The 53,190-nt window shown below is 74.1% G+C and carries 35 protein-coding genes and 1 rRNA gene (1 of these 36 only partly in view); 23 read left to right on the top strand and 13 right to left on the bottom strand.

Annotated features, from left to right (window positions below; translation table 11 throughout):
• The 8 genes from rrf to ACFYVJ_RS30430 all read left to right on the top strand — a co-directional run.
• Positions 1-88, top strand: a 5S ribosomal RNA gene (gene rrf, locus ACFYVJ_RS30465); the annotation flags it as partial.
• Between the two features lie 72 nt (positions 89-160).
• On the top strand, positions 161-1,264 hold the full coding sequence (gene mtnA / locus ACFYVJ_RS30460; RefSeq protein ID WP_388898276.1) for an S-methyl-5-thioribose-1-phosphate isomerase: 1,104 nt from the start codon (positions 161-163) through the stop codon (positions 1,262-1,264).
• Between the two features lie 104 nt (positions 1,265-1,368).
• Entirely contained in the window at positions 1,369-2,046 is a 678-nt protein-coding gene (gene mtrA, locus ACFYVJ_RS30455; RefSeq protein WP_018840454.1) for a two-component system response regulator MtrA, read from the top strand.
• A gap of 1 nt (position 2,047) precedes the next feature.
• Positions 2,048-4,075: an MtrAB system histidine kinase MtrB gene (gene mtrB, locus ACFYVJ_RS30450; RefSeq protein WP_388898271.1), complete on the top strand. Its 2,028-nt coding sequence runs from the start codon at positions 2,048-2,050 to the stop codon at positions 4,073-4,075.
• Positions 4,062-5,966 carry an LpqB family beta-propeller domain-containing protein gene (locus ACFYVJ_RS30445; RefSeq protein WP_388898269.1) on the top strand — a complete coding sequence of 635 codons (1,905 nt, stop codon included), beginning with the start codon at positions 4,062-4,064 and terminating at the stop codon, positions 5,964-5,966. Before mtrB ends, ACFYVJ_RS30445 begins: the two co-directional genes overlap by 14 nt.
• Positions 5,967-6,058: 92 nt before the next feature.
• A complete protein-coding gene (locus ACFYVJ_RS30440; protein WP_388898266.1) occupies positions 6,059-6,964 on the top strand; it encodes a ComF family protein in 906 nt (301 codons plus the stop codon).
• A gap of 328 nt (positions 6,965-7,292) precedes the next feature.
• Positions 7,293-8,012: a ribosome hibernation-promoting factor, HPF/YfiA family gene (gene hpf / locus ACFYVJ_RS30435; protein ID WP_388898263.1), complete on the top strand. Its 720-nt coding sequence runs from the start codon at positions 7,293-7,295 to the stop codon at positions 8,010-8,012.
• 93 nt (positions 8,013-8,105) lie between these two features.
• Positions 8,106-8,825 carry a response regulator transcription factor gene (locus tag ACFYVJ_RS30430; RefSeq protein ID WP_281617995.1) on the top strand — a complete coding sequence of 240 codons (720 nt, stop codon included), beginning with the start codon at positions 8,106-8,108 and terminating at the stop codon, positions 8,823-8,825.
• A gap of 72 nt (positions 8,826-8,897) precedes the next feature.
• On the opposite strand, the gene ACFYVJ_RS30425 is transcribed toward ACFYVJ_RS30430, so the two are convergent.
• The 3 genes from ACFYVJ_RS30425 to ACFYVJ_RS30415 form a co-directional block, all read right to left on the bottom strand.
• Entirely contained in the window at positions 8,898-10,097 is a 1,200-nt protein-coding gene (locus ACFYVJ_RS30425; protein ID WP_388898260.1) for a winged helix-turn-helix domain-containing protein, read from the bottom strand.
• Positions 10,098-10,206: 109 nt separating this feature from the next.
• A complete protein-coding gene (locus tag ACFYVJ_RS30420; RefSeq protein WP_388898257.1) occupies positions 10,207-10,809 on the bottom strand; it encodes a GNAT family N-acetyltransferase in 603 nt (200 codons plus the stop codon).
• Positions 10,810-10,911: 102 nt separating this feature from the next.
• The gene (locus tag ACFYVJ_RS30415) at positions 10,912-11,502 is read right to left on the bottom strand and encodes a GNAT family N-acetyltransferase (protein ID WP_388898254.1); all 591 of its coding nucleotides are present in this window, start codon (positions 11,500-11,502) and stop codon (positions 10,912-10,914) included.
• A 306-nt stretch (positions 11,503-11,808) separates the two neighbouring features.
• On the opposite strand from ACFYVJ_RS30415, the gene secA reads away from it, so the two are divergent.
• The gene (gene secA, locus ACFYVJ_RS30410) at positions 11,809-14,652 is read left to right on the top strand and encodes a preprotein translocase subunit SecA (RefSeq protein ID WP_388898251.1); all 2,844 of its coding nucleotides are present in this window, start codon (positions 11,809-11,811) and stop codon (positions 14,650-14,652) included.
• A gap of 57 nt (positions 14,653-14,709) precedes the next feature.
• Here secA and ACFYVJ_RS30405 read toward each other — a convergent pair whose 3' ends face one another.
• Positions 14,710-15,240 (bottom strand): Rv3235 family protein, encoded by a 531-nt coding sequence (locus ACFYVJ_RS30405; protein ID WP_388898248.1) that lies wholly within the window; start codon positions 15,238-15,240, stop codon positions 14,710-14,712.
• 425 nt (positions 15,241-15,665) lie between these two features.
• Here ACFYVJ_RS30405 and ACFYVJ_RS30400 point away from each other — a divergent pair, with 425 nt between their 5' ends.
• The 7 genes from ACFYVJ_RS30400 to ACFYVJ_RS30370 all read left to right on the top strand — a co-directional run bounded on the left by ACFYVJ_RS30400 (position 15,666) and on the right by ACFYVJ_RS30370 (position 27,940).
• Positions 15,666-16,178, top strand: a complete 513-nt coding sequence (locus ACFYVJ_RS30400) for a DUF6912 family protein (RefSeq protein WP_125935073.1) — start codon at positions 15,666-15,668, stop codon at positions 16,176-16,178.
• A gap of 73 nt (positions 16,179-16,251) precedes the next feature.
• Positions 16,252-16,905: an HAD family hydrolase gene (locus tag ACFYVJ_RS30395; protein ID WP_388898245.1), complete on the top strand. Its 654-nt coding sequence runs from the start codon at positions 16,252-16,254 to the stop codon at positions 16,903-16,905.
• Between the two features lie 538 nt (positions 16,906-17,443).
• The gene (locus ACFYVJ_RS30390; RefSeq protein WP_388898242.1) at positions 17,444-22,477 is read left to right on the top strand and encodes an NAD-glutamate dehydrogenase; all 5,034 of its coding nucleotides are present in this window, start codon (positions 17,444-17,446) and stop codon (positions 22,475-22,477) included.
• A 63-nt stretch (positions 22,478-22,540) separates the two neighbouring features.
• Positions 22,541-24,118, top strand: a complete 1,578-nt coding sequence (locus tag ACFYVJ_RS30385; RefSeq protein ID WP_388898239.1) for a stealth conserved region 3 domain-containing protein — start codon at positions 22,541-22,543, stop codon at positions 24,116-24,118.
• On the top strand, positions 24,115-25,143 hold the full coding sequence (locus ACFYVJ_RS30380) for a hypothetical protein (RefSeq protein WP_388898236.1): 1,029 nt from the start codon (positions 24,115-24,117) through the stop codon (positions 25,141-25,143). The genes ACFYVJ_RS30385 and ACFYVJ_RS30380 overlap by 4 nt, the downstream gene beginning before the upstream one ends.
• The gene (locus ACFYVJ_RS30375) at positions 25,140-26,750 is read left to right on the top strand and encodes a hypothetical protein (protein WP_388898234.1); all 1,611 of its coding nucleotides are present in this window, start codon (positions 25,140-25,142) and stop codon (positions 26,748-26,750) included. Before ACFYVJ_RS30380 ends, ACFYVJ_RS30375 begins: the two co-directional genes overlap by 4 nt.
• Complete coding sequence (locus ACFYVJ_RS30370) at positions 26,747-27,940, top strand: glycosyltransferase (protein ID WP_388898231.1); 1,194 nt, start codon at positions 26,747-26,749, stop codon at positions 27,938-27,940. The genes ACFYVJ_RS30375 and ACFYVJ_RS30370 overlap by 4 nt, the downstream gene beginning before the upstream one ends.
• Positions 27,941-28,001: 61 nt before the next feature.
• Here the strand turns inward: ACFYVJ_RS30370 and ACFYVJ_RS30365 are convergent, their stop codons facing one another.
• From ACFYVJ_RS30365 to ACFYVJ_RS30330, 8 genes are all read right to left on the bottom strand, one after another.
• Complete coding sequence (locus tag ACFYVJ_RS30365) at positions 28,002-29,549, bottom strand: oligosaccharide flippase family protein (RefSeq protein ID WP_388898228.1); 1,548 nt, start codon at positions 29,547-29,549, stop codon at positions 28,002-28,004.
• A gap of 38 nt (positions 29,550-29,587) precedes the next feature.
• Positions 29,588-30,583 (bottom strand): FkbM family methyltransferase, encoded by a 996-nt coding sequence (locus tag ACFYVJ_RS30360; RefSeq protein WP_388898225.1) that lies wholly within the window; start codon positions 30,581-30,583, stop codon positions 29,588-29,590.
• 7 nt (positions 30,584-30,590) lie between these two features.
• Positions 30,591-32,540, bottom strand: a complete 1,950-nt coding sequence (locus tag ACFYVJ_RS30355) for a stealth family protein (protein ID WP_388898222.1) — start codon at positions 32,538-32,540, stop codon at positions 30,591-30,593.
• Positions 32,541-32,740: 200 nt separating this feature from the next.
• On the bottom strand, positions 32,741-35,038 hold the full coding sequence (locus tag ACFYVJ_RS30350) for a CDP-glycerol glycerophosphotransferase family protein (protein WP_388898294.1): 2,298 nt from the start codon (positions 35,036-35,038) through the stop codon (positions 32,741-32,743).
• Positions 35,039-35,288: 250 nt separating this feature from the next.
• Positions 35,289-36,212 (bottom strand): carbohydrate ABC transporter permease, encoded by a 924-nt coding sequence (locus tag ACFYVJ_RS30345; RefSeq protein ID WP_388898219.1) that lies wholly within the window; start codon positions 36,210-36,212, stop codon positions 35,289-35,291.
• Positions 36,209-37,606: an ABC transporter permease subunit gene (locus ACFYVJ_RS30340; RefSeq protein WP_388898216.1), complete on the bottom strand. Its 1,398-nt coding sequence runs from the start codon at positions 37,604-37,606 to the stop codon at positions 36,209-36,211. Before ACFYVJ_RS30340 ends, ACFYVJ_RS30345 begins: the two co-directional genes overlap by 4 nt.
• Positions 37,607-37,628: 22 nt before the next feature.
• Positions 37,629-39,008, bottom strand: a complete 1,380-nt coding sequence (locus tag ACFYVJ_RS30335; RefSeq protein ID WP_388898213.1) for an ABC transporter substrate-binding protein — start codon at positions 39,006-39,008, stop codon at positions 37,629-37,631.
• A 526-nt stretch (positions 39,009-39,534) separates the two neighbouring features.
• On the bottom strand, positions 39,535-43,878 hold the full coding sequence (locus ACFYVJ_RS30330) for an FHA domain-containing protein (RefSeq protein ID WP_388898291.1): 4,344 nt from the start codon (positions 43,876-43,878) through the stop codon (positions 39,535-39,537).
• Between the two features lie 535 nt (positions 43,879-44,413).
• Between ACFYVJ_RS30330 and ACFYVJ_RS30325 the strand changes: the two genes are divergently transcribed.
• The 4 genes from ACFYVJ_RS30325 (at position 44,414) to ACFYVJ_RS30310 (ending at position 49,978) form a co-directional block, all read left to right on the top strand.
• Complete coding sequence (locus ACFYVJ_RS30325; protein WP_388898211.1) at positions 44,414-46,135, top strand: serine/threonine-protein kinase; 1,722 nt, start codon at positions 44,414-44,416, stop codon at positions 46,133-46,135.
• A 171-nt stretch (positions 46,136-46,306) separates the two neighbouring features.
• Positions 46,307-47,680: a serine/threonine-protein kinase gene (locus tag ACFYVJ_RS30320; RefSeq protein WP_388898208.1), complete on the top strand. Its 1,374-nt coding sequence runs from the start codon at positions 46,307-46,309 to the stop codon at positions 47,678-47,680.
• Positions 47,681-47,743: 63 nt separating this feature from the next.
• Positions 47,744-48,865: a peptide chain release factor 2 gene (prfB, locus tag ACFYVJ_RS30315; RefSeq protein WP_388898205.1), complete on the top strand. Its 1,122-nt coding sequence runs from the start codon at positions 47,744-47,746 to the stop codon at positions 48,863-48,865.
• A 306-nt stretch (positions 48,866-49,171) separates the two neighbouring features.
• Complete coding sequence (locus tag ACFYVJ_RS30310) at positions 49,172-49,978, top strand: hypothetical protein (RefSeq protein ID WP_388898202.1); 807 nt, start codon at positions 49,172-49,174, stop codon at positions 49,976-49,978.
• A 193-nt stretch (positions 49,979-50,171) separates the two neighbouring features.
• On the opposite strand, the gene ACFYVJ_RS30305 is transcribed toward ACFYVJ_RS30310, so the two are convergent.
• Complete coding sequence (locus ACFYVJ_RS30305) at positions 50,172-50,369, bottom strand: hypothetical protein (RefSeq protein WP_101424267.1); 198 nt, start codon at positions 50,367-50,369, stop codon at positions 50,172-50,174.
• A 216-nt stretch (positions 50,370-50,585) separates the two neighbouring features.
• Between ACFYVJ_RS30305 and ftsE the strand changes: the two genes are divergently transcribed.
• The 3 genes from ftsE to ACFYVJ_RS30290 form a co-directional block, all read left to right on the top strand.
• A complete protein-coding gene (ftsE, locus tag ACFYVJ_RS30300; protein ID WP_047016035.1) occupies positions 50,586-51,275 on the top strand; it encodes a cell division ATP-binding protein FtsE in 690 nt (229 codons plus the stop codon).
• 30 nt (positions 51,276-51,305) lie between these two features.
• Complete coding sequence (gene ftsX / locus ACFYVJ_RS30295) at positions 51,306-52,217, top strand: permease-like cell division protein FtsX (protein WP_047016034.1); 912 nt, start codon at positions 51,306-51,308, stop codon at positions 52,215-52,217.
• A 153-nt stretch (positions 52,218-52,370) separates the two neighbouring features.
• On the top strand, positions 52,371-53,190 hold the 5' portion of the coding sequence (locus tag ACFYVJ_RS30290) for a S41 family peptidase (protein WP_388898288.1). 296 nt of this gene lie beyond the right edge of the window; the window shows 820 of its 1,116 coding nt (coding positions 1-820); the start codon lies at positions 52,371-52,373; the stop codon falls past the right edge of the window.

The raw sequence follows: 53,190 nt of genomic DNA, 5'->3' as shown, positions 1-53,190 counted from the left end.
CGGTCTCATTCCGAACCCGGAAGCTAAGCCCGTCCGCGCCGATGGTACTGCATGGGGGACCGTGTGGGAGAGTAGGTCACCGCCGAACAATTCTTGGATTCAACCCCTGGGCTGTCGCCCAGGGGTTGAGTCATTTCCGGGGTCCTTGCAGACTGGGACAATGGCCGAGGAGATAGCCGCGCTTCGTTGGGAAGAGCCGTCGGACGGCAGGGACGGCCCCGTCGTCGTTCTGCTGGATCAGACGCGACTGCCCGCTGACGAGGTGGAGTTGGTGTGTACCGACGTGCCGGCGCTGGTGCGGGCGATTCAGACGCTTGCCGTGCGGGGCGCCCCGTTGCTGGGTATTGCCGGTGCGTACGGCGTTGCCCTGGCGGCCGCGCGGGGCGACGACGTCGGCCAGGCCGCCGAGCTGCTGGCAGAGGCGCGGCCGACCGCCGTGAATCTGGCGTACGGCGTACGGAAGGCGCAGGGCGCCTTTCACGCCTCCCTGGAGGCCGGCGACGGGGATGCCGGGGCGGCCGGGGCCGCGCTTGCCGAGGCACGGCGGTTGCATGCCGATGATGCGCGGGCCAGCGCGCGGATGGCCGAGCACGGGCTGAGGCTGCTCGGCGAGCTGGTGCCCCAGGGCGGTTACCGGGTGCTCACGCACTGCAACACCGGCGCGCTGGTGTCCGGTGGCGGGGGTACGGCGCTGGCCGTGGTGCTGGCGGCGCACCGGTCCGGGGAGCTGCGGCGCCTGTGGGTGGACGAGACCCGTCCCCTCCTGCAGGGGGCCCGGCTGACCGCGTACGAGGCGGGGCGGGCGGGGATGCCGTACACGCTGCTGACGGACAACGCTGCCGGATCGCTGTTCGCGAACGGGCAGGTGGACGCGGTGATCCTGGGCGCGGACCGGATCGCGGCGGACGGGTCGGTGGCCAACAAGGTCGGGACGTATCCGCTGGCGGTGCTGGCCCGCTACCATCGGGTTCCGTTCCTCGTCGTCGCGCCGACGACGACGGTGGACTTCAGTACGCCGGACGGCTCGGCCATCGAGGTGGAGCAGCGGGCCGGGGGCGAGGTCACGGAGGTCTCCGTGCCGCACGCCGCCGGGTCGGGTCCGGGGCAGGCCGCGGTGACCTACGCGGTCGCACCTGCGGGCACGCAGGCGTACAACCCGGCGTTCGACGTCACCCCGCCGGAGCTGGTGACGGCTCTGGTCACGGAACGTGGGGTGGCCTCGCCGGTGACGGGGGATTCGCTCACGGAGCTGGTTGTGCGTTGACCGTGGGTGATCGTCAGGGGAAGAGGTGCGTGCCGGCGGTGGCCGGGGCGTGACCTGGGACACGGGATTCTCTGTATGGGATGTGTAAATGGGATGATGTCGTCATGAAGGGACGCGTTCTCGTCGTCGATGACGACACGGCACTGGCCGAGATGCTCGGCATCGTGCTGCGCGGGGAAGGCTTCGAGCCGTCATTTGTCTCGGACGGTGACAAGGCTCTTGCCGCGTTTCGCGAGTCGAAGCCCGACCTGGTGCTTCTCGACCTCATGCTGCCCGGCCGGGACGGTATCGAGGTCTGCCGCCTGATCAGGGCGGAGTCTGGTGTGCCGATCGTCATGCTGACGGCGAAAAGCGACACCGTGGACGTTGTCGTGGGCCTGGAATCCGGGGCCGACGACTACATCGTCAAACCGTTCAAGCCCAAAGAGCTGGTGGCCCGTATCCGGGCCCGGCTGCGCCGGTCGGAGGAGCCGGTGCCGGAGCAGTTGGCGATCGGCGATCTGGTGATCGACGTCGCCGGGCATTCGGTGAAGCGCGGCGGGGAGCCGATCGCGCTGACGCCGCTGGAATTCGACCTGCTGGTGGCGCTGGCGCGCAAGCCGTGGCAGGTCTTCACGCGCGAGGTGCTGCTGGAGCAGGTCTGGGGCTATCGGCATGCCGCCGACACCCGGCTGGTGAACGTCCACGTGCAGCGGCTGCGCTCGAAGGTGGAGAAGGACCCCGAGAAGCCGGAGATCGTGGTGACCGTCCGCGGCGTCGGTTACAAGGCGGGACCGAGCTGACGTGTTCCGCGTGCTGCCGCGGGAAGGCGTGCCCGGAGGGCCGGTGCAGCCGTTCGTCCGGCTGTGCATGCGCTGGGTGCGCCGCCCGTTGCACATCGCGACGAAGCTGTACCGGCGGAACATCCAGTTGCGGGTGGTCGCCACCACCCTGCTGATGTCGCTGGGCGTCGTCGTGCTGCTCGGCATCGTCGTCATCGGGCAGGTCCGCAACGGCCTGCTGGAGGCGAAGCTCGGTGCCGCGCACGGGCAGGCGCAGAGCGGCTTCGCGCAGGCGGAGATACGGGGCGCGGCGGAGGAGCCCGGCAGCGGCAGCGAGGCCACGGCGCCCGTGAACTCCGCGGAGTGGCGGGCGGCCCTGGTGGAGCAGCTCATGGGCAGCGGCCAGGGCGTGGTGTCCGTACTGGTGATGACCTCCGGCGTGAACAACGAGGCCACCGGTTCTTCCGACAATCCGCGCGGCTCGCTCGTCTCGGACGACACGTCGGTCGACAGCATCCCGGCCGATCTGCGCGAGAAGGTCGACCGCGGCGGCGGCTCGGGGATCTACGAGCAGTACGCGCGGGTCTGGAAGCGCGGCTCGGGTGAGAGCGAGCCGTCGCTGATCATCGGCAAGCGGCTGAACGACCCGAACAACAACCCGTACCAGCTCTACTTCGTCTTCCCCTTCACCCAGGAGGAGAAGACGCTGAGCCTGGTGAAGGGGACGCTGGCGACGGCCGGGGTGTTCGTGGTGGTGCTGCTCGGGGCCATCGCCTGGCTCGTCGTACGGCAGGTGGTCACGCCCGTGCGGATGGCCGCCGGCATCGCCGAGCGGCTGGCGGCGGGGCGGCTCCAGGAACGGATGAAGGTCAGCGGCGAGGACGACATCGCGCGGCTCGGCCAGTCGTTCAACAAGATGGCGCAGAACCTCCAGGTGAAGATCCAGCAGCTCGAAGAGCTGTCGCGGATGCAGCGCCGCTTCGTCTCCGACGTCTCGCACGAGCTGCGCACCCCGCTGACGACGGTGCGGATGGCCGCGGACGTCATCCACGAGTCGCGCGAGGACTTCGATCCGGTGACCGCGCGCTCCGCGGAGCTGCTGCTCGATCAGTTGGACAGGTTCGAGTCGCTGCTCTCCGACCTGCTGGAGATCAGCCGCTTCGACGCGGGTGCCGCGGCGCTGGACGCCGAGCCCGTCGACCTGCGGGAGATCGTGCGGCGCGTCGTGGGCGGGGCGCAGATGCTCGCGGACGCCAAGGGCGGGCGGCTGCTCGTCACGGGCGACGAGCGGCCGGTGATCGCCGAGGTCGACTCGCGGCGCGTGGAGCGGGTGCTGCGCAATCTGGTCGTCAACGCCGTGGAGCACGGCGAGGGCCGCGACGTCGTCGTACGCCTCGGGGCGTCGGAGAGCGCGGTCGCGGTGGCGGTGCGCGACTACGGCGTGGGGCTGAAGCCCGGCGAGGCGACCCGGGTGTTCAACCGTTTCTGGCGCGCCGATCCGGCCCGTGCCCGTACCACGGGTGGGACCGGGCTGGGGCTGTCGATCTCGCTGGAGGACGCCCGGCTGCACGGCGGCTGGCTGCAGGCGTGGGGCGAGCCGGGCGGCGGGTCGCAGTTCCGGCTGACGCTGCCGCGGACGGGCGGTCAGCCGCTGCACGGTTCGCCGGTGTCGCTGGAGCCCGAGGACTCGCGGGCGCGGCGGGCGGCGCGGACGGTGCAGGAGCCGGGCGCGGTGAGCGTGGCGAAGGTCGGCGGGTCCGCGGGCGGTGAGCTGCTGGGGACCGTACCGGCGCAGGGCGGGCGCGGGACGGCCGCCGCCGCGCGGGCCGCGGCGCCGCGGCCCGCGGCGCGGGCGGAGGCGGACCCGACGGCGCTGCCCGGCAGCGGGCGGCGGGTCAGCGGGTATGCGGGGGCGGCCGACGAGGCGGCGGGTGCCCGGGGCGAGGATGGGGCCGAGAACGGCTCTGAGGGCTTCCCTGAGGACGGCGGAGGCGGCGGTGAGGTCCCTAGTGAGGTCGGCGGCGAGGGGGAGCGCGGTGGTCGCGTCTAGGCGTGCGGGAGGGGCGTCGGCGGTACGCGGGCGGAGGCGCCGGACGGCGGCCCGCACCCCGGGTGCGTACCGGCGCCGGCTGCAGGCCCGTACGCGCCGCTACGCCACCTTCGCGCTGCTCGGCGGCTTCCTGCTGCTCGCCGGCTGCGCGTCCATGCCGGACAGCGGGGGCGTGCACCAGGTGCCGCTGTCGGAGCAGCGCGAGGATCCCCGCGCGCGTACGTACGCGGAGCGGCCGGAGCCGGGGGCCAGCCCGCAGCGCATCGTGTCCGACTTCCTGGAGGCCCTGCGCAGTGACGACTACGCCACCGTCGCCAAGGCGTATCTGACCAAGAAGGCGCGCACCTGGACTCCCGGCGAGACGACGGTGCTGGCCGAGGCGCCCAGGGTGGCGGAGCAGCCGGCGGCCGGGGCGAAGCCGGTGAACGGCGCCAAGATGACCACGGCGGTCGTCCAACTGAGCGGCGACAAGGTCGCGTGGCTCAACGACGCGGGCACGTACACGCCGGACGAGCGGGCGTACAACCTGAACATCGAGCTGTCGAAGGAGGGCAAGTCCGGGCAGTGGCGGATCGTCGATCCGCCGCGGGGGCTGGTGATCAGCCGGGCGGACTTCGAGCGCACCTTCCAGTCGGCGTCCACGTACCACTTCACGGCGCGCAGCAGGGACACGCTGGTGGCCGACCCCGTGTACGTACGGCGGCGGATCGACCCCGTGACGGACGCGGTGCGCACGCTGCTCGACGGGCCGGGCGGGCTGATCGGCTCGGTGACGGAGACGACGTTCCCCGCCCGCACCACGCTGGCGAAGAACCAGCGGCTGACGGTCGACGAGGAGGGCACGCTGCGGGTGCGGCTCGCGCTGGAGACGAGGCCGGGGCTGCACACGTGCGAGCGGATGGCGGCGCAGGTGCTGCACACCGCGGAGAGCCAGGAGGGCGTGCGCGTCGACAATGTGGAGTTGCTGACGGCCGGGGACACCAAGATGTGCGACCTGAGCGCGGCGGCGGGCGAGCGGTACGCGCCGGACCGGCTGGCGCGGCATCCGGCCTCGCTGTACTTCATCGACGCCAAGAACCGGCTGGTACGGACGTCGTCGGGGCCGGACGCGGGCGAGGCCGGGCCGGCGACGGTGATCAGCCCGCTCGGCGACGGCAAGCCGGCCTTCGGGTCGGCGGCGGTGGCCCGTTCGGAGAAGAAGGCGGCCGGTGTGACGGCCACGGGGCGCTCGCTGTACGTGTCGTCGCTGGACGAGTCGTCGGCGCTGGGGGAGCCGCTGCTGACCAGCGGTGCCACCGACGCGCAGGCCGCGCGGGGCGACGGGCTGACGGCGGCGAGCTGGGACGGGCTGGGCGACCTGTGGGTGGCCGACCGGGTCGGCGGGGAGTCGCGGCTGTACTGGATGGCGGGCGGGACCGCGGATCCGGTGCGTGTCGACGTCACGGGTCTCGAAGGGCGGATCGAGGCGCTGCGGATGTCGGCGGAGGGGGCGCGGATCGCGCTGGTCGTCAGCGAGGGGTCGGAGAGCCGGCTGGTGCTGGGGGCGGTGTCGGTGAAGGACGGCGTGCCGGTGGTGGCGCAGTTGCGCGACACCGGGGCGCTGGAGGAGGTGCGGGCCGTGTCGTGGGCGGGCGAGAGCCGGCTGCTGGTCGTGGGGCGGGAGTCCGAGGGCGTGCAGCAGATGCGGCTGGTGTCGACGGACGGGTCGGTGCCGCCGGCGGCGGAGCTGGGGCAGGGGATGACCGGGGTGACGTCGGTGGCGGCGGCTGAGGACGGTACGAAGCCGCTGGTGGCGGCGTCGGAGGACGGGATCGTGCGGCTGCCGCAGAACGCGTACTGGAAGGCGGTGCCGGGCGGGGAGGGCGGCACGGCGCCGGTGTATCCGGGGTAGTAGCCGGCGGCGGGTTTTCGCCGGGTTGTCCACAGCCGGAGGGTTGTCCACAGGGGTCGCGGGGTGTCGGTGGCGGCGGGCATGGTGGGCGCATGCGGGGGACAGGGCGGGAACTGGCGGGGTTGATGCTGCCGGCCGGCTGCGCGGGATGCGGGGCGGGCCGGGGCGTGGGGGCGCTGTGCGCGGGGTGTGCGGCGGAGCTGACGGCGGGGGCGGTGCGGCGCGTGGCGCCCCGGCCGCGGCCGCCGGGTCTGCCCCCGGTGTATGCGGCGATGGCGTACGCGGGCGCGGCGAGATCGGCGCTGCTGGCCCACAAGGAGCGCGGCGCGCTGCGCCTGGCCCGCCCGCTGGGCGCGGCGCTGGCGGCGGGGGTGCGGGCAGCGGAGGCGGGGCGGTGTGCGCGGGGCGGCGCGGGTGCACGGACACGGGGCGGCGGGTTTGCGGCGGCGGTGTGCGGCGGCCGGGATGCGCGGACGGATCACGGTGACGGCGGCCCGGCGTTGTCCGGTGATCCCGGGGTTCAGGCGGCGGGGCGGGCGCGGCGGCGTGGGCGGGTGCGGGTGTGCGGGGCCGGTGGGGAGCGGGTGGTGCTGGTGCCGGTGCCGTCGGCGCGGGGGGCCGTGGTGCGGCGGGGGCACGATCCGGTGCGGCGGCTCGCGCTCGTGGCCGCGGAGCGGTTGCGGCGGGGCGGGATACGGGCGGAGCTGCTGCCGGTGCTGCGGCAGCGGCGGGCGGTGGCCGACCAGGCGGGGCTGGGCGCGGCGGCGCGGCGGCGGAACGTCTCGGGGGCGCTGGAGGTGGTCCGGGGCGGTGCGCTGCGGTTGGGCGCGCCCGGGTGCCGGGTCGTGCTCGTCGACGACGTGCTGACGACCGGGGCGTCCCTTGCCGAGGCCGCGCGGGCCGTGCGCGCGGCAGGCTGCGATGGCGGGCTCGCGGCGGCCGTCGTGGCCGCGCCGAGCGACGCGTTCGAAGCAGGTCGGGCGTGTCCGCTCCCTTGACTGCAATCTTACGTTTCCGCAGGTAGAAAGGAGGTAGAAGCACCTGATCGGACCACTGTCGTCTCAGGGGGTGCCGCAGCATCTCAGGCGAGCTATGTTCGATTGTGAGGAGGCTGTGAGAACAGTGGATGGGCCGAATCCGCTGGATCCGATGGGGTGTCGATCTTGTCGGTGGGGGAGGAGGAGGTGAAAGCCGGCCCCCGTGACTGGGAGACCGGCGGAAGAGAACCCCGAGGCTCCGGCACGAACCGGGGCCCGAGCGCACCAAGGGACCGGCTTCGCCCGTCAGCTCAGCGGTACGCGGAGCCGCTCCAGAACGGAGTTCTGCGTGGACATCGTCGTCAAGGGCCGCAAGACCGAGGTTCCCGAGCGGTTTCGTCGGCATGTGGCCGAGAAGCTGAAGCTGGACAAGATCCAGAAGTTCGACGGCAAGGTGATCAGCCTTGATGTCGAGGTGTCCAAGGAGCACAACCCGCGGCTGGCCGACCGCTGCGACCGGGTGGAGATCACAGTTCACTCCCGGGGGCCCGTGGTACGCGCCGAAGCGGCCGCGGCCGACCCGTACGCAGCCCTGGACCTGGCGACGGCCAAGCTGGAGGCGAGGCTGCGCAAGCAGCACGACAAGCGCAAGACCAGGCGGCCCGGCAAGGACCGCCGCACGGCCGCGGAAGTGGGCGACGTCGTGGCGCACGCGGCGCAGCTCACCGACGACGGGGAGCTGACGACCCCGTCGATGGAGACGACGGCGGAGAGCGAGCCGCTGGAGAGCGGCTCCCGGCTCCACCGCCGCGGACCGCTGGAGGTGGACGGCGACGGCCCGCTCGTGGTGCGGGAGAAGACGCACGCCGCCCCGCCGATGACGCTGGACCAGGCGCTCTACGAGATGGAGCTCGTGGGGCACGACTTCTATCTCTTCGTCGACTCCGACAAGAAACTGCCCAGCGTTGTCTACCGCAGGCACGCATATGACTACGGCGTGATCCACCTCGACCCGTATCTGATCGAGGAGTCGCTGCCCGACGGTGCAGGGGGCGCCCTGGGCGGCTGAAAGGCGACGGTAGGCGGGCGGCGGGGGCGTCACCCCGCCGCCCGATCGTGAAATCATGTGCGCGCACGGCAATGTCGGTGCCTGGGGGCAAGCGTGGCGGAGTTCGAGCTGAGCGGAGCTGGTGAGCCGAAGGCGGCGGTCGGTCCCCGGGAGGAGCCGATTCGCGTCCTCGTCGTGGACGACCATGAGCTCTTCCGCCGCGGCTTGGAGATCGTCCTCGCGCAGGAGGAGGACATTCAGGTCGTCGGTGAGGCGGGCGACGGCGCCGAGGCCGTGGACAAGGCCGCCGACCTCCTTCCCGACATCGTGCTGATGGACATCCGGATGCCGCGCCGCAGCGGCATCGAGGCGTGCACGGCCATCAAGGAAGTCGCCCCCAGCGCGAAGATCATCATGCTGACGATCAGCGACGAGGAAGCCGACCTCTACGACGCGATCAAGGCGGGCGCGACGGGCTATCTGCTCAAGGAGATCTCCACCGACGAGGTCTCCGCCGCGATCCGCGCCGTGGCCGACGGGCAGTCGCAGATCAGCCCCTCGATGGCGTCGAAGCTGCTGACCGAGTTCAAGTCGATGATCCAGCGCACCGACGAGCGGCGGCTCGTGCCGGCGCCGCGGCTGACCGACCGCGAGCTGGAAGTGCTCAAGCTCGTGGCCACCGGGATGAACAACCGCGACATCGCCAAAGAGCTGTTCATCAGCGAGAACACGGTGAAGAACCACGTGCGCAACATCCTGGAGAAGCTGCAGTTGCACTCCAGGATGGAAGCCGTCGTCTACGCGATGCGCGAGAAGATCCTCGAAATCCGCTGACGCCCCCGGGCGCCGCTGCGGCGCCCGTTGCCCCGCGCGCACATCGAGCCGCGGGGCCGGGCGGCCGGGACTTCAGCCCGCGGCCACGGCCTTCTCCGCCGCCCGCGCGAGCGGCGTGTGCAGCTCCGGCGGGCTGACCCGCTCCACCCGCACCGACTGCGCCCCGACCCAGCTCGCCGCCTCCGCGAGCGCCGCCGCCGTGGGCTCCACGGCCTTCGCCGGCGTGACGCCGTTCGGCCGGTCCGCGCCCAGCGTCACCTGGCGGGCGACGAGCGTGCTCCCCTCGCGGCCCGGGTCGACCCGGCCGACGAGCCGGCCGCCGGCGAGCACCGGCATGGCGAAATACCCGTGTATCCGCTGGGGCTTCGGCACGTACGCCTCCAGCCGGTGGGTCAGTCCGAAGATCCGCTCCGTACGCGGCCGGTCCCAGATCAGGGAGTCGAAGGGGGAGAGCAGCGTCGTCCTGTGCCGCCCCCGCGGGGCGTCTGCCAGCGCCTCCGGGTCGGCCCACGCCGGCTTGCCCCAGCCCTCGACCTCCACCTCGACCAGCTCCGTGTCCCCCACGACGGCGGCGACCTGCTCGCTTTTGAGACGGTGATAATCAGCCAGGTCCGCGCGCGTGGCCACGCCGAGGGCACGGCCCGCCTGGACGACCAGCCGGCGCAGGCACTCCTCGTCCGTCAGGTCGTCGTGGAACAGGGCGTCGGGGACGGCGCGCTCCGCCAGGTCGTACACCCGCTTCCAGCCGCGCCTGGCCGTGACGACGACCTCGCCGGCGTCGAGCAGCGTCTCCACCGCGATCTTCGTCTCCGACCAGTCCCACCACGGGCCGCCCTTCTTCGCCCCGCCCAGGTCCGTGGAGGTCAGCGGTCCGTCGGCGCGCAGCCGGTCCACGACGGCGGCGCGGGAGCCCACCGGGTCCTGCAGATGGTGCCAGCGGTAGCCGCGGGCGCGGCGGTCCCGGCGGCGGAAGGCGAACAGCGGCCACTCCTCGATGGGCAGGATGCAGGCCGCGTGCGACCAGTACTCGAACGCGGCCGTCCCCGACCAGTACGCCGACTCCACGGCCTCGCGGCCGATGGCGCCCAGGCGCGCGTACGGCACCAGCTCGTGCGACCGGGCGAGCACCGAGATCGTGTCCAACTGCACCGCGCCCAGCCGCCGCAGCACCCCGCGGGCACCGGCGCGGCGATCGGGCGCGCCGAGCAGCCCCTGGGCGCGCAGGGCGATACGGCGGGCGTCGTCGGCGGAGAGAGACACGTTCGTGGTCATGCCGGCGAGCGTAGAGCCTGCCTCTGACAACCCGCCCCGGAGCCCTGCCCGGCGTCCGACCTGCGCCGGTGCCCGAGCGGGCCCCTGCCCGGCCTGCCCCGCCTGCGGGTCAGCCTGCCGTCCGCGCCGGGTACGTCGCACGTGCCCCGTACGGCACCTGCGGGGCCAGGCCCAGGTCCGACGGCAGCAGCGACGCCACCCAGGCGTCCCGCCGCACGCCCCGGTGGATGAGCCGCGAGCGCAGCACGCCCTCCATCGTGAAGCCGGCCTTGCGCGCCACCGACCGCGAGCCCTCGTTCCCCACCTGCGCCAGCCACTCCAGCCGGTCCGCGCCCAGCTCCGTGAACGCCCAGCGGGCCAGCGCCGCCACCGCCTCGCCCGCATACCCCTGCCCGCGGTGCCCGGGGGCGGTCCAGAAGCCGACCGAGCGGACCCGCTCCTCCGGCCCGGCCGTCCGCCCGACGCCCGCCGAGCCCACCAGCGCGCCGCTCTCCAGATCGGTGAGGACCAGGTCGTACTGCCGGTCCTCGCGCCAGCCGGCCGGGATGATCTTCAGTACGTACTCCTCCGCGTGCTCCCGCTCGTACGGCGAAGGGACGGGCAGCCAGCGCTGGATGCCGGGGTCCTGGCAGGCGGCCAGGACGGCGTCGACGTCACCGGGCTCCGCGGGGCGGAGCAGCAGGCGGTCGGTGACCAGCGTGATCGGGTCCATGGGGAAGATTGTCCGCTTCCCGGGCGGGCCGCGCCAGCAGCACAGTTGGACACCCCGTGCGCTTTCGGACACCCACCGCTACGGTCACGGTTCCGGCCACGGCTACGGCTGCGGTGCCGGCAGATACGGCAGCCGCGACTCCAGCCCCAGGTCCGAGGGCAGCAGCGACGCCACCCAGGCGTCGCGCCGCGTGCCGTGGTTGACGAACCACGACCGCAGCGTGCCCTCCATCGTGAACCCCGCCCGCAGCGCCACCGCCCGCGACGGCTCGTTGCCCACCTCGGCGAACCACTCCACCCGGTCGATGCCCACCTCCGTGAACGCCCACCGCACCACGGCCGCCACCGCCTCCGCCGTGTACCCGCGCCGCCGTTGCCCCGGCGCCGTCCAGTACCCCAGCTCCGCGACCCGCTCCGCGTGCCGCGACGGCGTGAAACCGACGAGCCCCATCGAGCCCACCAGCGCCCCGCCGTCGCGGGTGAAGACGCCGAAGTTGTACATGGTGTCCTCGCGCCAGCCCGCCGGGCCGACCTTGAGGACGAAGTCCTCCGCGTGCCCGCGCCCGTACGGCGACGGTACGCGGGTCCAGCGCTGCACGTCCGGGTCCTGGCAGGCGGCCAGGACGGCGTCGATGTCGCCGGCTTCCATGGGCCGCAGCAGCAGCCGGCCGGTGTCGAGTGTGACGGGTTCCATTCACGGATTCTCCGCCCGCGCCCCCCGCCCCGCCACGGCTTTTCCGCCCCGCCACCCCCGCGTGCACACCCCCGTCACGGCCGCCCGTCGCGGCCTTTGCGGCACTTTCCGCGGGGTTCGGGCGTTGACACGTACGGTGACGGCACCTAACGTCCCTGGGCTGGACCTCCCGGGGCGCCCGCGTCCTCGCATACGATGGCCGGTGCGGCCGTGGGCTCCGCGAGGCCCGAGAGGAGCCCCAGAGGACAGGGGCCGCACCAGCGCACCCGACCGTGCCAGGCCCGACCGGCAAGGAGCCAGCCCAAAGTGTCCGTCTTCGGAAAGATCATGCGCGCAGGCGAAGGAAAGATCCTGCGCAAGCTCAACCGCATCGCGGACCAGGTCAACTCCATCGAAGAGGACTTCACCGACCTCTCCGATGCCGAGCTGCGCGCACTGACCGAGGAATACAAGCAGCGCTACGAGGACGGCGAGTCCCTCGACGACATCCTGCCCGAGGCGTTCGCCACCGTGCGCGAGGCGGCCCACCGCATCCTCGGCGAGCGCCACTACGACGTCCAGATCATGGGCGGCGCGGCGCTGCACGAGGGCTACGTGGCCGAGATGAAGACCGGCGAGGGCAAGACCCTGGTCGGCACCCTGCCCGCGTATCTGAACGCGATCTCCGGCAAGGGCGTGCACATCGTCACGGTCAACGACTACCTCGCCCAGCGCGACTCCGAGTGGATGGGCCGCGTCCACCGCTTCCTGGGCCTCTCGGTCGGCTGCATCCTCGCCAACATGCCGCCGGCGCAGCGCCGCGAGCAGTACAAGTGCGACATCACCTACGGGACGAACAACGAGTTCGGCTTCGACTACCTCCGCGACAACATGGCGTGGTCGAAGGACGAGCTGGTGCAGCGCGGCCACAACTTCGCGATCGTCGACGAGGTCGACTCCATCCTCATCGACGAGGCCCGTACGCCACTGATCATCTCCGGCCCCGCCGACCAGGCCACCAAGTGGTACGCCGACTTCGCCAAGCTGGTCACCCGGCTGACCAAGGGCGAGCCGGGCGACCCGCGCCTGGGCAAGCAGGAGACCGGCGACTACGACGTGGACGAGAAGAAGCGGACCGTCGCCATCCATGAGGCGGGCGTCGCCAAGGTGGAGAACTACCTGGGCATCGACAACCTCTACGAGTCCGTGAACACCCCCCTGGTCGGCTATCTGAACAACGCCATCAAGGCCAAGGAGCTGTTCAAGAAGGACAAGGACTACGTCGTCATGAACGGCGAAGTCATGATCGTCGACGAGCACACGGGCCGTATCCTCGCGGGGCGCCGCTACAACGAGGGCATGCACCAGGCGATCGAGGCCAAAGAGGGCGTCGACATCAAGGACGAGAACCAGACGCTCGCCACGATCACCCTGCAGAACTTCTTCCGCCTCTACAAGCGCCACGACCGCGACGGCAAGGAAGAGCCGGGCCTGGCCGGCATGACCGGTACGGCCATGACCGAGGCCGCCGAGTTCCAGCAGATCTACAAGCTCGGCGTGGTGCCCATCCCCACCAACCGGCCGCTGGCGCGCATGGACCAGTCCGACCTGATCTACCGGACCGAAGAGGCGAAGTTCAACGCCGTCGTCGACGACATCGAGGAGAAGTACAAGAAGGGCCAGCCGGTGCTGGTCGGCACGACCTCGGTGGCGAAGTCCGAGTACCTCTCGCAGCAGCTCAACAAGCGCGGCGTGCAGCACGAGGTGCTCAACGCCAAGCAGCACGACCGCGAGGCCATCATCGTCGCCCAGGCCGGCCGCCGGGGCGCGATCACCGTCGCCACGAACATGGCCGGCCGCGGCACCGACATCAAGCTCGGCGGCAACCCCGACGACCTCGCCGAGGCCGACCTGCGCCAGCAGGGCCTGGACCCGGTCGAGCACGCCGAGCAGTGGGCGGCGGGGCTGCCGGCCGCGCTGGAGAAGGCGGAGGCGGCGGTCAAGGCCGAGTACGAGGAGGTCAAGGACCTCGGCGGGCTGTACGTGCTGGGCACCGAGCGGCACGAGTCGCGGCGTATCGACAACCAGTTGCGCGGCCGCTCCGGCCGTCAGGGCGACCCCGGCGAGTCCCGCTTCTACCTCTCCCTCGGCGACGACCTGATGCGCCTCTTCAAGGCGCAGTTGGTGGAGCGCGTCATGTCGATGGCCAACGTGCCGGACGACGTGCCGATCGAGAACAAGATGGTCACCCGCGCCATCGCCTCGGCCCAGTCGCAGGTCGAGCAGCAGAACTTCGAGACGCGCAAGAACGTCCTGAAGTACGACGAGGTCATGAACCGCCAGCGCGAGGTCATCTACGGCGAGCGCAAGCGGGTGCTGGAGGGCGAGGACCTGCACGAGCAGGTACGCCACTTCATGGACGACACCATCGACGCCTACATCCAGGCCGAGACCGTCGAGGGCTTCGCCGAGGAGTGGGACCTCGACCGGCTGTGGCGGGCCTTCAAGCAGCTCTACCCCGTCTCCGTGACGGTCGACGAGCTGGAGGAGGCCGCGGGCGACCGGGCGGGCATCACGCCCGAGTTCATCGAGGACATGGTCAAGGAGGACGTCCGCGCGCAGTACGACAAGCGCGAGGAGCAGCTCGGCTCGGAGATCATGCGCGAGCTGGAGCGCCGCGTCGTGCTGTCGGTGCTGGACCGCAAGTGGCGTGAGCACCTCTACGAGATGGACTACCTCCAGGAGGGAATCCAACTGCGCGCGATGGCGCAGAAGGACCCGCTGGTGGAGTTCCAGCGCGAGGGCTTCGACATGTTCAACGCCATGATGGACGGCATCAAGGAGGAGTCCGTCGGCTACCTGTTCAACCTGGAGGTCCAGGTCGAGCAGCAGGTCGAGGAGGTCCCGGTGCAGGACGCGGCGCCCGCCGACGCCGCGCCGCAGGACGCGACCCCGGCCCCGGCGATCCTCGCCAAGGGCCTCGACCAGCCGCAGCGCCCCGACCGGCTGCACTTCTCCGCCCCCACGGCGGAGGGCGGCGTCGAGGAGGGCGAGCTGGCCACCGACGGCGCCCAGGCCGCCACCTCCGGCGGCTCCGGCGACGGCCGCACCCGCGCGGAGCGCCGCAAGGCCCAGAAGGGCGGCTCGAAGGGCAAGCGGCGCAAGAAGTGATGCCGTAGTACGTCATCGCACGGCGGGGCCGGTCCGGGAGGACCGGCCCCGCCGTCGTCATGCGGTCCCCTCCGGGCTCGGGGCCATTTCGACCGCGGCGCAGCGCCAGCGGTGGTCGGGGCCCAGTTCCAGGCGGAAGGCCAGGGCGCGGAGCCGGTCGCCCACGGCGATGCGGGCGAAGCCCTCGATGGCGTCGGGCGCGGGGCGGCAGTAGCCGCAGGCCCGCAGTTCCGGGCGGGGTCCTTCGCGCAGGGGCAGGTCGTCCGCGAACGCGGCGAGTTGGTCGTAGGCGCGGCCCGTGGTGTGGCCGAGGAGCCAGTGCATCGGCCGCTGGCCGCTGAGCGCGAGCATCAGCCGTTCGGCGAACCACTCGTGCGGGCGCAGCTCCGCCGGTGGGCGGCGCGCGGGCGGGCGGCCGGGGCGGCGGGTGTCGCGCCGGCCGGGCGGGGCGGTGCGGCCGCGGGGCCGCCGCGGTTTCCCGCGCGGTGGCCGGCGGGCCGGGCTCCGGCGGTGTGCCGCGTCGGATGCCGCGCCGTGCGGCGAGCGGTGCGGCGGCCCGTGCGCCGGTTCGTGTGGCCGGCCGGCCACGGCGCCCCCGGCCGGTGCGTTCCCGGCCGGTGCGTCTCCGGCCCGTTGGTTCCCAGTCCGTTGGTCCCCGGTCCGTTCGTTCCCGACTCGTTCGTTCCCGGTCCGTTCGTCGCCGGTCCCCGTGTCTGCGGCCGGCTCGTTCCGCTCCGGCCCGCCTTCCGGCCGCGTGCGTGTGGTCGTCACGCTGTCACCCCCGTGATGCGTGTGGTTCGCGATGCCCGAAGGTCTACCGGCGCGCCTCGTCACTCCGCAACGTCCCCCGCCTCCTCGCCCGGCCCCCGGAGGATTCACCCCTCCAGGTGACGCACCCCCTCCGGCGCCCGCCCGCCGCCCCGTCGCGCCTGCGACGGGGCTCGCACACGGTGGCGTCGCCGCGGGCCCGGCCGACCCACTCGGACGGGGGACCGCCGCCGTATAGTTCGCCCATGCGCGTGTACGTCCCCCTGACCCTGCCCGGCCTGGCGCGGGCACACGAGGCCGGTGAGCTGGGCCCGGCGCCGCTCGTGGCCTACGCCGTGACCCCGGCGCTGCGCGAGTGGTACGTCTCGGACAACCTCGAAGAGCTGGAGTACGCGGCCCTCACCCGCGCCGCCCAGGCGTCGCTGCGGCTGCTGGCGATCGCCCCCGCCCCCGGCGCCCCGCCGCGCCGGGTCGTGGTCGCGGTGGAGCTGCCCGAGGGCGCCGCGGCGGCCGACCCCGATCGGGGGATGGACCCGGCCGCGATCGGCGAGGTCCGGGTCGCGGCCGCCGTGCCGCTGAAGCTCGCCGCGGCGGTGCACGTGGACGCGGACGACGCGGCGGCGGACGTCGCGGCCGCCGTGGCCGCGCTGGGCGCCGCCGACGCCGGCGACGACGACGCGCGGTTCACGGTCGACGGCGCCGAGGACCACGAGCTGCTCTGGTACGGCGTACAGGAGATCGGGAACCTCGTCGGCTGAGCCGCCGGGGCCGCCCGGGATACCGGCGCGGCTCTCCGGCCCGGTTGTCAGACCGGCCGGTTACCGTTCTGGGGTGCGTACACACCTCGTCTGGGACTGGAACGGCACTCTCTTCCACGACATCCACGCCGTGATAGAGGCGACGAACGCCTCCTTCACCGAGCTGGGCCTGCCGCCCATCACGCTGGAGCGCTATCGCGAGCTGTACTGCGTTCCGGTGCCGCGGTTCTACGAGCGGCTGCTGGGCCGGCTGCCGACGGCCGAGGAGTGGGAGATCATGGACGAGACCTTCCACCGGCACTACTGGGTGCGCGCCGAGGCGGCCGCCCTCGCCGACGGCGCGGCGGAGCTGCTGGCGCAGCGGCGGGCCGCGGGCCAGACGCAGTCGCTGTGCTCCCTCGCGCCGCACGAGCAACTGCTGCCGATGGTGCGTTCGCACGGCATCGCGGACCACTTCGTACGGATCGACGGCCGCACCGGCCCGTCCGACAGCGGGAAGGCCACGCACATGGTGCGCCACCTCGGCGCGCTCCAGGGCATAGACCCGGCCCGTACGGTCGTGATCGGGGACGCGGTGGACGACGCCACGGCCGCGCGGCACGCGGGGGTACGGGCCGTGCTCTACACCGGCGGTTCGCACAGCCGCGCGAGCCTGGAGGCCGCGGGCGTCCCGGTGGTGGACAGCCTGGCGGAGGCGGTCGCGGCGGCGGACGAGCTGGCGGCGTAACGCGCCCCGGGCGGCCCGTCCGGCACCGGGCCGCACCCCTCGCTCATACGCTCCGATGGTGACGTTCGCCACCTCCCGGCACGCCGGACCCAACAGGGCCATACGGAAGGCTTTAGTCCAGGTGAAGGACGCTCCGCAGGCTGGAGAAGCTGTGCGGATCGTCAAAGAACGGGGGCTGCGTTTGTACACATTCGGCCGTGGACGGCGCCCAGCCCCTAGGGGATAGCCTGGTGGGCGTGATCAGCCCGATATCTCATGGGGGCGACGGAGGCGGGGCCCGCGGGGCCACCACCGCGCCCCTCCCGGCGTCGGTCGGCGCCGGGGACCCCGACGGGGGGACGGCTGATCGGCGAAACCGGTGCCGCCGCCCGATGATGGCCGGAAGCGGACCGATGAGTTTCCCGTTCCGGCACGATGCCGCGCAGGGCCCGGAGGCATCCGGGCCGCGGTGCCGTGCCCGCTCGTCAGCAAGGGCCGGGGAACACTCCCGGCCCACAAGAACCGTCACGCAACGGCGCGCGACAGGAGCCTGAGGACCATGCAGATCAAGCTGGCTGAAGCCAAGAACGAGCTGCTCGCGCGGGCCGCGCGGGTGGACGGGACGGGTGAGGGGGGATTGCCTCCCGAGACCCTCGACGCGTACCTCCAGCGCTATTACCTGCATACCGCGCCCGAGGATCTGCTCGGCCGTGACCCGGTCGACGTCTTCGGCGCCGCGCTCTCCCACTACCGCCTGGCTCAGAACCGCCCGCAGGGCACCGCCAACGTGCGGGTGCACACGCCCACGGTCGAGGAGAACGGCTGGACGTCCAGTCACAGTGTCGTCGAAGTAGTAATGGACGATATGCCGTTTTTGGTGGACTCCGTCACCAATGAGCTGTCTCGCCAGGGGCGCGGCATTCATCTGGTGATCCATCCGCAGATCGTCGTCCGCCGGGACGTCACCGGCAAGCTGCTGGAGGTCCTGGACGCCGGCCGCGACCCGAACGCCTCGCCGCCGTACGCCCGCGGCCTCGAAGACCTGCCGCACGACGCCGTCATCGAGTCCTGGATCCACGTCGAGATCGACCGCGAGTCCGACCGCGCGGACCTCAAGCAGATCACCGCCGACCTGATGCGGGTGCTGTCCGACGCCCGCGAGGCCGTCGAGGACTGGCAGAAGATGCGCGACTCCGCGCTGCGCATCGCCGACGACCTCGACGAGGAGCCGCTGCCGGACGACATGCCCACGCAGGAGGTCGAGGAGGCCAGGGAGCTGCTGCGCTGGCTCGCCGCCGACCACTTCACCTTCCTGGGCTACCGGGAGTACCGCCTGACGGTCAACAGCGACGGCGAGGAGCTGACCGCCGTCCCCGGCACCGGTCTCGGCATCCTGCGCGCCGACCCGTCGCACGCCGCGTTCGCCAAGGACGACGGCAAGCCGCAGCCGGCCTCCGAGTCCTTCCACCGGCTGCCCGCCGACGTGCGCGCGAAGGCCCGTGAGCACCGCATGCTGGTGCTCACCAAGGCCAACAGCCGCGCCACCGTGCACCGCCCGGCCTACCTCGACTACGTCGGCGTGAAGAAGTTCGACGCCGAGGGCAACGTCGTCGGCGAGCGGCGCTTCCTCGGCCTGTTCTCCTCCGCCGCGTACACCGAGTCCGTACGCCGCGTGCCCGTGGTCCGCCGCAAGGTCGCCGAGGTCCTCAGCCGGGCCGGCTTCACGCCCAACAGCCACGACGGCCGCGACCTGCTGCAGATCCTGGAGACGTACCCCCGCGACGAGCTGTTCCAGATCCCCGTCGCGGAGCTGCAGTCCATCGTCATCAGCGTGCTGTACCTCCAGGAGCGCCGGCGGCTGCGGCTGTTCCTCCGGCAGGAGGAGTACGGGCGCTACTATTCGGCGCTCGTCTACCTGCCGCGCGACCGCTACACCACCTCCGTGCGGCTGCGGCTCGTCGACATCCTCAAGGAGGAGCTGGGCGGCACCTCCGTCGACTTCACCGCCTGGAACACCGAGTCGGTCCTGTCCCGGCTGCACTTCGTCGTCCGCGTCGACCCCGGCACCGGGCTGCGCGAGCTGACCGAGACCGACGTCCACCGCATCGAGAACCGCCTCGCGGACGCCTCCCGTTCCTGGAACGACGGCTTCACCGAGGCGCTGGTCGCCGAGTTCGGCGAGGAGCGCGCCGCCGAGCTGGCGCACCGTTACGCCGGCGCCTTCCCCGAGGGGTACAAGGAGGACTTCGCGCCCCGCGCGGCCGTCTCCGACCTCCAGCACTTCGAGAAGCTCAGCGCGCGCGGCGGCGCCGCCAAGTTCGCCCTCAGCCTCTACGAGCCGGTGGGCGCCGCGCCCAACGAGCGCCGGCTGAAGGTGTACGGGGCGGGCGCGCCGTTCTCGCTGACCCGCGTGCTGCCCGTGCTGCACAACCTCGGCGTCGAGGTCACCGAGGAGCGGCCGTACGTGCTGCGCTGCGGCGGCGGCGTCACCGACGCGTGGGTCTCGGACTTCGGGCTGGTGTTCCCGCCGTCGCAGAACGGCGGCGGCCTCGAGGTCGGCGAGGACGCGCGCGAGCGCTTCCAGGAGACGTTCGCCGCGGTGTGGAACGGCGAGGCGGAGGACGACGGGCTCAACTCCCTCGTGCCCGTCGCCGGGCTGACGTGGCGGCAGGCGATGGTGCTGCGCGCGTACGCCCGCTATCTGCGCCAGGCCGGCTCGAAGTTCAGCCCGGCGTACATGGAGGACACCCTCCGTACCAACGTGCACACCACCCGGCTGCTGGTGAGCCTCTTCGAGGCGCGCATGGCACCGGAGCGGCAGCACGCCGGGCGGGAGCTGACGGACGGCATCCTGGAGGAGCTGAACGGCGCGCTGGACCAGGTGGCCTCGCTCGACGAGGACCGCATCCTGCGCTCGTTCCTCACCGTCATCCAGGCCACGCTGCGGACCAACTACTTCCAGCACGACGGCGACGGGAAGTCCTGGCACTCGTACCTGTCGCTGAAGCTCGACCCGCAGGCCATCCCCGGACTGCCCGAGCCGCGCCCGGAGTACGAGATCTGGGTGTACTCGCCGCGCGTCGAGGGCGTGCACCTGCGCTTCGGCAAGGTCGCGCGCGGCGGGCTGCGCTGGTCCGACCGGCGCGAGGACTTCCGCACCGAGATCCTGGGCCTGGTCAAGGCGCAGGAGGTGAAGAACACCGTCATCGTCCCGGCCGGCGCCAAGGGCGGCTTCGTCGGCAAGCGGCTGCCGGACCCGTCGGCGGACCGGGATGCCTGGCTGGCCGAAGGCATCGCCTGCTACAAGACGTTCATCTACGGCATGCTCGACATCACCGACAACCTCGTCGGCGGCGAGGTCGTGCACCCCAAGAACGTCGTCCGGCACGACGAGGACGACACGTACCTGGTCGTCGCCGCCGACAAGGGCACCGCGACCTTCTCCGACATCGCCAACGAGGTCGCCGTCTCGTACGACTTCTGGCTCGGCGACGCGTTCGCCTCCGGCGGCTCCGCGGGCTACGACCACAAGGGCATGGGCATCACCGCCCGCGGCGCCTGGGAGTCGGTCAAGCGGCACTTCCGCGAGCTGGGCGTGGACTGCCAGACGGAGGACTTCACCGCCGTCGGCATCGGCGACATGTCGGGTGACGTCTTCGGCAACGGGATGCTGCTCAGCGAGCACACCCGGCTGATCGCCGCGTTCGATCACCGCCACATCATCGTCGACCCCGACCCGGACCCGGCCGTCTCCTACGCCGAGCGCCGCCGGCTCTTCGAGCTGCCGCGCTCCTCCTGGGAGGACTACGACACCCGCAAGCTCTCCGAGGGCGGCGGGGTGTTCTCCCGCAAGGCCAAGGCGATCCCGGTGAACGCGAAGATGCGCCGGGCGCTCGGGATCCGCGACGGCGCCGCGAAGATGACGCCGGCCGAGCTGATGAAGGCGATCCTCCAGGCGCCGGTCGACCTGCTGTGGAACGGCGGCATCGGTACGTACGTGAAGTCCTCGGCGGAGGCGCAGGCCGACGTGGGCGACCGGGCGAACGACGCGATCCGGGTGGACGGCATCGACGTACGGGCGCGGATCGTCGGCGAGGGCGGCAACCTCGGGCTCACGCAGCTCGGCCGGATCGAGTTCGCGCGGTTCGGCGGGCCCGGGGGTACCGCCCACGAGCGCGAAGCGCTCAGTGGGGGAGGCAAGGGCGGCAAGATCAACACCGACGCGATCGACAACAGCGCCGGCGTGGACACGTCCGACCACGAAGTGAACATCAAGATCCTGCTCAACCAGGTCATCGGCGACGGCGACATGACCGTCAAGCAGCGCAACAAGCTGCTGGGGGAGATGACCGACGAGGTCGCCGCGCTGGTGCTGCGCAACAACTACGCGCAGAACACCGCCCTGGCCAACGCCGTCGCGCAAGCCCCCAGCCTGCTCCAGGCCCACCACCGGTACATGCGCAAGCTGAGCAAGGAGGGCGCGCTCGACCGGGACCTGGAGTTCCTGCCCGGCGAGAAGCAGGTGCGGGAGCGCCTCACCGCGGGCCTGGGCCTCACCCAGCCCGAGCTGGCGGTGCTGCTGGGCTACACGAAGATCACCACGGCGGAGAACCTGGTCGCCACCGGGCTGCCCGACGACCCGTATCTGGAGCGGCTGCTGTTCGCGTACTTCCCGCAGCCGCTGCGCGACCGCTTCCCCGACCAGATCCGCGCGCACGCGCTGCGCCGCGAGATCGTCACCACCGTGCTGGTCAACGACACGGTCAACACCGGCGGTACGACGTTCGTGCACCGGCTGAAGGAGGAGACCGGCGCGTCGACCGAGGAGATCGTACGGGCGCACACCGCGGCCCGCGCGATCTTCCACCTCGGCGACTTCTGGGACGAGGTCGAGACCCTCGACAACGTCATCGCCGCCGACATCCAGACCCGGATCCGGCTGCACTCCCGCCGGCTGGTCGAGCGCGCCACCCGCTGGCTGCTCAACAACCGGCCGCAGCCGCTGCAACTCGGCGAGACGATCGACTTCTTCAGCGAGCGCATCGGGCAGGTCTGGGCGGCGCTGCCGAAGCTGCTGCGCGGCACGGACCTGGAGTGGTACGAGCGCAACCAGAACGAGCTGACCGACAACGGCGTCCCGGCCGAGCTGGCGCAGCGGGTGGCCACGTTCTCGGCGGCGTTCCCGGCGATGGACATCGTCGCGGTCGCCGACCGCACCGGGCACGAGCCGCTGGACGTCGCGGAGGTGTACTACGACCTCGGCGACCGGCTGCACATCAGCAACCTGATGGACCGCATCGTGGAACTCCCGCGGGCCGACAGGTGGCAGTCCATGGCCCGCGCGGCGATCCGCGAGGACCTGTACGCGGCGCACGCGCTGCTCACCGCGGCGGTGCTGTCGGCGGAGCCGGAGGCGGAGGGCGAGGCGATCACGCCGGAGCTGCGGTTCAAGACCTGGGAGGCGAAGAACACCGCGATCCTGGGGCGGGCGCGCAGCACGCTGGAGGAGATCCAGGGGTCGGAGTCGTTCGACCTGGCGAACCTGTCCGTGGCGATGCGGACGATGCGCACGCTGCTGCGGACGAACCGGTAGGAGGGCGGCGGCGCGGGGCGTTGCTCGAAGTCCGGGGCGGGCGAATGACGTAGTTTGTCCCGCATGGGGCAGACAGCCACGGATCAGCGACCGCCGCGCGTCGGCCCCGGCACGGCATCCGTCGTCGCCGCGTACCGACGCGCGCTTCCCCGCGCCGTCCGCCGCCACCTCGCCGTCCTCACCGCACCGCACCACGCCGACCGGCTCCGCGCCGCCCTCAAGGCCCGCCGCGAGCAGGCCGCCAGCGAGGCGCCCGGCCGCGTCGTCATCACCGTCGACGGCCGGCCGCGCATCGCGCATCTGCAGCGCGCGCTCTCCCCGGTGCAGGCCCGCCGCGTCGGGGTGCTCAAGGTCACCCGGGCGCTGCGGACGGCCGGTGTCCCGTACTTCGCGGTCCGGGGCCGGGCGGGCGGCCCCTCCGTCGTCGCCGTGCCCGCGGACCAGCGCCGCCGGGCGTGCCGGGCGCTGGCCCGGCTGTGCCGGGTGCAGCCCGCGTACGTGACGGTGGTGGCGGGCGCGGGCGCGGGGACGGGGTCCGGTGCGGGCACGGGGTCCGGTGCGGGGCACGGGGCCGGTCCCGCGGGGGGCGGCGCGGCCGGTGCGTACCCGCGCCTCGTGCCCGGCTACGAGCCGGGCGTCTGGCAGCAGTTGGAGAAGGCCGACGTGCTGCACCTCACCTGGTACCGCACCGAGCCGGGGCTGCGGCTCGTCATCGGCGCCGACTCCGGCTGCGAGGTGGAGTTCTGGCACGAGGACGCCACCGGTGACCGGCTGCTCGCGCCCCGCCCCGGCCGCGTCGCCGACAGCGTCCCGGCCGGTGCCACCACCGTGAAGATGACCGACCGCGGCTCCTGGGGCTGCGGCCGGCTCACGCTGCGTACCCGCGAGGAGTTCGCGCACCCGCTGCCCGAGGACGTCACGTACGCGATCGACGCGGTGTTCACCTGGACCGACCCGGAACTGCGCTACGCGCTGCGCTCCCTCGCCACCTATGCGCCCTGGCTCCGCCGCATCCACCTGCTCACCGACGACGGCGAGCCGCCGTGGCTGGACACCGCGCACCCGGGTCTCCACGTCGTCGGGCACCGCGAGGTCTTCGCCGACCCGACCGTGCTGCCGACGTCCAACCCGCGCGCCGTCGAGAGCCAACTGCACCACATCGAGGGCCTCGCCGAGCACTTCCTGTACTTCGGCGACCGCCTCTTCCTGGGCACCGAGACCGTCCCCGAGCAGTTCTTCCTCGCCAACGGCCTCACGCGGTTCTTCGTCTCGCCCGTACAGGAGCCGCTGCGGCACGCCCCGCACCCGCTGCGGCGCAGCGTGCTGTGCGAGATCGAGCGCGAGTTCGGCGACCGGCACGTGGCGACGGCCGCCCACCGCGACCCGCGCCGCGACGACCTCGCGATCCCGTCGTCGCTGTACCACCACTACGCCGCCCACACCGGCCGCGCGGCGGCCGCGACGCTGCGCTACGCGGACGTGGACCTGGCGGCGCCCGGCACGGACGCCGTGCTGCGGGGGCTGCTGGCCGCGCGGAACCGGACGGTGATCCGGGCCAGGGGCACGGGGGCGCCGGGTCTCCTGGGGGCGTTCCTGGAGGCGTACTTCCCGGTGCCGAGCGCGTACGAGCTGCCGGGGTGAGGGCGGCGGCGGGCTGTCTGGACGCCGAGCACCTGTCGGTGCTGGACGGGCGGACGCTGAACGTGTGCGTGCGGCTGCCGGCGGGCGGGGCGGGCCGGTCGGGGGCGTGGCTGCGGGTGGCGGGCCGGGCGCGGCCGCTGGAGGTGGCGGGGGAGCGGGCGTTCGGGACGTACGTGCTGGAGCCGGAGGTCTCGGACGGGGCCGGCACGGGGCGGCGGAGGGGCGCAGGGGCGGGGCACGGTCTTGACGTGATCGCGGTGCGGGAGGGGGACGCGCGGGAGTTGGGCGTCGAGCTGGCGGTGGGCGGCCGGCGGCGCCGGGGGTACGGGCTGAGGGCAGCGACGGGCGGGGTGCCGGTGGCGGCGGCGGGCTTCGCCGCGGATCCGGGCGCCGGGTCGGCGGCGGGGCCGACACTTCTCGATCCGCCGCATCCCGACGGGTGGCGGATCACCTTCGCGGCATCAGGGGACGGGGGCGCCGTCGCGCTGCGGGTGGTGCGGTTGCCGCCGCATGCGGAGGTGGAGCGGGTGGAGACGGGCTGGACGGAGCTGGCGGTGCACGGACGGGTGGTGGGGCCGGCGGATGCGCCCCCGGTGGGGCGGTGGACCGTCCGGCTGCCCCGGTCGCGGGCCGCGGAGGACGCGCGGCGCGGACCCGCCCCGGCGGGCGGCGGGGAGTTCGGGTGCGAACTCGTGGGGCGCGGCGAAGCCGGGGGCGTGTGTGCGCTGCCGGTGGCCGACGGCGGGGGCGGGCGGTTCGTGGCCCGGGTCGGAGGTGCCGAGCTGACGCGGGTGGCCGGGTGGAGCGGCGAGCGGGAGTGGGAGGTACGGGTACGGGCCGCCGGGTACGCGGCCGCGCTCCCGGTGGGGCGGTTGCTCGGCGACGTCGCCGACCCCGGGCGCGTACACCGGCTGCCGAACCGTTTGCTCATCGCCGACTCCGGCGCCGTCGTCCGGATCGCCCCGCGGTACACCGCCGCCGGCCGGCTGGTCGTCGTCACCGAGGCCGTGGGGGAGGCCCGGTGAGGATCACGTTCCTGGCGGACCCCGCCGCCGCGGCCCAGGACGGTGTCGTACGGAGCCTCGCGGCACACCACGACGTGGCGTTCGCCGCCGATCCCGGCCCTGCCACGCTGCGCACGCTCGACGCCGACGTCCTCGTCACCGCCGCCCCCGGCCTCGTACCCGCCGTCCGCGCCCACGCTCCCGCCCGCACCCTCACCGTCCACCGCGCCCCCCGCCCCGGCCACCCGCCGCCGCCCGGCGCGCCGGAGCTGGACGCGGTGGTCGTACCGGCGGAGGCCGACCGGGCGGCGTACGAGGCGGAGTTGGGCCCGGCGGCGCCGCGCGTCGCGGCCATCCCCGACGACGCGCACGCCGCCGGGCGCTGGCACGCCCTCCTGACCGAACTGGCCGCGCTTCGCGACGACGAACCCCGCCGCCAGCGCGACCGCGCCGACCGCGCCGCCTTCCACCGCGCCGCGACCCTCCCCGCCGGGCCGCCCCGCTCCCTGCCGCCACACCCCGCGCCCGCGCCCGCCTCCGCGCCCGCGCCCGCCTCCGCGCCCGCGGACGCCGAGCGGCGGCGGTGGGAGGAGGCGGTACGGGCCGCAGGGAGCGGGGGCGGCGGGCGACTCGTGCGGGCGGCGGGGCAGTTGGCGGAGGTACGGGACGACCTCCTCGCCGCCGACGCGTATGCCGCCAGCCTGCGCCTCGCCGCGGACGCGCTGGAGGCGGCCGACGTGCCGTACCTCCTGCTGCGCGACCCCGACGAGACCGGCCCCGGCGCCGCCCCCCGCCACCGCCTCGCCGTCGACGCGGGCCTGCGCTCGCGCACCTGCCGGGCGCTGGCCGGCGCGTACCCCGGCCAGGCCGTCTACGCCCTCTCTCCCCGCCACCCCGACGTCCCCGTCCCCGCCGAACTGCTCACCGCCGCGGGCGAACCGCCCGCGCTGCGCCTCTACCGCCCGTACCTCACCTCGGGCCGCACCCTCCGCTACGGCTCGGGCCACGGCTGCGACATCGAGTTCTGGCAGCGCCGCCACCGCGGCGGCGCGTACGCGACTCCGCTTGCCCCCACCGCGCTCGGCGCCACGCTTCCGTCGCTGGCGCCGACCGCCGTGCTGTACGTGGCCGGCCGCGCGTTCCCCACGCTCCGCGAGTTCGTCACCGACCCCCGCCCGCCCGTCGACGCCGTCTACACCACCACCGGCCCTGCGCTGCGCTACTCGCTCCGCTCCCTCGCGATGTTCGCGCCCTGGATCCGGCACACCTACGTCGTCGCGGAAACCCCGCCTCCTTGGCTGGACACCGCCCGCCCCGGCCTCGCCGTCGTCGACCGCCGCCACCCCCTCGACGCCCTCGCCACGCACGTACTGCCCCTCGCCGACGACGTGTTCCTCGGCCGCGCACTCCCCGCCGGGCGCCGCACGGGGCCGCCGCGCGTCGAGACCGCGGGCGGCCACGAGCCGCGGCGGCTCGACCGGCTGTCCGCCCGCCGCGACACCGACCTCTTCTGTCTCCGTCTCGACGGCACGCTTCCCCGAGGGGTGAAGGCGTTTCTGGAGGGGTACTTCCCGGTGCCGTCCCCTTACGAGCGCGCGGGGGCGCACGGGGAGGGCGTACGGGCGTGAGGATCGTCTTCCTGCTCTCCCGCGCCGACGAGCCGGGCGACGTGCCGCAGGCCGTCCTCACCCGGGCCGGCCACCTCGCCGCGCGCCACGACGTCGAGGTCGTCAGCGTCTTCCGCACCCGCGACCGGCCGCACGCCGTGCCCGGCCCCCGCGTCGCGCTGCGCCACCTCGTCGACCGCACCGGCCCCGTCCCCGTACCGCTGCGGCCCACCGCCCTCACCGACCGCGTCCGGCAGCGGCTCGCCGCCGCGCCCAGCGCGCTCGTCGACCCCGCCCTGGACCCGGACTTCGACGCAGTGACCGACACCGAACTCACCCTCGCCCTGCGCACCCTGGACACCGACGTCCTCGTCACGGCATCGCCCGCGCTGCTGCGCGCCGCCGCGGACCACGCCCCGGCGGAAGTGGTGCGGATCCACGACTCGCCGTGGGCGGGGAAGGGGGTGCTGCCGGCGGGGACGGGGGAGTGCGATGCGGTGGTGGTACGGACGGAAGGGGCGCGACGGCGGCTGGATGCGGCGGCGCGGGGGCCCGCGGCGCCGGGGCTTGCGGCGATTCCGTACCCGGCCCCGGACGGCTTCCGGCCGCGGTCGTCGCGTACGACGCGGACGGCGGTGCTCGCGGGCCCGCAGAACCGGGCGGACCACGCCGTCGCCGCCTTCGCGGCGGCGTCGCCGGCCGGCTCCCGCTGGCGGCTGCGGGTGTTCGGGGCGGGTCCCGAGCTGCCGCGGCTGCGCGGGCAGGTGGCGGAGCTGGGTCTGTACGAGCGGGTGGAACTGCTGGGCCCCAGCCCGTACATGGCGGCGGAGTGGGCCAAGGCGAGCCTCGCGGTGCTGCCTTCGGGGAGCGCCGGGGTGCTGGAGGCGTACGCCGCGGGGGTGCCGGCGGTCGCGTACGACGACGGCTGCGGGGCGGCGGACGTCGTACGGGACGGGGTGGACGGGCTGCTGGTGCCGCCGGACGACGTGGACGCGCTGGCGGACGCGATGGCGCGGCTGATGGCGGCGGACGCGGAGCTGCTGCACCGGCTGGGCGCCAACGCCCTTGCGGGGACCGGCCGGTTCGCGGCGGAGGGGGTGACGCGGGCGTGGGAGGAGCTGTGCGCGGAGCTGGTCGCGGTGCGCACGTACCCCCGCGGCACGGCGGAGCCGGGGGAGCCGGGGGAGCGCGCGAGCGTGCCGCCGCGCTGACGCGACGCGCGTGGGGCCGGTTGCGGACGGACCGCGCTCCGACCCGGCGCGTACGGCGGCGCTACGGGACCGGGGCACCCGCCGTGCCGCGGGGCGCCGGAGTCCTGCCGGACGTCCGGGGCCGCGGTGCGGGCGCCGGGCCCGGGCGGCGGCCGGACAGCGCCGCGGAGAGCGGCAACTGCTCGTGCAGCCCCGCGCAGAGCAGGGCCACGGGCGCGAGCGCCAGCAGACCGTAGAGCAGCGCGGGACCCGGTTCCGCCGCCGCGGAGCCGGCCAGCGTCGCCAGCGCCCCGGCCGCCGCCCCGATGCCGCCGTGCACCGCGTGCGCCCGCAGCACCTCCCGTACCCGCACCAGCCCGCACCGCCCCCACCGCGCCAACTGCAGCGCGTGCCCCGCGGCGGGACCGGCCGCCGCCGCGCAGGCCAGCAGCGGCAGGGCGGAGCCCGAGCCGCGCCACGGGAGGACGAGGGCGAGGGCGGCGGCGGTGGCGAGGAGCACCACCAGGTGCGTACCGAAGAGTTCGCGGCGGCGGCCGCGGGCGAGGTCGAGGGAGCAGCCCGCGGAGTAGACGAGGTGGAGCGCCGCCGCGGCGCAGAGCCACGGCACGAGCGCCGTCGCGGACTCCCAGCCGGGCCCGAGGAGCAGCGCCAGCGCGGCGGGCCCGGCTCCCGCCACGGCGCCGAATCCGGCGAAGGCCGCGGCGGAGGCGGCGGTGACGGCGAGGCGGGCGGTGGGCACGTCGACGCGGCGTACGGGCCGGGACGGCGGGTGGCGATCGGCCCCGCGGCCCCCGCCCGCCGCCCGGTTCGCCACCCGGCCGTACCCCGTCACCGGCACCTCGCACAGCACCCAGGCGCGCGAGTACACGCCCGCCGCGCCCGGACCCAGCAGCCCGCAGACCGCCCACAGCGGCGCGCCCGCGGCGACCAGCCGCAGCAGCCCGAACCCGGCCGCGAACCGCGAGACGCGGATCAGCGACGCGGCCTGCACCGGAGGGCCGTCCGGCAGCGGCGTACGGGACAGGAGCAGCGCCGCGGCGCCGAGCGCGACCGCCGCCGAGACCGGCAGCACGGCGGCCAGGCCGAGGGGGTTGACGCCCCCGGCGAGCAGCAGGATGCCGGTCGCGGCGCCGGCCGCCTGGCCGCCGGCGTCCGTGAGCACGACGGCGCGGGGGCGGCCCGCGCGGCGGAGCGCGGTGAGCGCGGCGTCGGCGGCGGGCCGGCAGAGGAAGGCGCAGGCGAGGAGGCGGAGGAGCGGGGTGGTGTCGGGGGTGTGCAGGAGCAGGGCGGGCAGCGGGGCGGCGAGTTGGGCGACGGCGAAGCCGGTGAGCCCGGTGATCGCGGCGAGCCGCAGCGCGGCATGGGCGGTGGGCCGGGCCGGTGGCCCGGGTCGGCGCAGGGAGGCGGCGATGGCGCTGCCGGCGAGGTGGGCGAGGAGGTGGACGGCGGTGAGGGCCACGGCGTAGGCGCCGAGGGCGGCGGGGGAGACGTGGCGGGCGGCGTAGGCGACGCAGCAGAGCTGGAGCAGCAGCCCGAAGGCGGCACCCCCCCACCGCCAGCCGCCCGCGGCCTCTTCCGCGACGTTTGTACGGGCCGCGTCCCCGTTCACGGTCGCACCGCCATGCCCCGTACGAACCGGATCCCCGCTCACCGGCCCGCCGCCTGCCGCCACATCCGCGGCAGCCGCGCCTCCAGCCCCCGCCGCGGCCGGGGCGGCGCCCCCGGCGCACCGTGCGGCGCGTTCCACCCCCGCGGGAACGGCTCACCCGGCGGCACGAGCAGGTTCTCCTCCTTGCCGCACGCCAGCACCGCCCGCAGCCACGCGCGCTGCGCCGCGTAGAACTCGTCCGTCAGCGGCTCGGGTGCGAACAGCCAGTCGCGGCACTGGCCCTGGACGTGCGGCGCGTAGCTCTTCGCGTCGTGCGCGCGCCACGGCGTCTCGGGGTGGATGAGGTGCAGCCCGTACCCCAGCTCCGCCAGTGGCGACAGCGCCGCCGCCATCGCCGCCGCGTCCGTGCTCGGCAGGACCTCGCAGACGATCCACGGGCGGTGCTCGCGCAGCACCCCGGCCGCGCCCGCGAGGACTTCGGGCTCGTGCGTCTCGACGTCGATCTTGATGAGGTGGGGCGCGTGCCCGTGTCGCTCCGCGAAGTCGTCGACCGTGCCGACCGGCACCCGTACCGACTCCGTGTGCGCGCGGTGCGCGGCGTTGAGGGAGTTGGAGCTCTCAGCCTTCAGTGACAGGAACAGCTCCGCCGTGCGGCTGCGGTCCGACAGCGCCATCTGCCGTACGTCGAAGCCCAGTCCGTTGCCGTCGCGCAGGCCGCGGCACAGCTCCGCCGTGCGCGGGGTCGGCTCGAAGGCGACCGTCTGCAGCCGCTTGGCGCCGTGGACGAGGTCGACGAGGGCCGCGTACAGCCCGATGTGCGCGCCGATGTCGTACACGGCCGTGTGCGGGGGCGCGTACTGCGCGACGGTCAGCAGCGTCGCCTGCGTCAGCGGCTCGTACCCCGCGAGGCCCGCGCGGCGCAGTTGGCGCTGGACCGCGGTCTCCTTCCGGCTGAGCACGTTCAGCGCGCGGGGGTACGCGCCGGTGCCGGGCGGCGCGGCCGGATCGACCGGGGTGCGGACGGCCAGGGGCATGACCTGCTCACCTCTCCAACGGGCTCGGGCCGGGCCGCGAGCGCGTGAACGGGATCTCGAACGGGCTGGGGTCGGGGAAGTACGCGTCGAGGAAGGGGCGGACCAGCTCCACCTGCCGGGCCAGGTCGCCCGCGCCGGAGAGCGTGTCGTTGAGGCAGAAGACGTTCCGGTCGCGGCGGCGAAGCAGCCGCTGGAGGCGGGCGGCGAGATCCGGGTGGGCGAGGTCGAAGTAGTCGTACGGGATCTGCCCGGGCACCGCGCGGCCCGTGAACGCCGCGTAGTAGTGGTGGAACGCGGACGGGATGCTCAGGTCCGTGGCGCTGCGGAAGCGGCTCGCCGCGGTCTGCCGGTGCCGTTCGGGGAAGCGCTCCTCGATCTCGGCGAGGGTGCTGCGCCGCAGGGCGTGCGGCGTGTGCTTCATCTTCTGCGTGATGTACGTGCCGAACCTCTGCTGGAGGAGCGCCCTGTTGTTCTTTCCCGCGACCGACACCGGCACGTCGCCCGCGTCCGGCGGTCCGGAGGGCAGCAGCGCGCGGGAGGGGAAGTAGCGGGTGATGCCGCTGGGGAGGAAGAACCGGTCGGGCAGCAGCGGGGCGCCGAGGAAGACGTCGTCGTTGAAGTAGAGGAAGTGTTCCGCCAGGCCGTCGATGTGGTGCAACTGGCTCTCGATGGCGTGCGAGTTGAACGTCGGCAGGACGCCGGGGTCGGTGAAGATGTCGCGGTGGTCGACGACCGTCAGGTGGGGGTGTGCGGTGTCGAGCCAGTCCGGGGCCTGGTCGTCGGTGACGAGGTAGACGTGCCGGATCCAGGGGGCGTACAGGTGCAGTGAACGGAGCGAGTAGCGCAGCTCGTCGCGGTTGAGGTAGCGGGCGTCGTTCGCGGCCTCGGCGTGGTACGGGACACCGCCCGCGGCAGCGCGGCGGCGGCGCCAGGCGGGGTCGTCCCCGTCGACCCAGGTGTAGACGGCGTCGACGGGGAAGGGGAGGTCATCGGGGAGCGGGACCGTCAGCTCGGGGCGGGTGCGGACGTCGGGGACGGTGCCGAGGGAGCCGGGGAGCACGAAGCGGGTGAAGAGGTGCCCGGGCGCGGTCACATAGGTGCCGTCGTGCGGTACGGACTCGACGACGCGGTTGAAGCGGGGCGCCACCAGCCGGCTGCCGCCCGCGCCCTGGGCGCCGGGTTCGCCCTCCTCGTACGGTTCCTCCGCCCAGAACTCCACGTCGCAGCCGTAGCCGGCGCCCAGCAGGGTGTGCCCGCCGCGATCGGCGTAGTAGCAGGCGAACCGGACGACGGCCGCCCCGGCGAGCGCCTCCCAGGCGGCGGGGTCGCCGGCGGGACGTACCCGGCGCTCGGGGCGCTTGCGGCGGTCGGGGAGGCAGACGTAGCCGGGGTACGCGGCGCACAGGGCGGTGAGCGCGGCGACGGCGCGGGCGCGGGCGGCAGCGGGGACGGCGACGGCGGTGGAGACGCTGCCGTAGCCGCGGACGGCGAAGTACTCGACGCCGGCGGCGTCGAGGGCGCCGGTGACCAGGCGCAGGTTCTCGTTGCGGGCGTGCAGCGGGGTGGGGGAGCCGACCACGACGGCGAGCCGCGTCTGGCCGCGGTAGTGGACGACCCGGCGGTCGGCGCGGCCGAGTTGGCCGGTGGCGCGCAGGGCGCGCAGCACCGAGCGCTGCCCCGGCTCGGGGACCCGCCGGGAGACGGCGCCGAGCGCGCGCTGCACCCGGTGCCGGGCGGCGGGGCCGGCGACGGCGACGACGAGCCGGCGCACGCGCCGCGGCACCGCGCGCCGGTAGCGGGCCACGAGCCACGGCTGCCCGGGCTTCACGCCGTTGGCGTCCGCGGCGTAAGCGGGGTAGGGGCCGGGCCGCACGGGATCGGGGCGGGGGCGGCCGACTCCGGTGGCGGGGGGCGCCGTCGGCGGGGTGGCGGGTCGCTCGCTGCGGGTCTGTGTCATCCGTACCTCCGGCTTCCGTGTGTCGGGCCTGCGTGCGTCGGGTGAGCGTGCGTCCCGTGCGCGTGCGCCGGTTGTGCCTGCGTCCGGCCTGGGTGTCCGCGGTGTGCGTGCCTGCGCCGTCCGTACGGCCGGCTGCCGCGCCCTTCGTACGACCGGGGTCCCGCGCCCCCGTCTCCGTACGCTCCGCTGCCTCACCTCCGTCATTCGCTGCGCACCACCGCACTCCCCGCCGGCCGCGGCAGCACCCCCGGAACGCCCCGCGCCGCACCCCCGGGCCCCCGCACCGGCGGGCGCCCCGCCTCGCCCAGGAACACGTGCCGCACCACGCGCTCCGCGGCGTGCCCGTCGTCGTACGGGCAGAACCGGCGCCGGAACGCCGCGAGCTGCGCCGCGGCGGCGGGGGCGGTGTGGGCGCCGGTGGCGAAGGTGTCGGCGATCTCGCCGGCGGTGCGGCAGACGCGGCCGGGCGGCTCGGCGGTGAGGTCGAAGTACGTGCCGCGCGCGAGCCGGTACGCCTCCCAGTCGGCGGCGTGGATCACGATGGGGCGGCCGAGCAGGGCGTAGTCGAACATCACGGACGAGTAGTCCGTGAGCAGCGCGTCGGAGGCGAGGCACAGCTCGGTGAGCGAGGGGTGCGCGGTGACGTCGAGGACGCCGGCGGGCGGGGCGCCGGCCGGCGCGGCGTCGTGGAAGTAGTGCGCGCGGGCCAGCAGCACGACGTGCGCGCCGCGTTCGCGCAGCGCCCGCGCGAGGGCGCCGAGGTCGAGCGCGGGTACGTGTCCCGGCAGGTAGTCGCGGTGGGTGGGGGCGTAGAGGACGGCGGTGGCGCCCTCGGGGATGCCGAGCCGGGCGCGCAGCCCGGCGCGCGCGGAGGGCGCGAGGGGCGGCCCGGCGAGTGCGTCGTTGCGCGGGTAGCCGTACTCCAGGGTGGTGTGCTCGGCCGGGTAGGCGCGGCTCCACGCCAGCGTGGAGTGGCGGTTGGCGGAGAGGCTGTAGTCCCACCGGTCGACGCGGGTCATGAGGGCGGCGAAGTCCATGCCCGCCGCGCCCGCGGGGTGGTCGGCGAGGTCCAGGCCCATCTTCTTCAGCGGGGTGCCGTGGTGGGTCTGCACGTGGATCTGGCCGCTCCGCTTCACCACGTACTGCGGGAAGTTGACGTTGTTGACGAGGTACGTGGCGCGCGCCAGGGCGCGGTGGCACGCGCGCGAGCCGGGGCGCAGCACCCGTACGCCGGGCGGCACCGTGTGCGTGTACGCGGGGCGGGCGATCCAGGCGGTGGTGAGGCCGGGGACCAGCTCGCGGGCCCTGGCTTCGAGGGCGGCGGGGTTGCAGGAGTAGCCGCGGTACCAGTACGCGGCGAAGACCGCCAGGTGCGGGTCGAGGGGCAGGCGGAGCTGGAGGCGGTAGTAGAGCAGGCCGCAGCCGGCGCGGGCGCGGCGGGCGGCGCGGGCGGCGAGGTCGCGGGTACGGGAGAGGAGCCGGCCGGTGGCGCCGAGCAGTTGGAACGCGCGCCGGGTGCCTAGCCGCACGAGGAGATGCCGCGTCCTGGCCCGTACGCCGTGCCCGGCCCGTACGGCAACGGCGTCACCCCGGGCCCGTGCACCGTCCCCGGAGCCGGCGGCAGCGCCATACCGCACGTACAGCGCCCGCGCCCGGCGGAAGAACTCCGCCCGCTTGTGCCGCGGCACCCGCTCGCTCTTGTTGAAGATCGTCGTCAGGTGGTCCACCATCCGCACGAACAGCACCGGCCGCCACCGCTCCAGCCGCCGCGCGGCGAGGAACGCGAACACCCGGTCGTACTGCTCGAAGACGTCGAGGTGCTGCTCCCCCGGCGTGCCGAGGATGTTGCCGGACCGCCGCTGCCGGTAGTGCACGCACACCCGGTCCAGCACCGCGATCCGCTCCGCCGACAGCAGCGCGGGGTACGTCCACGGGGTGTCCTCGTAGTACCCGGGCGGGAAGCTGAGGCCCTGCGCGGCGACGAAGTCCCGCCGGTACGCCTTGTTCCACACCACCATCAGCAGCCGCAGCAGCTCCGGCCGCTCCGCCAGCCGGAAGACCTGCGGCTCGCGCTCGGCGAGCAGCTCGGCACGGACGTTGCGGGCGCGCCGGCCGTCCCAGTAGGTGCGCGCGTAGTCGTAGACGAGGACATCGGGGTCCGCGGTGGCGGCGAGCCGGTCGGCGATCGCCTGGAGCGCGCCGGGGACGAGGGTGTCGTCGCCGTCGAGGAAGAGGACGTAGTCGCCGGTGGCGCGCTCCAGTCCGGCGTTGCGGGCGCGGCCGAGGCCCACGTTGGCGCTCAGGTGGACGGCGGTCAGCCGCGGGTCGCGGGCCGCCGCGGCGTCGATGATCTCGCCGCAGAAGTCGGGGGAGCGGTCGTCGACCGCGATGACCTCCAGGTCCGTGAAGGACTGCGTGAGCACGGACTCCAGGCACTCGTCGAGGTATGCCTGGACCCTGTACGCGGGGACGATGACGCTGAACCGGGGCACGGACACATCCCTGGGCGGGCGGCGGCGGAAGGACAGTCCGCTGGTCGGAATGTCCTTATTTCTGGTATCCGCCACCGTAACGGCGGCCCCACGCACTCAGCCGTACGACAGTACGGCCGCCCGGGTGATCCACCCGGACGGCCGTATCGCCTCGCCGCGCTCGCCCCGGCGCCTACGCGCTGCGCCCCGGCGCCTACGCGCTGCGCCCCGGCGCCTACGCGCTGCGCCCCGGCGCCTACGCGCTGCGCCCCGGCGCCTACTTCACCGCGCCCGCCATCACACCGGACACGAACTGCCGCTGGAAGGCGAAGAAGACGACCAGCGGGATGATCATCGAGATGAACGCGCCGGACGCGATCAGCTCGATGTTGCTGTCGAACTGCCGCGTCTGCTGCTGCACCGCCACCGTCAGCGGCGGCTTGCCCGGGTCGGCGAAGACCAGGGCCACCAGCATGTCGTTCCACACCCACAGGAACTGGAAGATGCTCAGCGCCGCGATCGCGGGCCCGCCCAGCGGCATCACGACGCGGAAGAACAGCCGCACCTCGCTCGCCCCGTCGATCCGCGCCGCCTCCAGCAGCTCCCGCGGGATCTCCGCGAAGAAGTTCCGCAACAGGAAGATGGCGAACGGCAACCCGAACGCGACATGGAAGAGCACCACACCCGTGATCGTGTGGAACAGGTTCAGATCCCGGTACAGCGACGCGATCGGGATCAGCGCCACCTGCACCGGCACCACCAGCAGGCCCACCACCGCGAGGAACACCCAGTCCCGGCCGGGGAAGTCCATCCACGCGAAGGCGTAGCCCGCCAGCGCGCCGATGACCACCACCAGCAGCGTGGACGGCACGGTGATCCAGATCGTCGTCGGCAGCGCGCCCATCACGTCTTCGTTGCCGAAGAGCGCGTCGTACGTGTCCGTGGTGAGCTGCCCCGGATCGCCGAAGACCTTCCACCAGCCGGTCGTCGCGATGTCCGCGGGATCCCGGAACGACGAGATCAGCAGCCCCACCGTCGGGGTCAGCCACAGGAACGCCACGATCACCAGGAACGCCCGGACCGCGCCGCCGCCCGCGTACCGGCCGATGCGGGCGGCGAGCGACTCCTTCGCCGGCGCCTCGGCCTCCGCCTTCTGCGGTTCCGGCTTCGGTGCGGTCTCCGCCGCTGCTGCGGTGGTCATCGGCCGGACTCCTTTCGCAGGCGGCGGATATTGAAGATCATCACGGGGATGACGAGGAGCAGCAGCACGACGGAGATCGCGCTGCCCACGCCCAGATCGGGCTCGGTGCCCGCGAACGCCTGCTGGAACAGCTCGACGGCCAGCACGTTGCCGTCCTCGAGCCGGGCGCTGGGCACGATGATGTAGACGAGGTCGAAGATCTTCAGCACGTTGATCATCAACGTGACGAGCACGACGGCGAGCACCGGTGCCAGCACCGGCACCGTGATCCGCCGGAACACCTGCCACTCGTTCGCGCCGTCGACCCGCGCCGCCTCCATCAGCTCCCGCGGCACCGACGCCAGACCCGCGGCGATCAGCACCATCGCGAACCCGGCCCACATCCACACGTACGCCGCGATCACCGCCGGCGTCACCAGCGACGGGCCGAGCCAGTCGACGCCGCCGTACGCCTCCGCGAAGTTCGAGGAGGGCAGCCGCAACTGGGCGCCGTCGGCCGCGGCCGGCAGCGTGAACGTACCGTCGGACGCCGTCGTGGCCGAGGCGACGACCTTGCCGTCCTTGACCGCCTCGACCTTGATGCCCTTCAGCGCCTTCTCACCGCTGTCGACGACGTCGGGCTCGCCGCCGCCCGGCTTGAAGTCCAGCCACACCGTGCCGCTCACGCCGTCGCCGGCGGCCTGCGGCTTCGCCGCCGGCTGCTCGCCGGCCGCGTCCTGCGGCTTCACGGCGACCAGCGGCAGCAGGGCGGTCTGCCCGGCGCTGACGGTCGCCTCGCTGGTGAAGGGGCCCTTGTCGGGACCCTTCAGATCGGCGTTGGGGCGCGGGCGGGCGCCCGGCCAGGGCGCGGGGTCGCTGAACGTGTCGTGGATCGTCGTCCACGCCGCGTTCGCGGCGCCGCGCTCCGGCTCGTTCTGGTAGACGAGGCTGAAGATGACGCCCGCAGCCAGCATCGAGATCGCCATCGGCATGAAGACGACCATCTTGAACGCCGTGCCCCACCGCACCTTCTCGGTGAGGACGGCGAAGATCAGCCCCAGCGCCGTGCAGACCGCGGGCGCGACGAGCACCCAGATCAGGTTGTTGCGCAGCGCGGTGCGGATGCGGTCGTCGCTGAACAGCTCGGTGTAGTTGTCCAGGCCGATGAATTCGTCGCCGGTGACGTCGAAGAGGCTGCGGTAGACCGAGTACACGATCGGATACAGCACCAGGGTGGCGAGCAGGACCACGGCGGGCAGCAGGAACGCCACCGTGATCCAGCTCCTGGTCCGTACCACCGACCTCGGCGGCTTGCTCTGCTTCTGCTCTTGCGAGCTTGGTGACGTGCTGACCGGCGGGGCGAGGGGGGAGGGTGCGGCGGAGTCCGCCGCACCCCCCGCCGACGAGGTCGACATCAGGGTCTCCCTGCTCCGTCCGTCAGCTCTTGTAGGCCGCGGCCGCGGCCTTCTCGAGGTCCTGCTGCGCGCCCTCGACGTCCTTCGGATCGGCCAGGAAGTCCTGCAGCGCCTTCCACTCGCCCTTGCCCGCGGTGCCGCCGAAGTCGGCGGGCGCCTGGTCGGACATGTCGAAGCGGAAGTCGTCCCCGGCGTCGACGAGCGCCTGCGCGATCTCACGCTGCACGTCGTTCGGGTACGCGGCCATGTCCATGTTCATGTTCGGCGAGACGAAGCCGCCGGGCGCCGCCCACGCCTCCGCCGCCTCGGTGGACGACAGGTACGTCAGCAGGGCCTGCGCGCCCTTGGAGCCGGTCAGCGTCACGGCCGCGTCGCCGCCGGTGACGACCGGCTTGTCCGGGCCGACCGCCGGGAACGGGAAGATCTTCGCGTCCTCGCCGACCTTCGCGTCGGTCTCGTTGACGAACGCGCCGACGAAGTCGGCCTCGAAGACCATCGCGGCCTTCGGGTTGTCCAGGTCGGCGAAGGGTGCGATCGCCGAGTCCGGGAACGCCATCTTCGTCGCCTTCTTCTGACCGCCAGCGATCAGCGTGTCGTCGCCGAACAGCTCGCCGAGGGTGGTCAGCGCGTCCTTCACCGACGGGTCGGTCCACGGGATCTCGTGCGCCGCGAGCTGGTCGTACTTCTCCGGACCCGCCTGGGAGAGGTAGATGTTCTCGAACCAGTCGGTCAGCGTCCAGCCGTCCGCGCCGCCGATCGCCACCGGCGGCACGCCGGAGTCGGAGACGAGCTGCGCGGTGTCCATGAAGCCCTGCCAGTCCTCCGGCTCCTGGGCGCCCGCGTTCTCGAAGGCCGTGGTGTTGTACCAGACCAGCGACTTGTTGGCCGCCTTGCAGTACACGCCGTACTGCTCGCCGTCCACCGCGCCCAGGTCCTGCCAGCCCTGCGAGAAGTTCTTGCCCAGCTCCTTCTTCGCGGCGGCGTTCAGGGGCTTCGCCCAGCCCTCCTTGACGAACTCCTGCAACACGCCCACCTGCGGCGCGAACACGACGTCCGGCGGCTTGCCGCCCGCGACCTGGGTTCGGACGAAGGAGGCGACGTTGTCGCCGGTGGGCACGTACTCCACCGTGGCGCCGGTCTGCTCCTCGAAGCCGTCGATGACCTTCTCGAAGTTCTTCTGCTCAGGACCCGTCCACACGGCGCCGACGCGCAGGGACTCGCCGTCCAACTTCGGCAGCGTGACGCCGGCGCCGGACTTGTCCGCCTTGCCGCCGTCTCCGCCGTTGTCGTCACCGTCGTCGCCGCACCCGGCGGCTGTCACGGCGAGGGCGCCGGCGGCGACGATCGCCACCGCGGCCCGCACGACTCTTACCTGCTGCAGTGTATGCAGCGAACTGCGCATCCCAGCCTCCCCAGGAACGCGGGGCTGATGGGGTTGTCCCGTACCGGCACAAACCTGCCCCGCGAGGCCTGTGCCGTTTTACCGGTGCGAAATGCTGTGGGGTATGTCCTACGCCCGGACCGGCGGCCCCGCAATAGTGCCTCGTACGCAAACCCCGTCAGCGGCCGTTTCGTGATCCGTCCGTGACAGGGCAGCGTTCGGAACCTGAAGGCGGGCCGTGGCGGGCCGGAGGCCGGAGAAGACGCAAAAACCGCTGGTGGGAGGCGACTTGAGGAGAAGTGAGTGCGGTCGTGGGGCGTGGGTGCAGAGTTCGGCCGTTGGAAGGAGGGTGATTGCGGTGGATTGACGGCAGAGACGTGCGGGCTGGCAGATTGTTGCTGAGGGGACGGGTGGGGCGGATGGTGCGAGTGGGACGTTGAGGGCAGGGGCGTGCGAGGGCGGGCACACGCGGAAGCGTGCGAGAGACGTACGTGCCGGCCGCGCGGCCGTGGGGCGAAGGCGCGGGCCGGCCGGGGCGGAGCCGGGGCTACGCGGACGGGGTGCGGGTGTCGTCCTGCGGGGCGGCGGAGGTGCCCGCGGCGCGCTGGAGGGCGCTGGCGAGCAGGGCCAGGTCCGTGGGCCCGTTCCCGAGCTCGCGCAGCGGGCGGCTCGTCGGGGGTGAGCCCATGCGGGCCCACTCCAGCGGCACGACGGTGGGCCGTGCGGTCGCGGTACGGGGGATCCGGCCGGTGACCCTCGCCGCCTGGAACGGCACGGGCTCCGCCCCGGCGGCGCACAACAGCCCGCGCCCGGGTGGCACATCGTCGCCGCCGAGCACGACGTGGTGCGCGGCGCCGGAGACGGCGGCGGTGGCGGCGGTCGCCTCGGGCTGCGCGGAGGCGGTGACGAGGTGCATGCCGAGCGGGCCGCCGTCACGGGCGATGGCCTCGACGACGCGGACGACGGACCCGGCGGCGGGCCGCGCGGGGCTGCCGAGCCCGGGGGCCACGAGGGCGTCGTAGTCGTCGACGACCACCACGACGACGGGCGGCGCGGCCCGCCGCCCGGCGGGCGCGTGGGCCGCGGCGGGGGCCTGGGCGGCGTACTGCGGCGCGGTGCCGCGGTGCTGGGACGCGCCGGGCGCCGAGGTGCCGTGCGGCGGTGTGGCGCCCGGGCGCTGCTGCGGTGCGGGCGTCCGGGTGCCGTGGGGCGGGGTCGCACCGCGGCCGCCGGGGGCGCCTTCCGTGCCCGTATCCGCACCCGCTCCGGCCCCGGGCCGTGCCTCTGCTTCCGCGCCCGTGCCGGATGGGGCCCGTGCTCCCGCTCCCGGCGCCTCCTCCGCGGCCGGTCTCGGGCGCAGCCGCAGCGTGTTGCTCTGCGCGGCCTGTATGTCCGCCGCGCCGCCCGGGCGCTGCTCGCCCGCCGCGCGGGGGCCGGGGATCGCCGGGCCCTGCGGGGCCGGGTCGCCCCCCGGCGCGTACCGCGCGGCCCTGCGCTTGAACTCCGCCCCCAGCTCCTGCGCGAACTCCCGCATCCGCACCGGGTCGGACGCCACCAGATACCCCGAGACGTGCGGCAGGTCCGCCGCCGCGCCCAGCGCGTCGCCACGCTCCCGGCCCGCGCCGTCGACCAGCACCAACTGCAGCCGCTCCGGCGGCTCCCCGGCCGCCAGCGCCGCCGCGAACGAGCGCAGCAGCTCCGACTTGCCGCCGCGCGCGGCCCCTTCGACCGCCAGCGGCCCGGCGCCGAGGTCGGCCATGAGCCGCCCGGCGGGGCCGGCGCCGAGCACCGCGCCCACGCGCGGGGCGCCCGAACGGGACTCCAGCCAGCGGGCGGTGAGCGCGGTGGGGGTCGCGCGGGCGAGGTCCAGCTCGTCCAGGAGGCGGACGGCACCGGGGAGGGCGCCCCGGCGGGCGGGGTGGACGCCGTCCGCGTCGTCCCGCTCGCCGTACGGGGCCAGCGCGCGGGCCAGCCGCTCCGCCCACGCGGCCGACACCGCGTCGACCGTCCCGGCCGGTCCCGCGGCCGTGGGGCCGGAGGCGGCGGCCTCGAACCAGCCGCCGGCCGCGGCGGGTTCGGCAGGCGCCGGGTAGCCGTCGCCGCCGAGGCGGGCGCGGCCGGTGCCGTACGCGGTCGCGGGGGAGGAGCCGTCCGACGGGTCGTCGTGGGCGGCGTCGTACGGATCGGCCGCCGGCGGCTCCGCGGGCCCCGGCGGCTCCGCCGCGGCCCGGGGGGCGCCGGGCTCCGCAGCGGCGCCGTCCTGTGCCGCCGCCGCGGGGCGCTGGAGGAGCCGCAGGCTGGTGGCCACGTCGCCGCTGAGCAGCCCGACCGCGCCGCAGGCGGCGAAGCCGGGCGCCGCGCTGCCGGCCGCCGCGTACGTCGCGGTCAACGGCGAGGCGGGGGTGGCGGGTGCGGTCTCGGCGAGGCAGACGAGGTGCACGCCCGCGGCGGGGCCGCGCTCGGCGAGCCGGGCGACGGCGTCGCGGACGGCGGCCGTCCCCGGATCGCCGTCGACGACGACCACGCTGCGCGTCCCCGGCACCGGCTGCTCGAGACGCCGCTGCAACTCGCCCACGCGCGCGGCGGCCTGCTCCCGGTCGTACGCGAGCAGCAGCCGGCAGTCCTGGCCCTGCCGCGGCCGTACGTGGGGGAGCCAGCCGGCCCACGACCAGTCCTCGACGCGCGACTCCTGCGGCCGGGTCGGGTCGGCGGCGATCAGCACCAGCTCCAGCACGTCGGGCCCGTGCAGCGCGGCGAGTTGGGCGACGACGGAACGGGCGAGCCCGGCGAGCCGCGCGCGCGGCCCGGCGAGCGCGAGCGACCCGGCTTGCCGCAGGTCGACGGTGAGCGGCGCGGTGCCGCCGCCGGGGCGGAACTCGGTCCCCAGCCGGACGACGAGCGCGTCGGCGTGCGCACTCCCGCGCCGGAACACCAACTCCCGCCCACCGGCGGCGCCGGGGCGTGCGGAGTCGCTTGCGGTGGCGCCGGGTTGGGCCGGGATGCCTGCGGTGACGTCGTGGTGTGCCGGGGCGCCTGGGGCAGCGCCGGGGTACGAGGAGCCGCCGGGGTCGTCCGGGGCGTAGAGGAAGCCGGGCCGGTACGCGGCTTCGCCGGCCAGGGCCGCGAGCAGGACGGTGGCGGTGTCCGGGTAGCGCTCGTGCAGGTCGGTGGTCCCGCCGGGTCCGGCCGCGGTACGGGCCGTGGCCGGGGCGACGGCCGCCGGCTCCGCGGCCTCCTCCCGGCCGCCGAGCCGCCGGGCCCACGCCCGGATCCCGCGCCGCGGCGGCTGCGGTACGGATGCCGCTCCCGCCGTCCCGCCGCGGGACCGCAGCTCCGGCGGCACGACCGTGCCCCGCGTCGGCGTACCGCTCCTGCGCGGTGCGGCGTCGCCCGGCGCGCGCGCCCCTTCGGCGGCGCGCCCGCGCGCCCGCGCGGCGTGTGCCGCGCTACGGGCTTCGCCGGCGCCCGGCGCGCCCGGGCCGGCGTCCGCGCGCCCGCCGCCGTACCCGGGTGCCGCACCCGGGCCGGAGGCGGCATGTCCGTCGTCGTCTCCGGCGCCCGGTCCGGTCCGTTCGGGGGAGGCGTGCCCGGGGCCCGCCTCCGGGGGGCCGTTCCGGTCGGAGGCGGCGTGGCGCTCCGGGTATCCGGGGTCCGTGCCCCGTCCGCTCCGGCCGGGGGTCTCGTGTCCGTCGCCGTACGGGGAGCCGTGTGCGCCTCGCGCGTCGCCGCCCCCGTCCCCGCGGACCGCCTCGGAGTCCGTCAGGCCGTGCACCCCGTCCGCACCGGCGTGCGTGTGGTCCGCGTCCGCGGCGCCGTACCCGGCGGCCGCGGCGGTGCCCTGTCGCCCGCCTCCGCGCCGCCCCGGGCGTCCGCCGCCGGACTCGCCGCCGCGGGCGGGGCCCGCGCCTCCCGGCGCCTTGCCGGACCGGGCGCCGCCGGCACCCGGGCGTCCGCCGTGGTCCGCGTCTGCGTCCGCGCCGTCCCGGGCCGCGTCCCGCGCACCGCCGTCCGCGGCGTACGCGCCTCCGCCCCCGTACGCCGGACCCGCCTCGGCACCCCGGTGCCCGGCGCCGCGCGCCCGGTCCGCCCCGCCGTCTCCGTACTCCGGGCCGCCGCCCGCCGGCCAGCCGCTGCCCAGCCCCGCCGTCGTCGTGCCCTCGTCCTGCGGCCGGCGCTGCTCGGGCACCCGGCTGTGCTCCGCCGACCCGGACGCCGCCTCGGTCCCGGGCTCCGCCCTGCCCGCGCCCGTACGCCCGGACCCGGAACCCGGGCCCGCCGTGATCCGCAGCGCCGACTCCCCGACCCGCAGCACCGCGTCCGCGCGCAGCGGCACCGGAGTCGTGCCCACCGCCACCCCGTCGATCGTCGTGCCGTTCGTGGAGCCCAGGTCCGCCACCGTGACGCCGCCGTCCGCCGCGACCGTCAGCGCGCAGTGGAGCCGCGAGACGTCCGGGTCGTCCAGCGGGACGTCGGCCTCGGCCGATCTGCCGATCCGGATCTGGCCGCCGTGCAGCAGGTGGACGCCGCCCGCGTCGGGGCCCGCGACCACGCGCAGGCTGGTGACCGCCGCCGCGTCGGCCGCCGGGGGCTGGCCGTGGCCCGGGTCCGCGGGGCCGCCGAGGCTCAGGACCGCGCCGTCGACCAGCGGGGGTTCGCCGAGGAGGACGCGGTCCGGGTCCAGGAGCCGCTGCCCCGCGTAGACCGCGACGCCCGCGCCGCCTCCCGTGCCGCCCGCGGTGCCCCCGCCGCCGCTTGCGGCGGCCGCGGCGGCGTCGAGGAGGCCGCCCGCCACGGCTCCCAGTGTCGTGCCGGCAGGTGCGGTGACGATCACGTCGCGACCGCGGGCGGCGGCGCCGCCGCGCGCCGCCTGGACGGTCAGCCGGATCTGCATGCCGGTCACCGCTCCCTTCCCTGGGCAGGCCGATTCGAGGGCCGCCGTCATATTCCCATCTCCCACCGACAGCCCGCTGGGAGACCGGCGTTGGCGGATCTTGTATGGCCGCTTCCTGCCCTGACTCCGACTCAAAAGTTGCCCTTACCGACCATTGTTGACGCCTTCGTCAGCCCTACGGGGCAACCAACGACCGGGTCGCTGACGTCCTTACGTCGCACAGGCGTCACGGAACGACCGCGGACGGGCGGTACCGCGGTACGGCACGGGTGAGACGGCGCCGCGCACGGGCACGGCGTACACGGGGGTACGGGGACGGGCACGGCGACCCGGGCAGGCGGCGGGCGAGTGCGCGGCACAAAACAGGAGGCGCCTTCCGGAAAACCGGTGGCCAGGGGCGGACCGGGAAGCCGGACCCCGGGTCCCGCCTCACCCCGGCGGGCGCCGCGGTGACGCCACTAGAGTGGTGCAGATGGCGCACGGACCGACCGGTCCGGGGGCCGGCAGGAACGATCACGACCAGGGAGCGCATGACGTGCGGCCGGTAGGCAGCAAGTACCTCCTCGAAGAGCCGCTCGGGCGCGGCGCCACGGGCACCGTGTGGCGCGGCCGCCAGCGCGAGACGGCGGGGGCGGAAGCCGCCGTGGCGGGCAGCCCGGGCGAGGTAGTCGCCATCAAGGTCCTCAAGGAGGAGCTGGCAGGCGACCCCGACGTGGTGATGCGGTTCCTGCGTGAGCGCTCCGCGCTCCTCCGCCTCACCCACCCGAACATCGTCCGCACCCGCGACCTCGTCGTCGAGGGCGATCTGCTGGCCCTGGTCATGGACCTCGTCGACGGTCCCGACCTGCACCGCTACCTGCGCGACAACGGCCCCTTCACGCCCGTGGCCGCCGCCCTGCTCACCGCCCAGATCGCGGACGCGCTGGGCGCCAGCCACGCCGACGGCATCGTCCACCGCGACCTCAAGCCCGCCAACGTGCTGCTCGCCGGCGGCACCGGGCCCGACGGGGCCGCCCGGATGCAGCCGATGCTCACCGACTTCGGCATCGCCAGGCTCGCGGACTCCCCGGGCCTGACCCGCGCCCACGAGTTCGTCGGCACGCCCGCGTACGTGGCACCCGAATCCGCCGAGGGCCGTCCGCAGACCTCCGCCGTGGACGTCTACGGCGCCGGCATCCTGCTGTACGAGCTGCTGACCGGCCGGCCGCCCTTCGGCGGCAGCTCCGCCCTCGAGGTGCTCCACCAGCACCTCAACCAGGAGGCGCAGCGCCCGCCCGGCCTGCCGGACCCGATGTGGACCGTCGTCCAGTCCTGCCTGCGCAAGAACCCCGGCGAACGCCCCAGCGCCGAGAACCTGGCCCGCGGGCTGCGCACCGTGGCCGCCGGCATCGGCGCCGGGGCCACCCCGGAGCAGGCGACCGCCGCCCTCGGCGTCGCCGCGCTCCTCGCCGCCGACCCGCACCCCGCGCAGGTCCCGGGCACCGGCGTCGGCGCGTCCGACCCCACGCAGATCCTCCCCGGCGGCAGCGGCAGCGCCCCCGGGCAGCAGGGCGCGTACGACCCGAACGCCGCCACCAGCGTCCTGCCCGCCGGCGCCGCGGGAGCCGCGGCCGGTGCCGCCGCCGCGCACGCCCAGCAGGGTCCCGGCGCCCCCGGGGCCGAGGACGGCACCCGTGTGATGCCCGTCACCGAGGGGCCGCCGCAGCCGGAGGGCCCGCACCCCTGGGAGAGCCAGATGCGCGCCGCCCGCGACCGTGGCGAGCAGACCCAGCAGATCGGCTACCTCGATCCCGGCGAGGACCCCCTGCGCCGCCGCCCGCCGCGGCGCGTCCAGCGCCGGCAGCCGCCGCCCGAGGCGTACGCCGCCCCGCCGCAGCGCCGCGAGCCGCCGCCCCAGCGCTACGAGCCCCGCCAGCAGCCCCCCGCGCCCCCGCCGCAGCCGCCGCGCGAGCGGCGGCGCAGCGCGAACCCGATGCGCATCCCGGGGCTCGGCTGCCTGAAGGGCTGCCTGTTCACGGTCCTCATCCTGGTCGTCGGCTCGTGGCTGATCTGGGAGCTGACCCCCGTCCAGGACTGGATCGCGGACGGCAAGGGCTTCTGGGACCAGATGACCGACTGGGCCACCGACCTCAAGAACTGGATCTCGGAGTTCAACGACGCCGCCGACGACGCCCAGAAGACGAAGGACGACATCGACTCGGGTGTCAACGACGTACAGGACGGCCTCGACGGCCTGAAGGACGGCGCGGGCCAGTAACCGAAGGGCCGGTAACCCAAGGGCGGGCAACAGACATTCCGGTGACCGAAGGGGCCGCCCGGGCCCCGAACCGCCCCCTGGCCTGTGAGCATGCCGACAAGTCGACACCCACGGGGGGTTTCCGCGCCGGTCCGGCACCCAACGTCCGCGGCTCCGCGTAGCTTTGTTGTCATGGCACGCAGAATCGGCAGCCGATACGCCGCCCATCAGGTGATCGGACGCGGCAGCGCGGGCACGGTGTGGCTCGGCGAGGGCCCCGACGGGCCGGTCGCCATCAAGCTGCTCCGCGAGGACCTGGCCGAGGACCGGGAGCTGGTCGAGCGCTTCCTGGGGGAGCGCGCCGCACTGATGAGCCTGGACCACTCGCGCGTCGTCGGCGTCCGCGACCTCGTCGTCGACGGCCGCGACCTGGCGCTCGTCATGGACCTCGTCCGCGGTACGGACCTGCGCACCCGGCTGGAGCGCGACCGCCGGCTGCTGCCGCAGGCCGCCGTCGCCATCGCCGCCGACATCGCCGAGGCCCTGTCCGCCGCGCACGCCGTGAGCCTCGTACACCGGGACGTCAAGCCCGAGAACGTCCTGCTGGACTCCGACGCCCCCCCGGGCGCGGGCGGCGCGCCGCCCGCGCTGCTCACCGACTTCGGCGTCGCCAAGCTCATCGACGCCCCCAGCCGCGCCCCGCACCCCCCGCCGGCGCCCCGCGGGCGCGGCGGTACGGCGGCGGGCACCCGGCTGCCGACCCAGCGCCGCGTCATCGGCACCCCCGACTACGTCGCCCCGGAGATCGTCGAGGGCCTGCCCGCGCGCGCGGCCGTCGACATCTACGCGCTGGCCACCGTGCTGTACGAACTGCTGGCGGGCTTCACCCCCTTCGGCGGCGGCCACCCCGGCGCCGTGCTGCGCCGGCATGTGACGGAGACCGTCGCGCCGCTGCCCGGCATCCCCGACGAGCTGTGGGAGCTGCTGCTGCAGTGCCTCGCGAAGGCGCCGGCGTCGCGGCTGCGGGCGGTGGAGCTGGCCGCCCGGCTGCGCGAGATCCTGCCGGACCTGGACGGGCTGCCGCCGCTGGACGTGGAGGAGTCGGCCGACGGTGCGGACGAGGCGGGCGGCCGGTCGCCGCACACGATGCGCCTCGGCGGGGACCGCGAGGCGGCCCCGGCCGGCGCCCTCGCCGCCGCGGGCGAGCCCGGCGTGACCGGCGCCGGCGGCCGGCCGCTGCGTGGCTCGGTGCCGCTGGTGCGGTCCGCGGCCCCGGACTCCAACCGGGACACCCACACGAGCATGCGCATGCCCAGCGCCGACGAGCTGGCCGGCGGCGCCCGCGGCACCGCGCGGGTACCGCGGCTGGCCGGCCAGCCGCGGCCTGGCTCGGCCCGCGCCGCCCGCGCGACCACGACGCGCGCGAAGCGGCTGAAGCTCACCGTCGCCGCGGCCGTCATCGCCCTCGCGGGCGTCGGCGGCTGGCTGGTCGCGTCGGGCGGCGGCGACGACGGCGGCGGGGGCGGGAGCGGCGGCGGCGACCGCTCCACCACCTCGGAACCCTGACTCCGCGTCCTTCCGCGGATACGCGCCACCTGCGGTCGGAGCGCGCAGCGGTACTCTGGTGGGGTGGCAGCACCTGATGTATCCGAATCGCTCAAGGCCCTCGGCTCCACCATGGACTCCATCGAGGCCGTGCTCGACCTCGACAGGCTGAGGGCCGACATCGCCGCGCTCGAAGAGGAGGCAGCGGCCCCCGCCCTCTGGGACGACCCGGAGAACGCGCAGCGGGTGACCAGCCGGCTCTCCCTCCTCCAGGGCCAGTTGCGCAAGATCGAAGAGCTGCGCGGGCGGATCGACGACCTCGAGGTCCTCTTCGAGCTCGCCGAGAGCGAGGGCGACGCCGACACGCAGCGCGAGGCCGAGGGCGAGCTGACCTCCGTCCGGCGCGCGGTCGAGGAGCTGGAGGTGCGCACGCTGCTGTCCGGCGAGTACGACCAGCGCGAGGCGATGGTCAACATCCGCGCCGAGGCGGGCGGCGTGGACGCCGCCGACTTCGCCGAGCAGTTGCAGCGCATGTATCTGCGCTGGGCCGAGCACAAGGGCTACCCGACGGAGGTGCTGGACACCTCGTACGCGGAGGAGGCCGGCATCAAGTCGACGACCTTCGCCGTCAAGGCCCCGTACGCGTACGGCACGCTCTCCGTCGAGCAGGGGACGCACCGCATGGTGCGCATCTCCCCGTACGACAACCAGGGCCGCCGCCAGACGTCGTTCGCCGGTGTCGAGGTGCTGCCCGTCGTGGAGCAGACCGACCACATCGAGATCCCGGAGAACGAGATCCGGATCGATGTCTTCCGCTCCTCGGGTCCCGGCGGCCAGTCCGTCAACACCACGGACTCGGCGATCCGCATCACGCACCTGCCGACCGGCATCGTCGTCTCCTGCCAGAACGAGAAGTCGCAGATCCAGAACCGCGCCGCCGCCATGCGCGTGCTGCAGGCCCGCCTGCTCGCCAAGCGCAAGGAGGAGGAGCAGGCGAAGCTGAACGCGCTCAAGGGCGACAGCGCCGGCTCGTGGGGCAACCAGATGCGGTCGTACGTGCTGCAGCCCTACCAGATGGTCAAGGACCTGCGCACGACGCACGAGGTGGGCAACCCGCAGGCGGTGCTCGACGGCGAGATCGACGGCTTCCTGGAGGCGGGCATCCGCTGGCGCAAGCAGCAGGAGCAGGCGGCCGCCGAAGGCTGATATCCGCCGGTCGCCGGAGCGCGTCCGCGGACCGCTCCCTTCCCTGCAATTCCACGGCTGACCGCGGGCGTTGCGGGTCCCGGTGCGAGTGTCACAGTCGTGCACCACTTGCCCCGGACATTGACCGGAAAAAGGTACAACCCCGTCTCAACTCGCTTGACGCTCCACCGAATACCCGAGAGGCTTGCCGCCGAGCTTTCTGCAGGTGTGTGGGGTTCGTGTGACTCAGGGGGGTAAGCCCGCCGCGAACAGGCCCCGTACCGACGCCAGCCCACTGACGAGTACGGCTACTGGGGGTAGCGAGCAATGACGAACAAGGTGCGTGTACGGGTGGCGCGAGTCGCCGCCAGCGCGCTGATCGCCGGCGGAGCCTCGCTCGCCGCCGCCGGTGCCGCGCAGGCCACCGGCGACGACGGTGGCGACAACGGCCGCCAGGGCAACGGACTTGAGGTCAGCGCGATCGCGGGCGTGGCCGGCATCGGCGCCACCGACACCGGCGGCGACGTCGCCGGCCCGGGTGGCGTCGACGACGGTGGCACGACCGATGACGGTGGCACGACCGACGACGGCGGGACCACCGATGACGGTGGCACGACCGACGACGGCGGGACCACGGACGACGGCGGGACCACGGACGACGGTGGCACGACCGACGACGGTGGCACCACCGACGACGGCGGGACCACCGATGACGGTGGCACCACGGACGACGGCGGGACCACGGACGACGGTGGCACGACCGACGACGGCGGGACCACCGATGACGGTGGCACCACCGACGGCGGTGCTGACGACGGCGGTTCCGGTGACGACGGCGGCTCCGGCGACGACGGCGGCCAGCAGACCACCGGCGGCCAGCAGACCACCGGCGGCACCGGCGGCGGCGACACCGACTGCGAGCTGGACGGCGACAGCGTGATCTGCGAGGCCGAGTCGACCTCCGGCGGCAGTGAGCCCTCGCCGGCCGGCGACAGCGAGCCGCAGGAGCAGCTCGCCGACACCGGTTCCAGCGGCACGACGTACCTGCTCGTGGGTGCGGCCAGCATCATCGCCGGCGGCGTCGGCTTCCGGCTGCTGCCGCGGCTGATGACCCGCAACGAGTCGGCTGCCTGACCCGCAGCCCCGCCGCACAGGCGACACGAAGGGCCCGGAGCGATTCGCTCCGGGCCTTTCGGCGTATTTCGTAGCGCTGTGTGGCGATTTTCGGTGCTTCGTTACGCACCGTGGATCAGATGGGGTGACGTAGCTCACACAGGGATTTCCCGGGTGCCGTACGCCCCGCGCCCCCCCGGCGGGCTCCGCCGCGCTACGCCGTCCGCTGCTGCAGGAACAGCACCGCCGCCACGGCCGCCAGCAGGGCCAGCAGTATCCACACCGTCGTCGGCGTCACGCCGCGCCAGCCGTTCTCCTGGCGCATGCGCTCCCTGCTCGCCCGGCAGACGGGACAGCGGCCCTCGCTCACGGGCCCCGCACAGCTCGCGCAGACCAGCCAGTCGCGTGTCATGTGCTTCCTCCTCCCGCTTCGCTCTCCGTGCACCGCCGCTTCCGTTTCTCCCTCTACCACTGTGCCAGGTCCGGACCGAATCGGCGCGTGTCAACGGATTCCCCGCACGCGCCCGGGCCGGTTTGTCCGTGACGAAACGCACCAACCGCCCACGGCGACTGCGCGCCCCCGCCGCATTCGCGTAAGGTCACCTGCGACCGCGACAGGGAGCCCAGCGTGATCCGATTCGACAACGTCACCAAGATGTACCCCAAGCAGAACCGCCCCGCGCTCCAGGACGTCTCGCTGGAGATCGAGCGCGGCGAGTTCGTGTTCCTCGTGGGGTCCTCCGGCTCCGGCAAGTCCACGTTCCTGCGGCTCATCCTGCGCGAGGAGCGGACCACCCACGGCCAGGTGTACGTGCTCGGCAAGGATCTCGCCCGGCTGTCCAACTGGAAGGTGCCGCAGATGCGGCGCCAGTTGGGTACGGTCTTCCAGGACTTCCGGCTGCTGCCGAACAAGACCGTCGCGGAGAACGTCGCGTTCGCCCTCGAAGTGATCGGCAAGCCCCGCGGGCAGATCCGCAAGACCGTCCCCGAGGTGCTCGACCTCGTGGGGCTGTCCGGCAAGGGCGACCGGATGCCCGGTGAGCTGTCCGGCGGTGAGCAGCAGCGCGTCGCGGTCGCGCGGGCGTTCGTCAACCGGCCGATGCTCCTCATCGCGGACGAGCCGACGGGCAACCTCGACCCGCAGACCTCGGTCGGCATCATGAAGCTGCTCGACCGCATCAACAGGACCGGTACCACAGTGATCATGGCCACGCATGATCAGCAGATCGTCGACCAGATGCGCCGGCGCGTCATCGAACTCGAGTTGGGGCGGCTGGTCCGCGACCAGTCGCGCGGTGTCTACGGATACCAGCACTGAGCTGCTGCCCCCGGAGCTGAAAGGACGGGCATGCGCGCCCAGTTCGTCTTCTCGGAGATCGGTGTCGGTCTCCGCCGCAATCTGACGATGACCTTCGCGGTGATCGTCTCCGTGGCCCTGTCACTGGCCCTGTTCGGAGCCTCCTGGCTCATGGGCAAGCAGGTCGACACCATGAAGGGCTACTGGTACGACAAGGTCAACGTCTCCATCTTCTTCTGCAACGAAGTGGACGCCGAGACCTCGCCCAACTGCGAGAGGGGCGCGGTCACGGCGGAGCAGAAGAAGGAGATCCAGGACGACCTCAAGGCCCTCGACGTCGTCGAGAGCGTGCACTACGAGTCCAGCGAAGAGGCGTACAAGCACTACAAGGAGCAGTTCGGCGACTCCCCGCTGGCCTCCTCCCTCACGCCGGACCAGATGCAGGAGTCCTTCCGCGTCAAGCTGACGGACCCCGAGCGGTACGAGGTCATCACCAGCGCCTTCGCGGACAGACCCGGCGTGCAGGAGGTGCAGGACCAGCGCAATGTGCTGGAGAGCCTGTTCAACCTGCTCAACGGCATGACGTACGCCGCCATCGGCGTGATGGCGCTGATGCTCGTCGTGGCGATCATGCTGATCGTCAACACGGTACGGGTGTCGGCGTTCAGCCGGCGGCGGGAGACCGGGATCATGCGGCTGGTGGGCGCGTCCAGCGTCTACATCCAGTTGCCGTTCATCGTCGAGGCCGCCGTCGCCGGGCTGATCGGCGCGAGCTTCGCGGCCGTGCTGCTGGTCGGCGGCAAGCACTTCCTGATCGACAACTGGCTCGCCGACAAGATCCTGTTGATCAACTTCATCGGCTGGGACGAAGTGATCCGGGTGCTGCCGCTCGTCGTGGCGATCGGGCTGCTCATGCCGGGTATCGCGGCGTTCTTCGCACTGCGCAAGTACCTCAAGGTCTGACAATCAGGGCGGGTGTGGCGTAGGCCACGTGCGTGCCGTGACGGGGTCAACTCCCCCTGCCGCACCCGCCGCTGTCCTACACTCAGCGGCATGTCGGGCCCGACTGATGGCGACAGGCCCCGCAGCGCATTCCGCCGCGGGGCCTCTCTGACGTTGGTCTTCGTCAGCGTGCTGGCCACCGGCGCCGCCACCGGGTCCTGGCCCGGCGAGGCCGAGCGCCCGCCCAAGGTGCTGACGGGACACGTCGCGGACGAGCAGGTCTACGAGCCGCGGGCCGGCGAGGGCGGCACCGCCGACTCGGCCGGCGAGCTGGTCAGCCGCAGTGGAGACCGCTGGTCGACGGCGTACAGCGCGCGCGAGTACGAGTCGGTACAGCAGATGCTGGCCGGCAAGTACGTCGGCGTCGGGCTGTGGATCAAGACCGACGAGGCCGGCCGGATGGAGATCGCCCAGGTCGGCGAGGACAGCCCGGCCGCCGAGGCCGGCATCCGCGCCGGCGACACGCTGCGCGCCGTCGACGGCACCCCGGTCGCGGGCCGCCCGGTCACCGAGGTCGTCGCCCTGCTGCGCGGCGACGAGCTGGGTGAGGGGGCGCGCGGAAGCACGGTGGTGCTTGCGCTGCAGCGCGGCGAACGGCGCTGGGTGCGGCCCGTGCGCCGGGTGGAGCTGACGACCGAGCCCGTGACCGTACGGCAGGACAAGCCCGCGGGCGAGGGCGCCGCGACCCCCGTGATCCGGGTGGAGAGCTTCACCCGCGGCACCGGCGCCGAGGTGCGCAGGGCGGCGGAGCGGGCCCGCGGCAGCGACGGCCTCATCCTCGACCTGCGGGGCAACTCCGGCGGCCTGGTCGTGGAGGCCGTCGAGGCGGCGTCGGGCTTCCTCGACGACGGGGTGGTGGCGACGTACGACCTGGAGGGCCACCAGCAGGTGCTGTACGCGGAGCCCGGCGGGAACACCCGGACGCCGATGGTCG

The sequence above is a fragment of the Streptomyces sp. NPDC004134 genome, assembly GCF_042874195.1.
Taxonomy (GTDB): domain Bacteria; phylum Actinomycetota; class Actinomycetes; order Streptomycetales; family Streptomycetaceae; genus Streptomyces.
The sequence above is the reverse complement of the archived record's forward strand: the minus strand, read 5'-3'. Positions and strand labels throughout refer to the sequence as shown.

What these genes read in the sequence shown, in the direction of transcription:
- ACFYVJ_RS30440 (WP_388898266.1), top strand. Translation starts at nt 6,059, where the DNA reads ATGCGGGGGACAGGGCGGGAACTGGCGGGGTTGATGCTGCCGGCCGGC.
- ACFYVJ_RS30310 (WP_388898202.1), top strand. Translation starts at nt 49,172, where the DNA reads ATGACGAACAAGGTGCGTGTACGGGTGGCGCGAGTCGCCGCCAGCGCG.
- ftsX (WP_047016034.1), top strand. Translation starts at nt 51,306, where the DNA reads ATGCGCGCCCAGTTCGTCTTCTCGGAGATCGGTGTCGGTCTCCGCCGC.
- ACFYVJ_RS30330 (WP_388898291.1), bottom strand. Translation starts at nt 43,878, where the DNA reads ATGCAGATCCGGCTGACCGTCCAGGCGGCGCGCGGCGGCGCCGCCGCC.
- ACFYVJ_RS30355 (WP_388898222.1), bottom strand. Translation starts at nt 32,540, where the DNA reads ATGACACAGACCCGCAGCGAGCGACCCGCCACCCCGCCGACGGCGCCC.
- ACFYVJ_RS30385 (WP_388898239.1), top strand. Translation starts at nt 22,541, where the DNA reads ATGGGGCAGACAGCCACGGATCAGCGACCGCCGCGCGTCGGCCCCGGC.
- ACFYVJ_RS30305 (WP_101424267.1), bottom strand. Translation starts at nt 50,369, where the DNA reads ATGACACGCGACTGGCTGGTCTGCGCGAGCTGTGCGGGGCCCGTGAGC.
- ACFYVJ_RS30345 (WP_388898219.1), bottom strand. Translation starts at nt 36,212, where the DNA reads ATGACCACCGCAGCAGCGGCGGAGACCGCACCGAAGCCGGAACCGCAG.
- ACFYVJ_RS30360 (WP_388898225.1), bottom strand. Translation starts at nt 30,583, where the DNA reads ATGCCCCTGGCCGTCCGCACCCCGGTCGATCCGGCCGCGCCGCCCGGC.
- ACFYVJ_RS30415 (WP_388898254.1), bottom strand. Translation starts at nt 11,502, where the DNA reads ATGGAACCCGTCACACTCGACACCGGCCGGCTGCTGCTGCGGCCCATG.
- mtrA (WP_018840454.1), top strand. Translation starts at nt 1,369, where the DNA reads ATGAAGGGACGCGTTCTCGTCGTCGATGACGACACGGCACTGGCCGAG.
- ACFYVJ_RS30340 (WP_388898216.1), bottom strand. Translation starts at nt 37,606, where the DNA reads ATGTCGACCTCGTCGGCGGGGGGTGCGGCGGACTCCGCCGCACCCTCC.
- ACFYVJ_RS30420 (WP_388898257.1), bottom strand. Translation starts at nt 10,809, where the DNA reads ATGGACCCGATCACGCTGGTCACCGACCGCCTGCTGCTCCGCCCCGCG.
- mtnA (WP_388898276.1), top strand. Translation starts at nt 161, where the DNA reads ATGGCCGAGGAGATAGCCGCGCTTCGTTGGGAAGAGCCGTCGGACGGC.
- ACFYVJ_RS30335 (WP_388898213.1), bottom strand. Translation starts at nt 39,008, where the DNA reads ATGCGCAGTTCGCTGCATACACTGCAGCAGGTAAGAGTCGTGCGGGCC.
- ACFYVJ_RS30400 (WP_125935073.1), top strand. Translation starts at nt 15,666, where the DNA reads ATGCGCGTGTACGTCCCCCTGACCCTGCCCGGCCTGGCGCGGGCACAC.
- ACFYVJ_RS30390 (WP_388898242.1), top strand. Translation starts at nt 17,444, where the DNA reads ATGCAGATCAAGCTGGCTGAAGCCAAGAACGAGCTGCTCGCGCGGGCC.
- ACFYVJ_RS30425 (WP_388898260.1), bottom strand. Translation starts at nt 10,097, where the DNA reads ATGACCACGAACGTGTCTCTCTCCGCCGACGACGCCCGCCGTATCGCC.
- ACFYVJ_RS30320 (WP_388898208.1), top strand. Translation starts at nt 46,307, where the DNA reads ATGGCACGCAGAATCGGCAGCCGATACGCCGCCCATCAGGTGATCGGA.